The sequence below is a fragment of the Streptosporangium sp. NPDC049248 genome (assembly GCF_040678965.1).
Lineage (GTDB): Bacteria > Actinomycetota > Actinomycetes > Streptosporangiales > Streptosporangiaceae > Streptosporangium > Streptosporangium fukuiense.
Map to the genome: position 1 here is coordinate 420509 of NZ_JBFAQY010000003.1, position 56768 is coordinate 477276.

General features: G+C 69.5%; 50 protein-coding genes, 1 tRNA gene and 1 riboswitch (1 of these 52 cut by a window edge). Of the genes, 20 read left to right on the forward strand and 31 right to left on the reverse strand.

Features of this window, described 5'->3' with window-relative positions; all coding sequences use genetic code 11:
- Positions 1 to 705 precede the first annotated feature (705 nt).
- Together AB0K21_RS08590 and AB0K21_RS08595 are read left to right on the forward strand one after the other, a co-directional pair.
- Positions 706 to 996: a MerR family transcriptional regulator gene (locus AB0K21_RS08590; protein ID WP_343975221.1), complete on the forward strand. Its 291-nt coding sequence runs from the start codon at positions 706 to 708 to the stop codon at positions 994 to 996.
- 160 nt (positions 997 to 1156) lie between these two features.
- The gene (locus AB0K21_RS08595; protein ID WP_364148850.1) at positions 1157 to 2095 is read left to right on the forward strand and encodes a MerR family transcriptional regulator; all 939 of its coding nucleotides are present in this window, start codon (positions 1157 to 1159) and stop codon (positions 2093 to 2095) included.
- A gap of 139 nt (positions 2096 to 2234) precedes the next feature.
- Here the strand turns inward: AB0K21_RS08595 and AB0K21_RS08600 are convergent, their stop codons facing one another.
- On the reverse strand, positions 2235 to 2762 hold the full coding sequence (locus AB0K21_RS08600; RefSeq protein ID WP_343975179.1) for a GNAT family N-acetyltransferase: 528 nt from the start codon (positions 2760 to 2762) through the stop codon (positions 2235 to 2237).
- 312 nt (positions 2763 to 3074) lie between these two features.
- Here AB0K21_RS08600 and AB0K21_RS08605 point away from each other — a divergent pair, with 312 nt between their 5' ends.
- On the forward strand, positions 3075 to 4427 hold the full coding sequence (locus AB0K21_RS08605; protein WP_364148852.1) for a glycosyl hydrolase family 28-related protein: 1353 nt from the start codon (positions 3075 to 3077) through the stop codon (positions 4425 to 4427).
- A gap of 133 nt (positions 4428 to 4560) precedes the next feature.
- On the opposite strand, the gene katG is transcribed toward AB0K21_RS08605, so the two are convergent.
- Both katG and AB0K21_RS08615 read right to left on the reverse strand, forming a co-directional pair.
- Complete coding sequence (katG, locus tag AB0K21_RS08610; protein ID WP_364148854.1) at positions 4561 to 6792, reverse strand: catalase/peroxidase HPI; 2232 nt, start codon at positions 6790 to 6792, stop codon at positions 4561 to 4563.
- Positions 6793 to 6824: 32 nt separating this feature from the next.
- Positions 6825 to 7262, reverse strand: coding sequence for a Fur family transcriptional regulator (locus tag AB0K21_RS08615; protein ID WP_030911883.1), 438 nt, complete (start codon positions 7260 to 7262; stop codon positions 6825 to 6827).
- A 223-nt stretch (positions 7263 to 7485) separates the two neighbouring features.
- Between AB0K21_RS08615 and AB0K21_RS08620 the strand changes: the two genes are divergently transcribed.
- Positions 7486 to 7941 carry an NUDIX domain-containing protein gene (locus AB0K21_RS08620; RefSeq protein WP_343975190.1) on the forward strand — a complete coding sequence of 152 codons (456 nt, stop codon included), beginning with the start codon at positions 7486 to 7488 and terminating at the stop codon, positions 7939 to 7941.
- 88 nt (positions 7942 to 8029) lie between these two features.
- Here AB0K21_RS08620 and AB0K21_RS08625 read toward each other — a convergent pair whose 3' ends face one another.
- Positions 8030 to 8413 (reverse strand): DUF427 domain-containing protein, encoded by a 384-nt coding sequence (locus tag AB0K21_RS08625; RefSeq protein WP_343975193.1) that lies wholly within the window; start codon positions 8411 to 8413, stop codon positions 8030 to 8032.
- 60 nt (positions 8414 to 8473) lie between these two features.
- Positions 8474 to 9910: an ATP-binding protein gene (locus AB0K21_RS08630; protein WP_364148857.1), complete on the reverse strand. Its 1437-nt coding sequence runs from the start codon at positions 9908 to 9910 to the stop codon at positions 8474 to 8476.
- 292 nt (positions 9911 to 10202) lie between these two features.
- On the opposite strand from AB0K21_RS08630, the gene AB0K21_RS08635 reads away from it, so the two are divergent.
- Together AB0K21_RS08635 and AB0K21_RS08640 are read left to right on the forward strand one after the other, a co-directional pair.
- Positions 10203 to 10520: a hypothetical protein gene (locus AB0K21_RS08635; RefSeq protein WP_343975199.1), complete on the forward strand. Its 318-nt coding sequence runs from the start codon at positions 10203 to 10205 to the stop codon at positions 10518 to 10520.
- Positions 10521 to 10750: 230 nt separating this feature from the next.
- On the forward strand, positions 10751 to 13825 hold the full coding sequence (locus AB0K21_RS08640; protein ID WP_364148859.1) for a DUF6493 family protein: 3075 nt from the start codon (positions 10751 to 10753) through the stop codon (positions 13823 to 13825).
- Between the two features lie 23 nt (positions 13826 to 13848).
- Here the strand turns inward: AB0K21_RS08640 and AB0K21_RS08645 are convergent, their stop codons facing one another.
- A complete protein-coding gene (locus tag AB0K21_RS08645; protein WP_364148861.1) occupies positions 13849 to 14793 on the reverse strand; it encodes a sugar kinase in 945 nt (314 codons plus the stop codon).
- A 459-nt stretch (positions 14794 to 15252) separates the two neighbouring features.
- Between AB0K21_RS08645 and AB0K21_RS08650 the strand changes: the two genes are divergently transcribed.
- A complete protein-coding gene (locus tag AB0K21_RS08650) occupies positions 15253 to 15999 on the forward strand; it encodes a DUF4253 domain-containing protein (RefSeq protein ID WP_343969671.1) in 747 nt (248 codons plus the stop codon).
- Between the two features lie 343 nt (positions 16000 to 16342).
- Positions 16343 to 16493, forward strand: a riboswitch (cyclic di-AMP (ydaO/yuaA leader).
- Positions 16494 to 16724: 231 nt separating this feature from the next.
- Complete coding sequence (locus AB0K21_RS08655; protein WP_364148863.1) at positions 16725 to 17693, forward strand: hypothetical protein; 969 nt, start codon at positions 16725 to 16727, stop codon at positions 17691 to 17693.
- Between the two features lie 127 nt (positions 17694 to 17820).
- On the opposite strand, the gene AB0K21_RS08660 is transcribed toward AB0K21_RS08655, so the two are convergent.
- The 6 genes from AB0K21_RS08660 to AB0K21_RS08685 form a co-directional block, all read right to left on the reverse strand.
- On the reverse strand, positions 17821 to 18192 hold the full coding sequence (locus AB0K21_RS08660; RefSeq protein WP_030911906.1) for a hypothetical protein: 372 nt from the start codon (positions 18190 to 18192) through the stop codon (positions 17821 to 17823).
- Positions 18193 to 18204: 12 nt separating this feature from the next.
- Positions 18205 to 18591: a roadblock/LC7 domain-containing protein gene (locus AB0K21_RS08665; protein ID WP_343969680.1), complete on the reverse strand. Its 387-nt coding sequence runs from the start codon at positions 18589 to 18591 to the stop codon at positions 18205 to 18207.
- A 61-nt stretch (positions 18592 to 18652) separates the two neighbouring features.
- Positions 18653 to 19531, reverse strand: coding sequence for a hypothetical protein (locus AB0K21_RS08670; RefSeq protein WP_343969683.1), 879 nt, complete (start codon positions 19529 to 19531; stop codon positions 18653 to 18655).
- Positions 19532 to 19535: 4 nt separating this feature from the next.
- Positions 19536 to 19916 (reverse strand): roadblock/LC7 domain-containing protein, encoded by a 381-nt coding sequence (locus AB0K21_RS08675; RefSeq protein ID WP_343969686.1) that lies wholly within the window; start codon positions 19914 to 19916, stop codon positions 19536 to 19538.
- A 144-nt stretch (positions 19917 to 20060) separates the two neighbouring features.
- Positions 20061 to 21281 (reverse strand): DUF4032 domain-containing protein, encoded by a 1221-nt coding sequence (locus tag AB0K21_RS08680; protein ID WP_343969688.1) that lies wholly within the window; start codon positions 21279 to 21281, stop codon positions 20061 to 20063.
- Between the two features lie 97 nt (positions 21282 to 21378).
- On the reverse strand, positions 21379 to 22026 hold the full coding sequence (locus AB0K21_RS08685) for a class II aldolase/adducin family protein (protein WP_343969691.1): 648 nt from the start codon (positions 22024 to 22026) through the stop codon (positions 21379 to 21381).
- Between the two features lie 331 nt (positions 22027 to 22357).
- Between AB0K21_RS08685 and ngcE the strand changes: the two genes are divergently transcribed.
- From ngcE to AB0K21_RS08715, 6 genes are all read left to right on the forward strand, one after another.
- On the forward strand, positions 22358 to 23812 hold the full coding sequence (gene ngcE / locus AB0K21_RS08690) for an N-acetylglucosamine/diacetylchitobiose ABC transporter substrate-binding protein (protein ID WP_343969694.1): 1455 nt from the start codon (positions 22358 to 22360) through the stop codon (positions 23810 to 23812).
- Between the two features lie 6 nt (positions 23813 to 23818).
- A complete protein-coding gene (locus AB0K21_RS08695) occupies positions 23819 to 24730 on the forward strand; it encodes a sugar ABC transporter permease (RefSeq protein ID WP_343969697.1) in 912 nt (303 codons plus the stop codon).
- Entirely contained in the window at positions 24730 to 25635 is a 906-nt protein-coding gene (locus AB0K21_RS08700; RefSeq protein ID WP_364148867.1) for a carbohydrate ABC transporter permease, read from the forward strand. The genes AB0K21_RS08695 and AB0K21_RS08700 overlap by 1 nt, the downstream gene beginning before the upstream one ends.
- Positions 25636 to 25743: 108 nt before the next feature.
- Positions 25744 to 26346, forward strand: coding sequence for a hypothetical protein (locus AB0K21_RS08705; RefSeq protein ID WP_343969704.1), 603 nt, complete (start codon positions 25744 to 25746; stop codon positions 26344 to 26346).
- Complete coding sequence (locus AB0K21_RS08710; protein ID WP_343969706.1) at positions 26333 to 26623, forward strand: 4a-hydroxytetrahydrobiopterin dehydratase; 291 nt, start codon at positions 26333 to 26335, stop codon at positions 26621 to 26623. The genes AB0K21_RS08705 and AB0K21_RS08710 overlap by 14 nt, the downstream gene beginning before the upstream one ends.
- A gap of 150 nt (positions 26624 to 26773) precedes the next feature.
- A complete protein-coding gene (locus tag AB0K21_RS08715) occupies positions 26774 to 27343 on the forward strand; it encodes a superoxide dismutase family protein (RefSeq protein ID WP_343969709.1) in 570 nt (189 codons plus the stop codon).
- A gap of 55 nt (positions 27344 to 27398) precedes the next feature.
- Here AB0K21_RS08715 and AB0K21_RS08720 read toward each other — a convergent pair whose 3' ends face one another.
- Positions 27399 to 28385 carry a pirin family protein gene (locus AB0K21_RS08720; protein WP_343969712.1) on the reverse strand — a complete coding sequence of 329 codons (987 nt, stop codon included), beginning with the start codon at positions 28383 to 28385 and terminating at the stop codon, positions 27399 to 27401.
- A gap of 96 nt (positions 28386 to 28481) precedes the next feature.
- Positions 28482 to 29330 (reverse strand): fused MFS/spermidine synthase, encoded by an 849-nt coding sequence (locus AB0K21_RS08725; RefSeq protein WP_343969715.1) that lies wholly within the window; start codon positions 29328 to 29330, stop codon positions 28482 to 28484.
- A 157-nt stretch (positions 29331 to 29487) separates the two neighbouring features.
- On the opposite strand from AB0K21_RS08725, the gene AB0K21_RS08730 reads away from it, so the two are divergent.
- From AB0K21_RS08730 to lat, 3 genes are all read left to right on the forward strand, one after another.
- A complete protein-coding gene (locus tag AB0K21_RS08730) occupies positions 29488 to 30156 on the forward strand; it encodes a hemolysin III family protein (protein ID WP_364148870.1) in 669 nt (222 codons plus the stop codon).
- A gap of 10 nt (positions 30157 to 30166) precedes the next feature.
- Positions 30167 to 30547 (forward strand): PPOX class F420-dependent oxidoreductase, encoded by a 381-nt coding sequence (locus AB0K21_RS08735; protein WP_343969719.1) that lies wholly within the window; start codon positions 30167 to 30169, stop codon positions 30545 to 30547.
- Positions 30548 to 30786: 239 nt separating this feature from the next.
- Positions 30787 to 32193 carry an L-lysine 6-transaminase gene (gene lat, locus AB0K21_RS08740; RefSeq protein ID WP_343969723.1) on the forward strand — a complete coding sequence of 469 codons (1407 nt, stop codon included), beginning with the start codon at positions 30787 to 30789 and terminating at the stop codon, positions 32191 to 32193.
- Here lat and AB0K21_RS08745 read toward each other — a convergent pair.
- The 7 genes from AB0K21_RS08745 to AB0K21_RS08775 all read right to left on the reverse strand — a co-directional run bounded on the left by AB0K21_RS08745 (position 32135) and on the right by AB0K21_RS08775 (position 38446).
- Entirely contained in the window at positions 32135 to 32389 is a 255-nt protein-coding gene (locus tag AB0K21_RS08745; RefSeq protein WP_343969726.1) for a LuxR C-terminal-related transcriptional regulator, read from the reverse strand. The genes lat and AB0K21_RS08745 overlap by 59 nt on opposite strands.
- A gap of 153 nt (positions 32390 to 32542) precedes the next feature.
- A tRNA-His gene (locus tag AB0K21_RS08750) sits at positions 32543 to 32618 on the reverse strand.
- A gap of 76 nt (positions 32619 to 32694) precedes the next feature.
- Positions 32695 to 33297: an oligoribonuclease gene (gene orn / locus AB0K21_RS08755; RefSeq protein WP_343969729.1), complete on the reverse strand. Its 603-nt coding sequence runs from the start codon at positions 33295 to 33297 to the stop codon at positions 32695 to 32697.
- 21 nt (positions 33298 to 33318) lie between these two features.
- Positions 33319 to 34419, reverse strand: a complete 1101-nt coding sequence (locus AB0K21_RS08760) for a DUF2510 domain-containing protein (RefSeq protein WP_364148873.1) — start codon at positions 34417 to 34419, stop codon at positions 33319 to 33321.
- 55 nt (positions 34420 to 34474) lie between these two features.
- Positions 34475 to 35893: a hypothetical protein gene (locus AB0K21_RS08765; RefSeq protein ID WP_343969735.1), complete on the reverse strand. Its 1419-nt coding sequence runs from the start codon at positions 35891 to 35893 to the stop codon at positions 34475 to 34477.
- Positions 35894 to 35912: 19 nt separating this feature from the next.
- Positions 35913 to 37598 carry a protein kinase gene (locus tag AB0K21_RS08770; RefSeq protein WP_343969738.1) on the reverse strand — a complete coding sequence of 562 codons (1686 nt, stop codon included), beginning with the start codon at positions 37596 to 37598 and terminating at the stop codon, positions 35913 to 35915.
- 206 nt (positions 37599 to 37804) lie between these two features.
- Entirely contained in the window at positions 37805 to 38446 is a 642-nt protein-coding gene (locus AB0K21_RS08775) for a pyridoxamine 5'-phosphate oxidase family protein (protein WP_343969741.1), read from the reverse strand.
- Between the two features lie 67 nt (positions 38447 to 38513).
- Between AB0K21_RS08775 and AB0K21_RS08780 the strand changes: the two genes are divergently transcribed.
- Complete coding sequence (locus AB0K21_RS08780; protein ID WP_343969744.1) at positions 38514 to 39989, forward strand: PLP-dependent aminotransferase family protein; 1476 nt, start codon at positions 38514 to 38516, stop codon at positions 39987 to 39989.
- Here AB0K21_RS08780 and AB0K21_RS08785 read toward each other — a convergent pair.
- Positions 39943 to 41031 (reverse strand): GNAT family N-acetyltransferase, encoded by a 1089-nt coding sequence (locus AB0K21_RS08785; protein ID WP_343969747.1) that lies wholly within the window; start codon positions 41029 to 41031, stop codon positions 39943 to 39945. The two genes, AB0K21_RS08780 and AB0K21_RS08785, sit on opposite strands and share 47 nt — an antisense overlap.
- A 197-nt stretch (positions 41032 to 41228) precedes the next feature.
- Here AB0K21_RS08785 and AB0K21_RS08790 point away from each other — a divergent pair, with 197 nt between their 5' ends.
- Both AB0K21_RS08790 and AB0K21_RS08795 read left to right on the forward strand, forming a co-directional pair.
- Positions 41229 to 42254, forward strand: coding sequence for a phosphotransferase family protein (locus tag AB0K21_RS08790; protein ID WP_343969750.1), 1026 nt, complete (start codon positions 41229 to 41231; stop codon positions 42252 to 42254).
- A gap of 265 nt (positions 42255 to 42519) precedes the next feature.
- Positions 42520 to 43842, forward strand: coding sequence for a xylan 1,4-beta-xylosidase (locus AB0K21_RS08795; protein ID WP_343969753.1), 1323 nt, complete (start codon positions 42520 to 42522; stop codon positions 43840 to 43842).
- A gap of 18 nt (positions 43843 to 43860) precedes the next feature.
- On the opposite strand, the gene AB0K21_RS08800 is transcribed toward AB0K21_RS08795, so the two are convergent.
- From AB0K21_RS08800 to AB0K21_RS08840, 9 genes are all read right to left on the reverse strand, one after another.
- The gene (locus AB0K21_RS08800) at positions 43861 to 45090 is read right to left on the reverse strand and encodes a DUF418 domain-containing protein (RefSeq protein WP_343969756.1); all 1230 of its coding nucleotides are present in this window, start codon (positions 45088 to 45090) and stop codon (positions 43861 to 43863) included.
- Positions 45091 to 45185: 95 nt separating this feature from the next.
- A complete protein-coding gene (locus tag AB0K21_RS08805; protein ID WP_364148878.1) occupies positions 45186 to 47990 on the reverse strand; it encodes a hypothetical protein in 2805 nt (934 codons plus the stop codon).
- Positions 47991 to 48245: 255 nt separating this feature from the next.
- Positions 48246 to 49049, reverse strand: a complete 804-nt coding sequence (locus tag AB0K21_RS08810) for a polysaccharide deacetylase family protein (RefSeq protein WP_030911982.1) — start codon at positions 49047 to 49049, stop codon at positions 48246 to 48248.
- Positions 49046 to 49987: a glycosyltransferase family 2 protein gene (locus AB0K21_RS08815; protein ID WP_343969765.1), complete on the reverse strand. Its 942-nt coding sequence runs from the start codon at positions 49985 to 49987 to the stop codon at positions 49046 to 49048. Before AB0K21_RS08815 ends, AB0K21_RS08810 begins: the two co-directional genes overlap by 4 nt.
- A 2-nt stretch (positions 49988 to 49989) precedes the next feature.
- The gene (locus tag AB0K21_RS08820) at positions 49990 to 50820 is read right to left on the reverse strand and encodes a glycosyltransferase family 2 protein (RefSeq protein ID WP_343969768.1); all 831 of its coding nucleotides are present in this window, start codon (positions 50818 to 50820) and stop codon (positions 49990 to 49992) included.
- A gap of 153 nt (positions 50821 to 50973) precedes the next feature.
- A complete protein-coding gene (locus AB0K21_RS08825) occupies positions 50974 to 52101 on the reverse strand; it encodes a GNAT family N-acetyltransferase (RefSeq protein ID WP_343969771.1) in 1128 nt (375 codons plus the stop codon).
- Positions 52102 to 52622: 521 nt separating this feature from the next.
- A complete protein-coding gene (locus AB0K21_RS08830) occupies positions 52623 to 54389 on the reverse strand; it encodes a sigma-70 family RNA polymerase sigma factor (RefSeq protein WP_364148881.1) in 1767 nt (588 codons plus the stop codon).
- A gap of 190 nt (positions 54390 to 54579) precedes the next feature.
- On the reverse strand, positions 54580 to 56361 hold the full coding sequence (locus AB0K21_RS08835; protein ID WP_343969777.1) for a substrate-binding and VWA domain-containing protein: 1782 nt from the start codon (positions 56359 to 56361) through the stop codon (positions 54580 to 54582).
- 242 nt (positions 56362 to 56603) lie between these two features.
- Positions 56604 to 56768 carry the 3' end of a hypothetical protein gene (locus AB0K21_RS08840; RefSeq protein ID WP_343969780.1) on the reverse strand. It continues 462 nt past the right edge of the window, so only the last 165 of its 627 coding nucleotides appear in the window; its start codon lies beyond the right edge, outside the window — the gene reads right to left on this strand; it ends in the stop codon at positions 56604 to 56606.

Below are 56768 nucleotides of genomic sequence, written 5' to 3' on the forward strand. Positions count from 1 at the left end.
GCGCTGCCAACGCAGTGAAGAAGCAACAACGTCGGACGTGCCGGGACCAGCGCAGGTGAAGGGTTCCAGCCGTGGACGCGCAGCTGCGGCAAGTGATTGACGGGCAGAAGGTCGGACGTGCCGGGACCGAAGCGGTTGAAGGGTCCTGGCCGTGGACGCGCTGCCAACGCAGTGAAGAAGCAACAACGTCGGACGTGCCGGGACCAGCGCAGGTGAAGGGTTCCAGCCGTGGACGCGCAGCTGCGGCAAGTGATGCATTAGGTCAAGGAAGTAGGAGATAGCGAAAGGAGTGTTGAACGCCATCAGGATCGCCCGTTGCCGGCTGATGTTCCGCCGCACGGGTACCGCAGTCCCACGGATTGGAAGGTGGTCTACGGTCACGCATACGCGATCCCCGCATCCCCGCCCCCATCGGGCGGCCAATGCGGAAGAAACAGGTCGGCCCCAGGGCCGGTAGATGGTGTTGAACCTCGCGGGCCCCGGCGCATCATGGCGCCGGGGCCCCTGTTGGCATTATGGGAAGGCTGTATGGATCGAACACTGATGGCGTCGGCCGTCCGCTCAGAGCCCCGGCTCCGCGACACCGCCGACAAGGCTGAAACGGCCGACAAGGCCGACACCGCGGGAAGGGCCGAGGGGCTCCCCGCCACGCCGAGTGACATCTCCGGTCACCGGTTCGACGACGAGGACTACCCCGCCTACAGCATGGGCCGCGCCGCCGAGATTCTCGGCGTCACCCCGGCGTTCCTGCGTAACCTGGGCACCGCCAGACTGATCGAGCCGCAGCGCTCCGAGGGTGGTCACCGCCGCTACTCGCGCTACCAGCTACGCCTGGCCGCCCGCGCACGAGAACTGGTCGACCAGGGCACCGCCCTGGAGGCCGCCTGCCGCATCATCATCTTGGAAGACCAGCTCGCCGAAGCCCTGCGCATCAACACCGAGCTCCAGCAGGTACGCGACCGACGATCCGACAGCGCGGACCGCCGCTCGGCGTGAGGGCCGGTGACCTCGCCCTTGATCGCCCTCGTCGCCCCGGCGTCGTCACCGCGACAGTTCACGGCTGCCCTGCCTCGCACAGACAGGGCAGCCCTGTCCGTCGGCCGTCGGGAATCGAACGGGTTGCGTCTCCCGTAGGGGGAGGCGCGAGGGTGAGGGCATGAACGGTGACACGCTCTACTCGATCGGTGATCTGGCCCGGCGGACCGGGTTGACGGTCAAGGCCATTCGGTTCTACTCCGACCGTGGGATCGTGCCGCCGACCGACCGCAACCCGGCCGGCCACCGCCTCTACGGCCTCGACGCCGTCGCACGCTTGGATCTCCTGCGGACGCTGCGCGCCCTGGGAGTGGACCTTCCCACGATCCGGAGGGTCGTGAACCGGGAGATCTCGCTTCCCGAGGTCGCCGCGGCGCACGCCGAGGCACTGGCGGCGCAGATCCGAGTGTTACGTCTGCGGCACGCGGTGCTGACGGCGGTGGCCAAGCGCGGGTCCACCCCTGAGGAGATGGATCTCATGCACCAGCTGGCCAGGCTTTCCGAAGACGAACGTCGACGTCTGATCGGCGATTTCCTCGACACCGCCTTCGGCGGCCTGGAGGCCAACGCCGGATTCGCGGGGATCATGCGTTCGATGACCCCCGAGCTGCCCGACGATCCCGAGGCCGAGCAGGTCGAGGCGTGGGTGGAGTTGGCCGAACTGTCCCAGGACCCGGATTTTCGCGCCGGCGTGCGGCGCATGGTCGAGCACCATGTGGCCGAGCGTGCCCAGGGCGACACCGCGGTCCTGCGCCGCGACTCCACCGCGATGGTCCGTGACCAGGTCGGCCCGGCCCTGGCAACCGGCATCGACCCGGTCTCGCCCCAGGCCGATCCGGTCGTCGCGGCGGTCACGGCTCAGTACGCGCAGGTCTTCGGCTGCGTGGACGACGTCGACCTTCGGCGCCGGCTGTTGGCCCGGCTGGAGACCGCGAACGACCCTCGCCGGGAGCTGTACCTTCGGCTGCTCTCAGTGATCAACGGCTGGCCGGCCCCGGAAAGCCTGACGGAAGTACTCGACTGGTTCATCCAGGCCTTGCGCGCCCGGATATCGGGGTAGCGGCCCGACTCGACCAGAACCGGGCACCAGGCGGTCGCCTCTTCGATGATCTTACTTAGGTGAAGTCTGCGTTGATGTCACCGCCTGGGCGTGGAAGATGAGAAGCGGAACGGTGCCTACGAGGTGCCGTACGGACTGGTCACCGGCGAATCCGGTACAGCACGTGCCGGCGTAGCGGCCAGTCGGGCACCTTCGGGTGGTCGAAGTCGGCGGCGGGGTCGCGGGTCATGCCGATCCGGCGCATCACCGCCTGGGAGCGCAGGTTGGTGGTGGTCGTGATGGCGACGACCTCCGGTAGGTCCAGGGTCTTGAAACCGAACTCCAGGCAGGCCAGGGCGGCCTCGGTGGCATAGCCGTGGCCCCACGCCGAGCGGGTCAGCCGCCAGCCGATCTCCATCTCGGTGAACGGCATGCCCTCGTCCGCCGGGTCCAGGCCGGTGAAGCCGATGAACTCACCGGTCGCCAGGACCTCCACCGCCCACCACCCGTGACCCCGCTGTTCGAGTCCGGCCTGGAAGAGCGCGATCGAAGCGGCACTCTGCTCACGTGTCAGCAGGTCCGGGAAGTGCTCCCGGACCTCGGGATCGGCGTTCATCGCCGCCCAGGGGTCCAGGTCGGAGTCCCGCCAGTGGCGGAGCAGGAGGCGATCGGTACGTAGTTCGGACATGCCGCCAGGCTAGGGCGACCAATCTCGGAGAATCGACCGGTTTTCCGGGGGAGTGTCGGCACCTCGATGTCCCGAGCCCCGGGTGCCGGTCGGCCACCACCGGCGACGAGGCGCCTCTCTTCCGCAAGGTCTGCGAATGTGGCGCCTGCTTACAGATATTTGTCGGCTTATATAGCTGATCGTCCTGAATTTGCTAGATATGGCACCTGGAATCGGTTTGCCCGTAAATGCATATTGGGGGTTGCCGATCGAATAGGCGGGGTCTAGCTTTGGTCGCGATCTTGAACCCCTCAGTCAAGGAGCGGTGTCAGCATGTCCGAAAACGAAAGAGACGAGCACGGCGGCAGGTTCAGCCGCCGCGCGCTGGTGGGAGGCCTGGCCGCCACCGGCGTGGGCGCGATGTCGCTGTGGGCCGCCGAACCGGCCGCGGCCAACACCGATCCGTCGGTGTTCATCGTGGACGTCAAGGATCACGGCGCCAAGGGGGACGGCGTCACCGACGACTCGGACGCCATCAAGGCCGCGGTCACCGCAGCGATCGCCGGCCGGACCAATGGCGTGGTGAAGAAGGAGATCTACTTCCCGCCGGGCACGTACAAGGTGACCAAGAAGGACACCCTGATGTGGTCGCCCACCGGCGGAAGAGCCGACCAGATCTTCGGTCTGCGCTTCCGCGGCGCCGGCCCGCGGGTGACCACCATCAACTTCGCCACCGACTTCACCGCCAACAGCGACCCCCGCGAGAACAACCTGATCACGGCCGCCGTCCGGTTGCGGTACGCCTACTTCCAGGACATGGCGTTCCAGTCCACCAACCCCAACAACCGCTTCGCGTACTACTGGTCGGTCGACACCATCGACGACACCTCTCAGTACCCCGAGTACGGCAACGGCCAGAACCAGTACTTCGTCTACCAGAACATCGAATGGAAGGGCGCCTGGGACCGGGTCATCGGCATCGACGGCGACCACGAGGCCAACAACAACAGCGAGCACCACTTCATCCTGTGCTCAACCGACACCGCCTCCGTCTACACCGACGCCTTCCTGCACTGCGGGATCTCCAGCCCGTCCAGCCGCAACCAGCAGAACCAGTTCCTCAACTACTTCATGCTGTCCTGCAACTTCGCGCTCGCAGGGGGTGACTTCTTCCGCTTCGACCGGGGCGGTTCCATCAACGTGATCGGCGGCTCCTGGTCGATGGTCGGCTCCAGCCCCGCCCGGTACTTCTACATGCCGCTCGCCAACGGGGAGATCGGCGCGACCCGGCTGAGCGTCAGCGGGGTGCGCTTCGAGCCCAAGAGTGCCAACCACAAGATCATCGACTGTAACTGGAACAACGGCTCGGTCCTCTTCACCTCCTGCTCCGACCTGGCCGCCCTCCAGTACTCGTCGGCCGCCGGCTTCAACCTGCACCGGTACGCCGCCACCTCCAACCGGCTGCCGATCGCCCGTTACCAGGACTGCACGCTGGCCGGGTACCACCTGGTGGACGCCGCGGGCTCCACCGTGACGAACGGAAAGATGATCTACGAGGGCTGCCGTTTCTACCACACGAACACCGCCGTGGGCACCACCTCCAGCTCGGCCTTCCTGCGCTACGCGAGCGCCCCGGCCCGTTACGCCTTCCGTGACTCCTGGGCCACCGCCGACGTCGCCGGCTGACCCACCCGCATCCCGCCACGTCCCGTCCCGTTCGCGGCGAGCGCCATAGAACGGGGACGTCATCGCTCTTCCGGACCGACGTAGCGGAGGACGTCCAGGTCGGCCCGCGCGGGCCGACCTGGACGTCACATGATCAGACGAGGTCGAACCGGTCCAGGTTCATCACCTTGTCCCACGCCGCGACGAAGTCCTTCACGAACTTCTCCTTCGCGTCATCGCTCGCGTAGACCTCCGCGAGCGCACGCAGCTCGGAGTTCGACCCGAAGACGAGGTCGACGCGGGTGCCGGTCCACTTGACCTCGCCGGTGGCGGTGTCGCGCCCCTCGAAGACGTTCGCGTCCTCGGAGGTCGCCTTCCACGCCGTGCCCATGTCGAGCAGGTTGACGAAGAAGTCGTTGGTCAGCACCCCGGGGGTCGCGGTGAGGACACCGAGCGGCGACCGCTGGTGGTTCGCGTCCAGGGCACGGAGGCCACCGACGAGGACCGTCATCTCGGGGGCGCTCAGGGTCAGCAGGTTCGCCCGGTCGACCAGCAGGAACTCGGCCGGCAGCCGGTTGCCCTTCCCGAGGTAGTTGCGGAACCCGTCAACGGTCGGCTCAAGCGCGGCGAACGACTCCACGTCGGTCTGCTCCTGCGACGCGTCCACCCGGCCCGGCCTGAACGGGACCTCGATGTCGACACCGGCGTCCTTGGCGGCCCGCTCGACGCCCACACCACCGGCGAGCACGATCAGGTCGGCGAGCGAGATCTGCTTGCCACCGGTCTGGGCGGTGTTGAACGCCTCGGCGATCCCCTCCAGGGTGCTCAGCACCGTCGCGAGCCGGTCGGGGTCGTTGACCTCCCAGCCGCTCTGCGGCTCAAGGCGGATACGCGCACCGTTGGCGCCGCCGCGCTTGTCGCCGCCGCGGAAGGTCGAGGCCGACGCCCACGCGGTGGACACGAGATCGGACACCGACAGGCCCGAGGCGAGGATCCGCTCCTTGAGGGAGGCGATGTCCGCGGCGTCGACGAGCTCGTAGGTCACCTCGGGGAGGGGGTCCTGCCACAGCAGCGTCTCGGTCGGGACCTCCGGGCCGAGGTAGCGCACGACCGGGCCCATGTCGCGGTGGGTCAGCTTGAACCACGCGCGGGCGAAGGCGTCCGCGAACTCGTCGGGGTTCTCGTAGAAACGCCGCGAGATCGGGCCGTAGATCGGGTCGAACCGGAGCGCGAGGTCGCTGGTCAGCATGGCCGGCGCGTGACGCTTCGACGGGTCGTGGGCGTCGGGCACCGAGTCCTGACCGGCGCCGTGCTTCGGGCGCCACTGGTGCGCGCCGGCCGGGCTCTTGGTCAGCTCCCAGTCGTAGCCGAACAGGTTCCAGAAGAAGTTGTTGGTCCACTTCGTCGGCGTCGAGGTCCAGGTGACCTCCAGACCGCTGCCGATCGTGTCCGCGCCCTTGCCGGTGCCGTAGGTGCTCTTCCAGCCGAGACCCTGCTGCTCGATGGGGGCGGCCTCGGGGTCGACGCCGACGTGGTCCGCAGGGCCTGCGCCGTGGGTCTTGCCGAAGGTGTGACCGCCCGCGATCAGGGCGACCGTCTCCTCGTCGTTCATCGCCATCCGGCGGAACGTCTCACGGATGTCGCGGGCCGAGGCCAGCGGGTCCGGGTTGCCGTTCGGGCCCTCCGGGTTGACGTAGATCAGGCCCATCTGGACCGCGCCGAGGGGGTTCTCCAGCTCCCGGTCGCCGGTGTAGCGCTGGTCGTCGAGCCAGGTGGACTCGGGACCCCAGTAGACGTCCTCGTCGGACTCCCAGACGTCCGCACGGCCGCCGGCGAAGCCGAAGGTCTTGAAGCCCATCGTCTCCAGGGCGACGTTGCCGGCCAGGATCATGAGGTCGGCCCAGGAGATCTTCTGGCCGTACTTCTTCTTGACCGGCCACAGCAGACGGCGGGCCTTGTCGAGGTTCACGTTGTCCGGCCAGCTGTTGAGCGGCGCGAAGCGCTGCTGGCCGGCCCCGGCGCCGCCGCGGCCGTCGCTGATCCGATAGGTGCCCGCGCTGTGCCACGCCATCCGGATCATGAACGGGCCGTAGTTGCCGTAGTCGGCCGGCCACCAGTCCTGCGAGGTGGTCAGCACCTCCGCGATGTCCTGTTTCACGGCCGCGAGGTCGAGGCTCTCGAACGCCTCGGCGTAGTCGAACTCCTCGCCGAGCGGGTTGGAGACGGCGGGGTTCTTGGCGAGGATCTTCAGGTTGAGCCGCTCCGGCCACCACTGGTGGTTTCCGCCACCCTGGGTCGGGTGCGGGGCGCGCTGGTGCGCGACCGGGCAGCCACCTTCGCCCTCCGTCTTCGCGTCTACGACGATTGCGTCATGGTTCTCAGACATGGAATCCTTCTGAAGTAAGAAGATCACTGTGCTCAGGAACTACGGGCGGTGGAACAGTCGGGGCACAGGCCCCAGTAGATGACCTCGGCCTCGTCGATCGAGAAGCCGTGGTCGTTGGACGCGGTCAGACAGGGAGCCTCCCCGGCCGCGCAGTCGACGTCGGCGACGGCACCGCACGATCGGCACACGACGTGGTGGTGGTTGTCTCCGACGCGTCCCTCGAACAGGGCTGGGCTGTCGCCCGGTTCGATGCGGCGTACGAGTCCCGCCGCGGTGAGCGCGTGCAGGGCTTCGTACACAGCTTGAAGGGAGATGTGGCCCACGCGATCGCGCACCCCGGAGGCGATCGCCTCGACGCCGAGGTGATCACCGTCCCGGACGGTCTCGAGCAGTGCGACGCGGGCGGCCGTCACCCGCAGGCCTGCCCCGCGCAGTTCCTCGGCGGTGTTCGGAGTCCTGGGTGCGGTCATGGCGCCAAACCTACCGTCATAAACACGAACGATACAAGAGAACGAACAATCCAAGTCTAGCGCCGTACGGCCCCGGGGTGATCGCGATCATCTCGCGGCAGGGCCGCGCCGGACGCGGTGCGTCCCGCCGCCGAGAGGCGTCAAAAGCCGAAACCAAGGTGCCCTGCCGCCTTTCCCCGGTAGCGTCCGATCTTCGAACAGGTGCCGAACCGCGGATGGACCCATGGTGAAGAAGCTGATCGTCCGGCTCTGGAGGCTCGTCAACGGCTCGCTCCAGTGGCGCATCCTCTGGCTCCGGCACGCCAAGTTCACGGTCGGTGTGACCGGGGTGGTACGCGACGCGGACGGCAACGTGCTCCTGCTGAAGCACCGCTTCTGGCCGGTCGGCAGGCAGTGGGGGCTGCCGACCGGCTGTGCGAACAGCTCGGAGACCTTCGAGGACACGGTCTGCCGCGAGGTGCGGGAGGAGACCGGGCTGAAGGTCCGCGTCGGAGAGCTCGTCCGGCTGAAGAGCGGCTACAAGCTGCGCCTGGAGGTGGCGTACGAGGCCGAGTTCGTCGGTGGCACGCTCGAGATCGACGACTTCGAGATCCTGGAGGCGAGATGGTTCGCGCCGGACGAGCTGCCGGAGGAGATGCAGGAGTCGCACCGCCTTCTCATCCACCGCGGGCGTCTCTAGCCTCCGTGCCGTGGACGACGCCGACCACGATGGAATCCGGCGGGTCGTGCTCTCGGTCGACTCGCGTCGGGACGGGTGTCCCCGGCTCTCAGGTGGCCGTCTCCTCGGCGATGGAGTCGACCCGGTCGGGATAGAAGGCGACATGGTCCTTGATATCGGCGACGGCCGGGTGCGGCGACTCGTAGAACCAGACCGCGTCCACCGACCGCTTCCCGTCCACCGCGACGGTGTAGTAGCCCGCGTCGCCCTTGTACGGGCAGTAGGTGGCGGTGCCGGTCCGTTCCAGCAGCGAGCGGTCGACGTCGGCGATCGGGATGTACTGAACCGGCGGGTACGACGCCTCTCGCAGCGTCAACGCCCGCCGCGAGTCGGCGACCACCCGGCCGCCCAGCGAGACGACGATCCGGGCCGGGTTCGCCTCGATCGTGATCGGATGATCGGGGCCGGGCTGCAGGACGGGCTTGTCGGTCATGGCGCGAACTCCTTTCTTCCAAAGGTACCTACAGCGATACGGCGCATGCGGGAAACGGGCCTAGCGCTGCCACGCCGCCAGCAGATCTTCCGGTGTCCAGGCCGCGGCCAGCGGAAGTCCCGGTTCGTACCCCGACCTGGACACCGCCACTTTCGGTGTCTCCGTGGTCACCCCGGGAACGGCCGCCGAACCCTGGACCAGCGCGTCGTAGTCGTGGCGGTCGAACGGCCGGGCGTCGAGCCATTTGATCGATCCGACGAAGTGGACCCTGCTCGCGACAGGTTCCCGGTCCGCGCCCACGAGATCGATTTCGGGATTGTTCTGCCGATTCCACCACCCGCCCACGGCCTCGGTGTCCGGCCACGCGTCATCCGGAAGCATTCTGGCCAGGCAGTCACGTACGAGTGGCTCCACCGCGCGACCTCGCCAGGTCGTCCAGGAACGTTCGATCCGTCGCAACGCCAGATCCGGTCGGCCTCTTTCACTGTCGGCAATGGCCCGCTGCAGGAACGCCAGCCAGAACCGGAGATAGTGGTCGGCCACCCGGTACCGCTTGTTCTTGGTGTCGGGCCGGTCGGAGAGCGGGAGGTCGGTCGCCACCACGCGCTTGGCGATCAGGTTCGTGAGGATCGGTGCCAGGGTGCCGGACGGCAACGGTGTCGCTCCTCCCACATTGGCGGCGATCGTGCTGAAGGTGCGTTCTCCGGTTCCGATGGCCTCCAGCACGGTCCGGGCGTAGGTCGCCGACGGGAATTCTCCGAGCAGGGACAACTCGCCGGAGGCGAGAAGAGGTGAAAGCGGGTTGGCAAGGCTGTCGCGCAGGAAGTCGATCCTGGACATGCCGTGCTCCCACGAACGGACCACCTCGGGGAAGCCTCCGGTGACGAGCAGCGCGTCCACGGCGTCGGCGGCGGGCAACCCCGTCATGTCGGCGACGTCCTGAAGAGCAAGAGGCCTCAGCGTCATGTGAGCGGCCCGGCCGAAGAAGGGGCGGCCGTACTCCTGCAGGGATTCCATCACCGACAGGTCGCTTCCGACGAGGATCAACAGGATCGGCCGGGCTGAGAGATACCTGTCCCAGGCCGTCTGCAGGGCACCCTCGAACTCCCCGTCCTGCTCGATCAGCCACGGAACCTCGTCAAGAACCACGATGCACGGGGTCTCATCACCCGCGGCCAGCGCCAGTGACCTGAGGGTGTGGTTCCAGTCCTGCGGTGCGGCGCCCTGGAGGAACTCGGCGCCTGCGAGTCCCGAGCAGGCGACGGTCTCGGCGAAGTCATTACGCTCCGCGACCGGACTGCGGCCTCTCGTCGCCTGGAAGACGACGTACGGCAGGCCGGAACGATCACAGAACTCCTGCACCAGGCGGGACTTGCCCACTCGCCTGCGGCCAGTGATGATCACTGCCCGGCCTCGCGTCCCTCCCCTGCCCTCTGTCGCGAGCCGCAACTGCGCGTCGAGTTGATCGAGGTCGAAGGCCCTGCCGGTAAATTTCATCGATCCAACCTTAGTAATAAACAATCTTACTTAGGCTGAGCCTATATTAATGCCGTCGCCTGGGCACGGAAGACGAGAAGCGGAACGAGAGCCCCAGGTGAGGGCCTGGATCGCCGCGGAGCACGACCCCCCGCGCATCAGCGGCCTGACGGTCGGCTTCGGCCCCGCCGAGCATCCGCCGGGCGCATAGGAGCCGGGCGCATAGGAGCCGGGCGCACAGGAGTCGGGTGCGTGGGAGCCGGGCGCACAGGATCCGACGGCCGGGCAGTCGGGGCGCGTGCGAGGATGTGGCGTGAGTTTTGAACTCGGAGTCTGGCTCGGGGCCGAACCGATCACCGCGCAGGAGGCGCTTCGCAGGTATCTCGTCTGGAGCCGGAGCGACGCCGTGCCCGGTGAGCCGCGCCCGGAGACGGCGGCCTTCTACGAGGAGCTGACCTCGCTCTTCCCGGACCTGACCGCCGAGAACTACGCGGTCTCGCCGTGGTCCGCACCGCTGGTCGTGGGGGAGGAGTTCGTGCTGATGGACGCGGTCTTCCCACGCTCCGGAGAGGTGTGCCGCGTGGTGCTGGAGCTGGCCCGGCGGCATCCTCTGGTGCTGTTCGAACCGTAGGCCCGGCGTGATCGACTTCCGGGAGGCGGGCGACGGGTGACCGGGGTACCCCCTCCGCCCAGGGCGTGTCCGCCTCCGGGGGGAGACGGTGTCCGCCCAGCGGTTGATCTTCTGCTCGCCGGGGCTCCAACGGCCCGTTACTGTCCGGGCCGCTGCCTAGTGTCCCTCATGGCGAAGGCGCCGCACGTTTGCGTCCGGGCGATCCGGACCGGTTCTCGGGAGATGCCGTCATGACCGTGTGGGAAGAAGTCCGCGACCTCATCGGCACCGGTGATGCCTTCAAGGTCGCGGCCAGGGTCGCCGACCTCGACGACGCCGGGCGGAGGGAGGTGGCCCGGGAACTACCGGGTCACATCCAGGAGGCCCGCAGGGAGGTGGAACGGCGGCTGAGTGAGCGCGGGGAGGAGTACGACCGGATCCGCCTGGCCCGGGGGGAGGCGTACAAGCGGTTCGCCCGCGAACGCGGGGTGCCCGAGCATGAGATCCACCGGCGGTGGGCGGAGACCCTCGGCTGGGGCGGCGACATGGAGGGCACCTGGGAGGGGCCCAAGAACAATCGGGAGTACTACAGAGCGTTTCCGCCCCCGTTCGATGGCGATGCCTGGATCGACCCGATGCGGGTCGCGGGGGCGGGCACGCTCCCCGGTGCGGCGGCCGTGGTCGCCTGGCTCAACCGGCGCGACTTCGAACGCCGCCATCGCTCCGCCGACCTCGTCGAGCCGGTGCTCCAGGCGGTCGCCACCCGCCCTGCCGAGTGGCAGGCCGATCTCGCCGTACGGCTCGCGCTCCGGGTGCGTGTCCGGCGCGGAGGCTGGGAGGGCGATCCCCGCGACCGGAACCTGCCGCTCACCCTGGCACTGCTGGGCCGCACCGGCGCCACGCCGCCCGAGCACGACCCGCTCGTGCTCGCCTGGGTCGGCACACCGCCGACCGCGGAGCGGCTGCGCGAGGACCCGCTGCTCGACGTGCTGCTGCCCAGGCTCTTCCAGGCGCAGGGGGTGGGCCGCGCGCTGCGCGAGGAGCGGGCCGACCCGCTCGCGGCCGAGTCGTGGCTGGGCGCGCTGCGCACCCTGGCCGCCGAGGGAAGGGTGAGCCGGGAGGCGTTGCTGAAGGGCTGCGTGGGCCGGTTCCTGCGCGGGGGCGGCGCGACCGACCTGCGGTTCTTCGCCCGCCTGCACGAGCTGCTCGAACCGTCTCCCGCCGAGGTGGCCTCCCGCGCCGGTGACTACCTGCGGCTGCTGCCGACGGCGCCGGGGCCGGTGGCCGAACTGTCGTTCAGGCACCTGCGTCACCTGGACTCCCTCTCCGGGGACAACGCGGCCGGCCTCGACCCCGACGACGTGAGCGAGGCCCTGTCCGGCCTGCTGTTCCGCGCGGAGAGCGGGCTGGTCAAGGCCGGGCTGGCCTGGCTGGACCGGCTCCTCCAGCGGGAGCCGGAACGGGCCGACGAACTGTCGCCGGCTCTGGCGTTGGCGCTCGGCCACGAGGCGCCCGCCGTCCAGGAGCGGGCCGTGCGCCTGCTGGTCGGGCACGCGGCGGCCTTCGGCCCGCTCGGTGCCGAGACCGTACGGGACGCCTCCGGGCAGCTTCCGGCCGGCCTGTCCAACAGGTTGGTCGCGGTCTTCGGCGGAGATCTCCAGGAGGAACCCGAGCCCGAGCCGGAGCCGGAGGAGCCCTTCGTCCCCGCCGAGATCCCCGAACCGCCGCCCGCCACGGTGTTCCCGGTGCCGCGGACGCCCCGGCAGGTGGCCGCCCTGTTCGGGAAGAAGGACTGGGCCGAGGCCGAGGGATTCCTCGGAGGGTTCGTCCGCCTCGCCGCCGGAGATCCCACTGGGCTCCGGGACGCGCTGGCGGCACGTTCCGAGAGGCCGCCGACGCAAGGCGACTGGACGAGTCCCGAGTGCTGGGGCGCCGCGATCGTGGCGGAGTTCGTCGATCCCGGCGCGGAGCTCCCGGAGCCCGGGGCCGGGGCCGGCCTCCCCACCGACCTGCGGCCGGAGTCGCCGTCGGAGTCACTGTCAGAGTCACTGTCGGAGTCACTGTGGGCGAGGCTTCCCGGCCGGGATGAGGTCTGCGCGCCGGAGTGGCTCGTGCTGCGCCGCCACGCGGAGATCCTCGACGCTCTCAAGGAGGGCGTCCTGCCGCCGCTGCTGCTGGCCACGCCCACCCTCTCCACCGGCCACCTCGACCCGGTGGAGCTGGTCGCCAGGATCGAGGAACTGGAGCGGACGGGTGTGGAACCGCTTCCGGCCGATCTGGCGCAGGCGCTGCTCCGGCTGCCCAGGGAGGCCGATCCCGTCGCGGTGACGCGGGCCGCCGCGCTGACCTCGGCGGCCGGGCGCGAGGCCGCCCGCTGGCTGGCGGGGAACGGGTTGCCCGATCCGGTGGTGACCGTCCGCCGGTTCTGCTCTCCCAGTGCGAAGCCGGACTGGGGGCTCGAGGAGGATCCGGCCGGGCACTGGCTCGACGAGCGCGAGCCGCAGGGGGCTCTTGAAGCATGGCAGACCCTGGCGGTGGCCTCCATCACGCCGAGCGACAGCACGGTGACCGGCAGCACGATGACCGACAGCGCGCCGAGTGACATCACCCCGAGCGACCGCGCGGACGAGGAGGCGGGAACGTCGGCCGGTGAGCGGACGGTCCGTGCCGCGGCGTCGCTGATCGCCGGACTCCTGGTCTCGCCGCCCCGGTTCCTGGAGGAGGGACGCGGCCATCACGGCAGGTTGATCGGCTGGTGGCCGGGGGTCATGCCGTCCCACCGCGAGGTGATCGCCGCGCACATGGTCCCGCTCAGGTTCCGCAGCGACTGGACCGGTGGCCTCGTCGACGGGCCGCGGCTCACCGACCTCGCGTGCGCGCGGGGACCGGTCGGGCAGGCGACCGCCCTGCTGCTGGTGGAACGGCTCGCCCTGAGCATGTCGGTGTACCGGCGCCGGGCCGTGCAGTACCTCCTGGCCACCGGTGACCTGCCCGCCACCCGGATGGGCACGGAGTTCGGGGAGCGGATACGCCGGGCCTGGCTCTCGATCTTCAGGTTCCGGACGATCATGGAGGACGCGGTCTGCGTGGGCACCCACCGCGAGGCGTGGGCCATGATCGCCGCCGCCCTGCCCGGTCTGCTGGCCGTCTCGGGCGGGCGGCCCTCCAAGGAACTGGTCGGTTTCCTGGCCTTCGCCCGGCGGGTGGCCCGGCGGGCGAAGGCGACCGGCGAGATCCCCGAGGTCACGGCGGTCGCCGGGCGCAAGGGTTCCACCCAGGTCATCCGCGAGTGCCGCGCCCTGCGCGACCTGCTCTCCGCGCAGTGACAGCCGGACGGCGTCGTTCTCGATCAGCGGCTGACCCCGTCGGACGGGCGGAGCAGGTCGAGGTCGGCACGGCGGGGGAGGCTCTCCCAGTCGCCGTCGGCGGTCACCGCGAAGGCCCCGGCGGCCGAGGCGGTGGCGAGGCGCCGCTCGGAGGTGGCCCCGGCGAGGGTCTCGGCGATCCAGCCGGCGGCGAAGGCGTCCCCGGCGCCCACCGGGTCGAGCTCGGCGACCCGGTGGGGCTCCGCGTGCCGTACGGTGCCGTCGGAGAGCTCGATCGCGCCGAGGGCGCCGCGTTTGATGAGGACGTGGCGCGGGCCGAGGTCCGACAGGGTGCGGGCCAGGGCGAGCGGGTCGTCGCCCTCGACGATCAACCTGGCCTCGGCCTCGGTGGCGAACAGGACGTCCACGGCGGCGACGGTCTCGCGCAGCGCGGCGGACGCCTCGGCGGGTGTCCACAGGGCACGGCGGTAGTTGATGTCCATCGACACGGTCGCGCCCGCGTCGCGGGCCTCGGCGATCGCGGCCCGCACCGCCTCGGCGGCCGACGCCGACAGCGCGAGGGTGATGCCGGTGACGTGCAGCACGCGTGCCGAGCGGATCAGCGAGACGTCCAGGTCGGCGGGGCGGAGCCGGGACCCGGCGCTCGCCGAGCGGTAGTAGCGCACGTCGACCACCTCGGACGTACGCCTGCTCTTGATCATCAGGCCGGTGGGCGCCTCGGGGTCGACCAGCATCCCCCGCACGTCGACGCCCTCGCCGGCCAGCGTCGAGCGGAGCAGTTCCCCGAACTCGTCGGCGCCCACCCTGCCGATCCAGGCCGCGCGCCCGCCGAGGCGGCAGACGCCGATGGCCACGTTGGACTCCGCGCCACCCACGCCGAGCCCGAAGTCGCGGGCGTGCCTGAGCGGGCCGGTGCGCCGCGCGCTGAACAGCGCCATGCTCTCGCCGAGCGTTACCAGGTCGGTCATCGGAAAACGTCTCCTCGGTAGGTCGGTGGGCGGGCCGTGCCCGGCTCGACCGATCAGCGGGTGGAGGCCCGGTCGACCGGCGTGTCCCCATAGTGGTGATCAACGGCAAAATAGGCGAGTACGGTCCCCGATGGCCACTGTGCGGCACGACGTTCGCGGAGCGGAAAAGGAGAGAGACCGGCCGGGTCCGGTTTCCCGGGCCGTCGTGTGGCGCGACGTGCGCGGAGTGAAGAAGGGGTGAGACCCGCCAGGCTCCGTTCTCTCCCGTACCGATAATTTTTGCCTGGACCAGGGCAGAACTGTCCCTCGGGATGGTTGACAGGCCAAAATTGGTCCGTGGTCAGGATCGGATCGGTAGGAATGAGCGATTGCGAGGGTGGGAGGCTTCCGCCAGTTCTGGGCCAGTTGTTCGCTGACGGGGCCGACGGGAGCAGCGGGGGAGAGGGCCGGAGGCTCTCGGTGGACCTGCCACCGGGTGACGTGGTGTGGCCCGACCCCGGTTACGCTCAGCTCTCCTTTCGTCGCCGTCCGGCGTTCTGGCTCAGCGAGGTGGCGGTCTCCGGCGAGTACTGGGCACGGCTGCGGGCGCAGCACGAGCACTCCGGCCTGTGGCCGGTGCTGCTGGAGGACTCGGTGCAGCCCTGGTCGGCCGGTCAGATCGCCCCGGACACCGCCGTCGAGATCGACAACTACCACGCGGCCGCCTTCATGGCCGAGGTCTGGTCCGACTGGATCGCCAAGGCGCACGTCGACCAGCTCGAAATCCTCGACCCCTTCGGAGTCGAATGTCCTGGTCCGGCCCCGGCGGGAAGGCTCGCCGCCGATCCCGGCGTGGTCGCCGACTGGTACGCCGGCCTGGTGGCCGAGCGCCGGACCCCGCTCGGGCTCGTCGCGGTCGAGCGCGGGGCCGACGCCCTCGCCGTGATGGGCTGGCAGGGCGCCCTGAACCACAACGAGTGGATGGTCCCGCTCGCGGCGGTGGTGCGGAGCTGGGAGGACAGGTTCGGGGTGCGGCTGGTCGGGATGGGGTTCAACACCCTCGACCTCAGCGTCGCCGCGCCCCCGACGACCTCGGAGCACGCCCTGCACGTCGCCGCGGAGCACTGGACGTTCTGCCCGGACAGCATCATCCAGGGCGCGGGGACCCTCGTCGACTACGCCGAGCAGATCAAGGGCAGGAACGCCTGGTCGTTCTGGTGGGACTGAGCTCGCCCCCGGAGGCGCGGCTTCCGGCGATGCGCGTCTTTGGCGGTGGTCCACTGTCTCTCCGGGCGTGAAAGGGCTTCGAGTGCGGACGACCCTCGGGCGACCGGGCTCCCCGCGGGGGCGGAAAGGTCTCGGATGCGGGGCTCCGGGGGCGAAACCCGGGATCGGCAAGACGTTCTCGCTGGTAGGGCGGCTGTTGGTGGGACGGGGTCTCCAGTGGGGCTTTCTTGAAGCTTGCAGGTAGATCTTCTGGGGTTTTCATGGCATTTGCTTTGCTTTGTCCGATTTCGGCGGGTAGTGTCCACGGATATCGGTTGGCGACCTGCCCTTCACAAGAGGGAGCGGCCGGCCGACGTCGAATCCCATCGGCCCCCAGGGGCCAGGGAACCGGGGAACCACTTTCCTGGGGTGAATCCGCTGCGAACGTGCGGCGGTAGGGCAACTCCACCGCCCGAACCCGTCAGCTAACCCGGTAGACGAGCTGGAGAGGAGATCCCCCTCATGGATCACCGCGTCACCACGTCGGTGCCCGCCCTGCCCGTGCCGACCACCTGAACCTCGTCCTTTCCTTCGCCGCGCCTGATCGCGGCGTCTGGACCGTGCTCCGCGTGACGACCCGCTGATCTCGCCACGCCACTTTTCCGAAGAGCGCGTCCCCGCCAGTGCACCTCTTGCCGTGTGTCGCAGCTGGTTGTCCCGTTCCCTCGCGAAAGAGCCCATTCTTCATGCGTCTTCCTTTCGGCCTGCCCGAGAACGGCCTGCCCAAGAGCCTCCCGTACAAGAACCGCCTCGCCACCGCCGCCCTCGTCGGTGCCGGCCTGCTCGTCTCCGGCGGCGTCGTCTCCGCGCTGCCCGCCTCCCCCGCGGCCGCCGCCCCCGCCTCCGTCGCCTCCCCCGGAGCGGACACCGAGCCGGTCGCCAACGGGGTCGTGCTCCTCCAGGGCTCGACCAGGGCCTCCTACTTCTGGGACGACTCCTCGGGCAGGGCCGGCGACACCGGTCTGCCGGCCAGTGGCAAGCCGATGCAGAAGGGCATGATCGCCAGCCCGAGCTGGCCCCTGTTCACCGAGGGCTACGTCGTCTACAAGGGCAAGAAGGCCAAGTTCTTCGTCGGTGACCGCGGTCCCGGCGTGCCCTCCAATTCGGGCGTCATGATCGACCTCGACGCCAAGACCTTCGCCGACCTGACCGGCGGCCGGTTCAACCCCGCCACGCTCGGCGTGGACGGCAACGGCGGCATGGGCCACATCGACGTCAAGTACGTGGTCACCAAGTGGGGGGACGGCGTGGGCAAGAAGAACCACCCCGTGGCGTTCTCCACCGGTGCCTGGCGTTACCGGGACGCGAACCCGGCGAAGCCCCCGCAGACGGCCCTGGTCAAGGCCGAGCAGTCCAAGAAGTCCGTGAAGACCCAGCAGGCGATCCAGACGTTCGCCAAGCCCAAGATCATGTCCGAGCCCCTCACCGCGCCCGAGGCGATCATCGCCGCCAAGCCGCTCGCCCTGTCCGGCGCCGCCGGGGCCGCCGAGCAGGAGGTCCGGGACCTGGGCGCCACCGCCCCGGTGGCGGCCGAGACCTCGACCGGTCCCTCCACGGCCGCCTCCCTGGCCCTGGCGGGAGTGCTCGCCGCGGGCGGCGGCACCTACCTGGTCGCCGGCCGTCTCCGCCGCAGGGCGGTCGCTGAGGAGAGTTGAGGTCCGGCGCGATCTCCGGCCCACCCCGCACCGACGCGATCGATGAGCTCACCGTCCCGGTGACGTCCGGGCGGTGAGCTCCTGTCGAGGCCCGTGCCCTTCCGCAAGGGCACGGGCCTCGGCAGGATCAGATCTCGAGTTTCTCCTCGATGCCGCGCAGGATGTGCCGCGCGAGCGCGAGGTTGGCCCGGTTCCGGTCGAGGGCCATGTAGATGAACAGGCCTTTGCCGCTCCGGCCGGAGAGCGGGCGGATCACGTGGTACTGCGTGCCGAGCGTGATGAGGATGTCCTCGATGCCGTCCTTGAGGCCGAGCGACTCCATGGTCCGCATCTTGGCCTTGACGACCTCGGTGTTGCCCGCGGCCGCCACCTGGAGGTCGAGATCCTTGGAGCCGCCGAGCGCGCCCAGCGCCATCCCGCTGTTGTAGTCGACGATGACCGCGCCGATGGCACCGTCGATCGCCATCATCTCCTTGAGAGAGATGTCCATGTTGCCCATTTCTGTCTCCGATCACTGGGTTATCGAGATACGCGAGGTGATGGCGGCCAACCTGGCCGCCGTCTTGCGGCCCTCCAGCCGGAGCAGCCCGAGATTGGTCCCCGGGCGTGCCAGGACTGTGAGGACGATCTTGGGTCCGGCGGCGTAGCAGGCCGTGTAGCCGTTGGTGCCGGAGATCAGCGTCTCCTCGAAGGTGCCCTTGCCGGCCATGTCGGTCATCCGGCGGCTGAGGGCCAGGAGCGCGGAGGAGAGCGCGCCGGTCTGCTCGGCGGCGATGTCACGGCCCAGATCGCTGGCCAGGGTCAGGCCGTCGACGCTGCACACGACGCTCCCGTCCACGTCCGGGATGCGCTCTCGCAGCAGCGCCATCTCCTGGCGTATCTCCTCACGCAGTTCCACCGGCACCCTCCTTCCGATCAGCTTCAGCGTCCGCAGCCTTATCGGCGGCATCGAACCAGGCTCAAGTCAGTGCCTCCAATGCGTTCCTGAGCCGGATGAGCAGGTTGACGTCGGTCGGGTCCCCGGTGGCTCCGGGGAGCGACGCGGGCGTCGCGAGGGAGCCCGTTCCGGCTGCCGGGATCTCCGAGGCCCCCCTCGTCCGTCTCGGCAGCGGGTCCTGCGCGGCGGGTGCGGCGGCCGCGTCGGGTTCCGGGACGCGCAGCAGCCCACGGGAGGCGAGCTGCCGTACGGCGAGCAGCACCGAGTACGCCGGGCGGCCCAGCCTGCGTGCCAGGTCGGCCGGGGTCGCCGTGGAGTCGGCGCCGACCAGTACCTCCCACTGCAGCGAGCTCAACACCACCCGCTGGGCGGCGATGCGCCTTCGCGGGATGACCGGGAGCGTGTCCAGCTCCGCGGACGGCCAGGTCTGTTCCAACTGAGCCTTCCTCCGCTTGCACTCCCGGAGCAGGCCGGCCGCGTCGAAGTACCACTGCGGTCCGAGCCAGTGCCGCTCTCCCCGCCGGAACCTGGGCCGGTGCCCGGTCGACTCCAGCAGGAAGTAGCTGGCGTCGAGCACCGTGCTCAGCACGCAGAATTCCAGCTCGCCCCTGGTGAGCAGCCCCTGGGCGAGGAGCCGGTCGCCTCCGAGGATCTGCGGGGCGGCGACCGGCGGCTCGCCGCCCCGCAGATCCTCGGTCGCGGCCTGCCTGGCCTGTCGTACGGCGTGGGCGGAGATCCCGCGGCAGGCCGCCAGCAGGTCCTCCAGCCGGGGGGCCGCCGCGCTCTCGGCGTAGGTCACGCGGCCGTCGGTGAGATAGATGGCGCCCGCCTTGCCGAGGCGGAGCGAGCCGGTGGCGCGATCACTGGCGAGCCCGCTGAGGATGATCTCGACGCTCGGCACGGCTTCACGTCGATATCAGGCGGCCGGAAAGGGCCTGGAGGCGGTGGCGGGCCAGTGCCAGGTTCGACCGTTCAAGGTCGAGCCTGACATAAATCACCAGGGGGCCGTCGAAAAGCGTTTCCAACGGCCGTAGCAAATGGTGGCCGCCGTCCGTGGTTATGATCATGTCGTCGATCCGGACCGCGCCGCCCGGTGCGGTGACGGCGAGTCCGTCCAGCGTCGCGCGCAGGGTCTCGCTCAGTCCCGCGGCCGATCGCTCCACGTCACCGTGGCGGCTCGCGCCACCGGTCGCCACGACCGTCCCGCTGGTCTGATCGATGAGGATCGCGTCCAGGGCGCCGGGGATGGCCATTACCTCAGTGAGGCAGTCTTCGATTCCGAGCACGTGCTCTCCCTTGCCGGCGACTTCAGGCGTCGCCCGGTCAGCGTAGGGAAAGCTCTCGGGATTCGTCCTTTCCAGCCAGGTTCTTGATAGGAAAAAGCGTAGGATTCACCAACCGAGTAGGAAGATATACACCCCGGGTGGAAATCAACCCGTTGGCTGGTCGGTGATAATCGCCTTTTCGTCCGGCTTGAAAACAAGAATGTTCTTCACATAGGAATTCACCGCGCTGGGCAGGCCGACGTCGTTCCCGGCCTCCTCCGACATGAACCAGCGGTGGTCGAGCACCTCGTGGAAGAACTGGGCGGGCTCCAGCTTGCCGCGCAGGTTCTGCGGGACGGCCTCCACCGTGGGCTGGAAGACCTCGGCCAGCCAGCGGTGGGCCACGATCGCCTCGTCCTCGTGGCGCAGGCCGTACGACACGCGGAAGCAGTCGAGGTCGTTGAGGAGCCGCCTGGCCTGGTTCTCCTCCACGTCCAGGCCGGTGAGCCGCAGCAGCCTGCGCTGGTGGTGCCCGGCGTCCACCACCTTGGGGCGGACGATCAGCCGCCCGGTGCCGGCCTTGCGGCGGACCATCATCTCGGCGACGTCGAAGCCCAGCGAGTTCAGCCGGCGGATTCGCTGGTCGACCATGTGCCAGTCGACCTCGTCGATGATGTCGTCGGAGGTGAGCTCGCCCCAGAGGCGGTGGTAGCGCTCGCAGATGGAGTCGGCGACCTGCTCGGGGTCGATGGAGGAGTGCAGCAACCCGCCCGCCTCCAGGTCGAGCATCTCGCCGAAGATGTTGGTGTGCGCCACCTCGATGTCGTACAGTCGCTGGCCCTCGCTGATCATGGGATGCAGCTCACCGGTCTCGGCGTCGACGAGGTAGGCGGCGAAGGAGCCCGCGTCCCGGCGGAACAGGACGTTCGACAGCGAGCAGTCGCCCCAGTAGAAGCCGCTGAGGTGCAGCCGTACCAGCAGCACGGCCAGGGCGTCGAGCAGCCGGTTGAGCGTCTCGGGGCGGACCGTTCCGGACATGACCGCCCGATAGGGCAGGGAGAACTGCAGGTGCTGGGTGATGAGCGCCGAGTCGAGCGGCTCACCGGCGGCGTCGGTCCGTCCGGTGACCACGGCCACCGGCTCGACCGACGGGGTGTCCATCCGGCTCAGGTCCCACAGCAGGCGGTACTCGCGCTTGGCGTAGTACTCGCTGATCTCCTTGATCGCATAGACCCTGCCCGCCAGGCGGGTGAAGCGCACCACGTGCCGGGAGATGCCGCGGGGCAGGGAGACCAGGCGATGCTCGGGCCAGTCCTCCAGCGGGACGTCCCAGGGCAGGCGGATGAGGTCCGGATCGCTCGGGGCGCCGGTGAGCTGGAGAGGCATCGGGTCAGTCCTCGCGAAGGGGGCGTACGGGGCGGGGGTCGCGTCGCGCTGGGTCCTCGCGACGAGGGCGTACCGGCAAAGGGCGGTCGTGTCGCGATCAGTGCTCGCGGCGGGGGAACGTGGGCGGCTCGAAGGCGCGCCGGACCACCGCGGCGAGCTGTTCCTCGGTGAGCACGCGTGGCTCACCGACTGCCTTGGCCCGCACGTAGACCTCACAGAGCCACTCCAGCAGCCTGGTCGCCTCGAAGGCGGAGTCCAGGTCGTCGCCGATCGTGACCCCGCCGTGGTTGGCCAGCAGCGCCGCGCGCCGGTCCGTCAGCGCGGCCCGGACGGAGGCGGCGAGCTCGGGCGTGCCGTAGGTGGCGTACTCGGCGACGCGGACGGTCCCGCCGAGCAGCAGGGTGTTGTAGTGGATGGGCGGCAGCTCGCTCATGGTCGTGGCGACCACGGTGCCGAAGACGGAGTGGGTGTGCACGATCGCGCCCGCATCGGTGGTCGTATAGACCGCCAGGTGCATGGGGGTCTCCGAGGACGGCCGCAGGTCGCCCTCGACGAGACGGCCCTCGACGTCGACGATCGGGCAGGACTCGGGTTCCAGCCGGTCGAGGGAGACGCCGCTGGGCGTCACGGCGACGAGTTCGCCCGCGCGCACGCTGAGATTTCCCGCGGTTCCGACGACCAGTCCGGTCGTGGCGGCCCGGCGGCCGTACTCACACAGCAGGCGGCGCTGCTCGGCCAGCAACATGCCGTCAAAAGTAGGGGCTTGCGGTACCGGGCGGCAAACCCCCATTATCTGGTCTAGACCGGTTTTCGTCCCTCGGCTGCCGGTGAGCACGGTTCCTTTATCTCCCTGGTGATGTCCGCGTCAATGGTTCCAGGGAAATATCGGGCACTGTGTGCCGTTCTGTCATTCAATTGCACCTCCTTGGCGTTTGGTAGCTAGCGGATAGGTCGCGAGGACATCACGGCTCGGTCTAGACCGGCCGGGAAGTCTTGACGCTGGACTCCGCGGATACGTACCTTCGGGCAAACGTTTAGGAAACTTTCCTAATTGATCCCCCGTTCAGGAGGGTTGCATGTCAAACTCGGCCGGTACGCCCGGAGACATCACCCGGCGGCAGCTGCTCCGCCGGATCGGCATGAGCGCTCTGATCGTCGGCCCGGGCGCCGGGCTGCTCAGCGCCTGCGCCACCGGTGGCGCGGCTCCGGCGGCCAGCACCTCCGCGGCCCCCTCCGCGGGTGGCGCGATCTCCGCGGCGAATCCGTTCGGCGTCGCCGCCGACGCGCCGCTTGAGGTCGTCATCTTCAAGGGCGGTCTCGGTGACAGTTACGCCACCGAGGTGCACGAGCCGCTGTACAAGAAGGCGTTCGCCCAGGCGCAGGTCAAGCACGTCGCCACCCAGCAGATCGCACAGACCCTGCAGCCGCGGTTCGCCGGCGGCGACGTTCCCGACGTGATCGCCAACTCCGGCACCGACCTGATGGACAACGGCGCCCTGCAGCAGGAGGGCCAGCTCCTCGAACTCACCGAGCTGTGGGACGCCCCCTCGATCGACGACCCGAGCAAGAAGGTCCGTGACCTGGTCGCGCCGGGCACCGTGGAGTCGGGCCTCATCAACGGCAAGCCGTACCTGATGAACTACGTCTTCTCCGCGTACGGCCTCTGGTACGACTCCGCGCTGTTCGAGAAGAACGGCTGGACCCCGCCGAAGACCTTCGAGGAGTTCAAGGCCTTCGCCGAGAAGGCCAAGGCCGCCGGGATCACCCCGTTCGCGTACGCGGGCAAGAACGCCGCCTACTACGCGTACTGGATGATCCTCATCTCCGCCGCGAAGATCGAGGGCAACCAGATCCTGCTCGACGTCGACAACCTCGTCGACGGGGTGTGGCAGCGCGACGCCATGAAGCAGTCCGCCGCCGCCTGGGCCGAGATCGCCAAGTACATGGACAAGTCCTTCGAGGGCCTGATCCACACCGAGGTGCAGCTCCGCCAGAACCAGGGCAAGGTCGCCCTCTACCCCTCCGGTTCCTGGCTGGAGAACGAGCAGAAGGAGCAGACCCCCGAAGGCTTCAAGTACGCGCTGTCGCCCACCCCCAGCGTCACCGCGGCCGACAAGATGCCGTTCGAGGCCATCCGCGCCGCCGCCGGCGAGGCGTACATCGTCCCGGCCAAGGCCAAGAACCCCAAGGGCGGCCTGGAGTACCTGCGCATCATGCTCTCCAAGGAGGGCGCGAGGGGCTTCACCGAGAAGTCGGGCAACATCACCGTGGTGACCGGCGCCGCCGACGGCCTGGAGCTGTCGCCGGGCAACGCCAGCCTCAGCGCCGCGCAGACCGCCGCAGGCCAGAACATCGTCACCTTCAGCAGCTTCGAGAACTGGTACAAGGAGTTCGAGACCGAGCTGCGCAAGCAGACCAACGCGCTGATGTTCGGCCGCATCTCCGCCGACGAGTTCTGCGAGAAGATGCAGAAGGCAGCCGACAAGACCAAGGCCGACTCGTCCATCACCAAGCAGAACCGGACGGTGTAGCCCCCGATGCGGCACGGCAGGTATCCGTTCATCGTCGGCTTTCTCGCCGCGCCGGTGCTCCTCTACGTGGTCTTCGTGGTCAGCCCGTACATCCAGGCTTTCTACATCGCGGTGACCAACTGGAAGGGCATCTCGGCGAACCCTCAGTTCATCGGCCTGGAGAACTTCAGCAGGCTCCTCGACGACGAGGTCTTCTGGGCTGCGGTGCGTCACCACGGTGTTCTGCTGCTTGTCATGCCGCTGGTCACCATCGCGATCGCGCTGTTCTTCTCCTTCCTGCTCAACCTGAGCGGGGGGCAGCGGGGCGGTCGGATGACCGGGATCTGGGGCTCGAAGGTCTACCGGGTGATCTTCTTCATGCCCCAGGTCCTGGCGGTCGCCATCGTCGGCGTGCTCTTCCAGGCGATCTATCGCCCGGACGGGACCGGCGTGATCAACAGCCTGCTCGGCAAGGTCGGCATCGAGCCGGTCGGCTGGCTCATCGATCCCGACATCGCCCTGCTGGCCATCATCGGCGTGATGGTCTGGCAGGCCGTCGGCTTCTACGTGGTGCTGTTCTCGGCGGGCATGTCCTCCATCCCCAAGGACGTGTTCGAGGCCGCCGCCCTCGACGGCGCGGGCAGGTTCACCCTGTTCTTCAGGATCACGATCCCGCTGCTCTGGGACACCATGCAGGTCGCCTGGGTCTATCTCGGCATCGCCGCCTTCGACGCCTTCGCCCTGGTGCAGGTCCTCTCGGTCGACCGTGGCGGGCCCGACAACGCCACGACGGTGCTCCCGATGGAGATCTGGCGCACGGCGTTCAACTTCTCCAAGTTCGGCTACGCGTCGGCGATGGGCGTGGCGCTGTTCTTCATGACCATCACGTTCGCCGCCCTCACCCTGCGCGTGACCCGGCGCGAGAGGATCGAGTTCTGATGGCCACGGACACGGCTCGCAAGCCCGCCGCCTCCCGCCCCGCAGCCCCCGCGCGTGCCAGGCGAACCAGGAACTCGCTGGGCCCCTTCGGGGTGCTCTCCCACCTCGCGCTGCTGGTCTGGGCGATCCTGATCGTCGGCCCGATCCTCTGGACCTTCCTGGCCTCCTTCAAGACCAACGCCGAGATCTTCGGGGACGCCATCACGCTGCCCTCCTCCTTCGGCTGGGAGGCCTGGGGCCGGGCATGGGCGAAGGCGCACATCGGGCAGTACATGCTGAACACCGTCTTCGTGGTGGCGTGCAGCACGGCCGGCACCATGCTGCTCGGCTCGATGGCCGCGTACGTGCTGGCGCGCTACAGCTTCCCCGGCAACCGGGCGATCTACTTCCTGTTCGTGTCGGGGATGACGTTCCCGGTCTTCCTCGCGCTGGTCCCGCTCTTCTTCGTGGTGAAGAACCTGGGCCTGATCGACACCCATCTCGGCGTGATCCTGGTCTACATCGCCTACTCGCTGCCGTTCACCGTCTTCTTCCTGTCGGCGTTCTTCAAGACACTGCCGACCTCGGTGGCCGAGGCGGCGATGATGGACGGCTGCTCGCACACCCGGACGTTCTTCCAGATCATGGTGCCGATGGCCAGGCCGGGGCTGATCAGCATCACAATCTTCAACATCCTGGGCCAGTGGAACCAGTACCTCCTGCCGATCGTGCTGCTGTCGGGCAACGTCGAGAACAAGTGGCTGATCACCCAGGGCGTCGCCAACATCTCCACCAGTGCCGGTTACGAGGCCGACTGGCCCGGCCTGTTCGCCGCGCTGAGCATGGCCATCATCCCGGTCATGATCGTCTACATCATCTTCCAGCGCCAGATCCAGTCGGGTCTCACCTCTGGCGCGGTCAAATGACCGGATCCGGTCAAACTACCGGCTCCGGCGAGTAATCCCGAGGCAGGTGTCAGGAGTCGTTCATATTCGGAACGACTCCTGTCCCCTCTCCACGGAGAAACCCGACCCATGGCCCACCCCGACCAGGACTTCCCCTTCCCCTTCTTCGGAGCGGGGGAGGCGAGTTATTACATGTGGGCCGAGGTGCACGTTCGCTTCGCCCGGCAGCCCACGGCCTCCCAGCGCGCGGTCATCGTCGACACCGTCCCGGCACCCCTGCGCGGGGCGCTCGACTGGTGCGAGGGGCGCCAGCTCATGGTGGCCAGCGGCCTCTTCCTGCACGGCACGGTGGCCCGCTCCTACCCCGCCCTCGGCGGCGAGTCCGACCGGATCGGCGAGGACGGCTGGCTGTACGCCGCGCCTTCCCGGATAGCCGCGCTCAACGCCGACATCGAGAGATGGCTGCTCCGCATTCACCGGGAGTGCCCGATCCTGGCCGCCTACCGCGCCGAGGATCCCGACAGCGGTGGCACCCGGCTGTCCGGCTGGCACGACTGGAGCCTGTCCCGGCTTCCCGATCTGCTGTCCGAGCTGGAGCCCCTCCTGGAAGGGGCCAGCCACGCCACCGCCATGGCCCAGGGCATCATGGCCATGGCCCGGCGCGCCGGAAGCCTGCCCAGGCTTGGTGTCCTCGCCGGGGACGTGATCTCCTGGGAGGATGAACCTGCTTGACGACTCCGCGGTGGACGACCGGCTCACCGGCCTGCCCGAATGGCGGCGCGAGGGAGACGAGATCCGCCGGAAGATCATCGCTGCCGACTTCCCGACCGCGATCCGCATCGTGGACGAGATCGCGGTCGAGGCCGAGAAGCTCAACCATCACCCCGACATCGACATCCGCTGGCGCACCCTCCATCTCGCGCTCAGCACGCACGACGCCGGCGGGCTGACCGAGATGGACTTCACCCTGGCCGCCCGCATCGACGAGATAGCCGCCGCCAACGCCTGAACACCCCCGCGAGGGCCGGATTCCGGTCGCCGCCTTCGTTCCCGGCCGGGAGCGAAGGCGGCGACCGGAAGTGGTCAATACCCAGTGTGATCACACGATTACTCGTTATGGTGGGCGCTGCACTGTTCCGGCCCGCCAAGGAGATCATGGATGCGCATCCTGGGAGTTCTCGCCGTCGCCCTGCTCTGCGCCGGCTGTGGTGAGCGGGCCGCCGACACCCATCCCGCGGGGCATGGCCCGGCCGTCGCCTCAAGCGCCGCGGGGATCCGCCTTACCGGAGGCGGGGTGTTCTCCGCTCCCGAAGCTCGTGCCTCCGTCATCGCCTACGACACCACGCTGGTGCCGCCGGGAGCCACGGCCCGGGTCACCGCGGAGTCGGGGGCGGTGCTCGCCACCTCCACGATCACCGTCACCGGCATGCTGCCGGGACGCACCTACGGGGCGCACCTGCACGTCAACCCGTGTGGTTTCAAGCCCGAGGACGCCGGGCCGCACTACCGGCACGCCCACGCCCACGCCAGTGCCCAGAACGAGGTCTGGCTCGACTTCACCACCGATGCCCGGGGGGAGGCCACCGCCACCACCACCCGGGACTGGGCGTTCGTCGCGGGCCGGTTGCCCAGATCGTTGGTGATCCACGCCGAGCCGACCCGCACCGCCGGCGCCGAGGCCGGCAACGCCGGCCCCCGCGTCGCCTGCATCACCCTCATCCCGTCCTAGGGTGCGTTCCGTGGAACCTCGCTACGGCGAAGATCCACGGAACACACCCCGGGCGTCAGGCGTGGCCCGCGGGGATGGTGCCGAGGCGGCCCGCCTGGTAGTCCTCGAACGCCTTGGCGAGCTCCGCCTGGGTGTTCATCACGAACGGCCCGTAGTGCGCGACCGGCTCGCCGATCGGGCGCCCGCCGAGCACGATGACCTCCATGTTGGGACTCCGGCTCTCCTGGTTGCCGGCCGCCGACAGCGTGATGGTCTCGCCGTCGGTGCCCAGCCCCGGAAGGCCGCCGAAGCCGTCGAAGACGGCCAGCTGGCCCGACTCGATCGGCTGCCGGTCGCCGCCCGCGGTGCCGTGACCCGACAGGACGTACGCGAGCGCGTTGAAATCCTTGCGCCAGGGGAGCGTCAGCCGGGAGCCGGGGCTCAGCGAGGCGTGCAGCAGGGTGATCGGCGTCCTGGTGGAGCCGGGGCCGGTGAACTCGCCGACCTCGCCCGCGATCAGGCGGACCAGTGCCCCGCCGTCGTGGCTGCTGAGCAGGACGACGTTGGTCCTGCCGATGTCCTGGTACTTCGGCGCGACCATCTTCTCCCTGCCGGGGAGGTTGACCCAGAGCTGGATTCCGTGGAACAGGCCGCCCTTGGCGACCAGCCACTCCGGGGGAGCCTCCTTGTGCAGGATTCCGCCGCCGGCCGTCATCCACTGGGTGTCGCCGTCGGAGATCGTGCCGCCGCCGCCATGCGAGTCGGCGTGTTCCATCACGCCGTCGATCATGTAGGTGACGGTCTCGAAGCCCCGGTGCGGGTGCCAGGGGGTGCCCTTGGGCTCGCCCGGCGCGTAGTCGACCTCGCCCATCTGGTCCATCATGATGAACGGGTCGAGATACTGGGGCTTGATCGTCGCGAGTGCCTTGCGGACCGGGAAGCCCTCTCCCTCGAATCCGCTCGGGGCTGTGGTGATCGCCAGCACCTGGCGCTCGCGGACCGCGTTCAGCGGCTGCGGCAGGCGGGGCAGGGTCAACGGGTTCTCTACGGTCACGGCCGGCATTGTGGATTCCTTCCTGCGATGTTCGCAGGCGATAACTCAGTTGATGTTTCAACTATTCCATGGCGGACGAGATCGGGGCGACGAGCCGGTCGCAGGTCAGCCGAAGACCGCGGGCGGGGGCACCGGGGTGACCACGGCGTCGCCGTCGTGCAGCGGTCGGGCTCCGGCGATGAACCTCACGATGTCCTCGCCGTACACGCAGCGGGCCTGGGTGAGGCCGCCCGCGGCCTTGCGGGTCAGCTCGGAGACGGGGAGCGGCAGCCGGGAGGCGGCGACGATGAGGTTGCCGAAGCGGCGGCCCCGCAGGATGCCCGGCTCGGCGAGCAGTGCCACCTGGGGGAAGGTTTCGCGGACGGTGGCGAGAACCCGGCGGGTGAAGGCCAGCCCCTTGCCGTCGGCGACGTTGATCAGCACGGTGCCGGTGGCGCGCAGGACGCGGGCGACATCCCCCATGTACTCGGAGGTGGCCAGCTCGATCGGCATCGTGGCGCCGCTGAAGGCGTCCAGCACGAGCAGGTCGGCCGAGTCGTCCCCGAGCCCGGCGGTGGCGGTGCGGCCGTCGAGGACCCTGACCTTGAGCCGGGGCACCGACTTCAGCCGGAGCTGGTCCCTGACGAGCTGGACGAGCCCCTCGTCGGGCTCGGCGACGATCTGCCGGGACCCGGGACGGGTCGCCGCGACGTAGCGGGGCAGGGTGCAGGCGCAACCGCCCACGTGCACCGCGTCCAGCGGACCCTCGGCGAGCAGGTCGACGACGTCGGCCATCAGCTGGACGTACTCGAAGTCGAGGTAGGTGGCGTCGTCGAGGTCGACGTACGACTGCGGCACGCCGTCCTTGGAGACCACCCAGCCGGAGGGCCGGTCGAGGTCCTGCAGGAGGTCCACCTCGCCGAAGGTCACCGGATACCGTCCCGGCATCGGCTCCCGTGCTTCCCGCCTGCCCATCAGTTGGATCCTCTTTTCCGCGACGTGAACCCGGAGAGAAACCATATGCCCCGTTTCCGCTGCGGCGGGTCCCGGCCGGAGGAGACGCCGGTCTCCGATCGCGGTGTGTAGGGAGGATCACAACCTACGATGACGTAAGTTACGATACCGTAGGTTTATGGCCACGACCGTCGCAGAAACGCTCGCCGAGTCCGTCAAGCCCCGCCTCCGCGGCTGGTTGCACGCCGGGGCGCTCCCCGTGGCGCTCGTCGCGGGATTCGTCCTGGTGGCGCTGGGGCCCACTCCGCAGGCGAGGATCGCCGCCGCGGTCTACGCGATCACCTCCGGCCTGCTCTTCGGAATCTCGGCCACCTACCACCGGGGGGTGCTCTCCCCGCGCACGGAGAAGGTGCTCCACCGGCTCGACCACGCCAACATCTATCTGATCATCGCGGGCACCTACACCCCGTTCGCGCTGCTCGCCCTGGACGCTCCGGCCGACGCGGTGGTGCTCGGCGTGATCTGGACGGGCGCGGTCGCCGGGGTGCTCTTCCGGGTGCTGTGGGTCAACGCCCCCCGCTGGCTCTCGACCGCCCTCTACATCGGCCTCGGCTGGACCGCCGTCTTCGTGCTGCCGCAGCTCGTGCGGGGCGCGGGCGTGGTCGCGGTGGCCCTGATCTTCCTCGGCGGGGTGCTCTACACGGCGGGCGGCGTCGTCTATGCCATGAAGCGGCCGGACCCCTCCCCCCGGTGGTTCGGCTTCCACGAGGTCTTCCACGCCTTCACCGTCGCCGCCTACCTGGTGCAGTACGTGGCGGTCTCCCTGGTGGTCTACGCGGCGGCGTAACCTGCCGTGCATGACGCGAATCCAGGATCTGGGCACCGAGAAGTACGTGTCCGTGACCACCTTCAAGAAGAGCGGTGCCGCGGTGCCGACACCGGTGTGGGTCGCCCCCGACGGCGACTCACTGCTGGTCTGGACCGCCGGCTCCTCCGGCAAGGCCAAGAGGATCCGTAACAATCCGGAGGTCGTCGTGGCGGCGTGCGACGCGCGGGGCAACACGCGGGGGGAGGGGGTCAGGGGCGTCGCGCGGGAGTTGCCGGCCGAGGAGAGCGAGCGGGTCCGGGGACTGATCGTCGCGAAGTACGGGCTCCTCGCCCGGCTGCTCATGATCGGTAGCAGGTTCCGCCGGGGCGCCGCCGGCACCGTTGGGATCCGCATCTCTCCGCCGAACTGACCCGGCCCGACCCGCGGCAGGTTGATTTGACCGATCTGTGGTCTCGGAAGGAGCGGTCCCCGGGAAGGGAGACGGTCATCGAGAAGGGCTCGGGCCGCACGGTCCCCGGCTCCGGACGTTCATGCCCAGGAGGCCGGTAAACCGAAAAATCTTCACAAGAACCATCTTCGACGCGTAATCTCTCCGTGTAGATGTGTAAATGACGGGGGATCATCTCTTCGGATCACCGTGGAGGGGACATGGACGTGCACGCCCGTCTCGCTCGTCATCTGCTCGTCGACGGCTACCGGCTGGTGCTGGACCTCGAACGGAGCCGAGGTTCCCGGCTCGTCGACGCCCGCACCGGCCGAAGCTACCTGGACTTCTACAGCTTCTTCGCCTCGGCCCCACTCGGGGTGAACCCGTTCGACGACGACCCCGAGTTCCTGGCGCTACTGGGCCGCGTCGCCGCGAACAAGCCCGCCAACCCCGACCTCTACACCTCTCACCTCGCCGACTTCGCCGACACGTTCGCCAGGGTGCTCGGTGATCCCGAGCTGCCGCACCTGTTCTTCGTGGAGGGCGGAGCCCTCGCCGTGGAGAACGCGCTGAAGTGCGCCTTCGACTGGAAGAGCCGTCTCAACACCTCGCGGGGGCACTCGCCCGAGCTGGGCGGCAAGGTGCTCCACCTCACCCGCGCCTTCCACGGGCGCAGCGGCTACACGCTCTCGCTGACCAACACCGACCCGATCAAGACCGACCGGTTCCCGAAGTTCGACTGGCCCAGGATCGAGGTGCCCGCGATCCACCTCGGCGACGTCGAGGCGGCCGAGGAGAGATCCCTGGCCGCGGCGCGGGCCGCCTTCGAACGCCATCCCCACGACATCGCCTGCTTCATCGCCGAGCCCATCCAGGGGGAGGGCGGCGACAACCACATGCGGGCGGAGTTCCTGCTCGCGATGGAACGGCTCTGCCACGAGCATGACGCCCTCCTCGTCATGGACGAGGTGCAGACCGGTGCCGGGACCACGGGCACCCCCTGGGCCTACCAGCAGCTCGGCCTGAGTCCCGATGTGGTGGCCTTCGCCAAGAAGGTCCAGGTGGGCGGGATCATGGCGGGCCGCAGGGTCGACGAGGTGCCGGACAACGTGTTCCAGATCAGCGGCAGGATCAACTCGACCTGGGGCGGAGGGCTGGTCGACATGGTCCGCTCCCGCCGGATACTGGAGATCGTGGAGCGCGACGGCCTGATCCCGCGCGCGGGCAGGCTCGGCGCCGAGCTGCTCAAGGCGCTGCTGGAGATCCAGGCCGGCTTCCCCGGCCTGGTGGAGAACGCCAGGGGACGCGGTCTGATGTGCGCGTTCGACCTGCCGGACGCCGCGCGGCGCGACCTGCTGGTGGCCAGGCTCAGGGAGGACGAGGGCGTGCTGGTCCTGCCCTGCGGCGAGCGCTCGGTACGGTTGCGCCCGGCGCTCTCGATCGCCTCCGAGGAGCTGGAGGAGGGCACGTCCGCCATCGCCCGCGCCCTGGAGGTCTCCCGCCGCCCGAGCCGCCCCGCCCGGTCAGGCCCGGCGGCTCCGAAGCGGTCCGGAGACGTCGTGTCGCCGTTCAGCGGTGCCGAGGGTCCTCGCGCGCGGCCCGTTCCAGCCACAGATCGATCGCGGTGACCCGCGAGTCGACCCCCAGCTTGGCGTATATCCGGTTCACATGGTTCTTCACGGTCTTCTCGCTCAGAAACAGGTGCTGGGCGATCTGCCCGTTGGAGCGGCCCGTCGCGATCAGTTCCATGACCTCGGTCTCGCGCCTGCTCAAGCCCGTCACGGCTGTGGGTTCCGCGTCGAACGTGGCATCGTCGACTCTCATCCGGCCTCCGTGGTTGCAACACGGTCAGGTCGCCGAAACCCCCCGATCCTACGGCGTAGCGATAGCTGCGAGCATAACCCGCAATATCCACTTTTGGTGGGTGAAGGGAGTGGAAATGCAGAACGACCGGTCCCGAGGGACCGGCCGTTCTCATGGGGTGAGCGAGGGGACTTGAACCCCCGGCATCTAGGACCACAACCTAGCGCTCTGCCAACTGAGCTACGCCCACCATCGCCGCCGTGGCAGCACATGAAAAGTGTAGCGGTCTTTGGGAGTCGTTTCGTACCGGGTTTCCCGCGAGCCGGTCAGGGTTTTCGCGCGGACACGGTCTCGGCCAGTTCCCTGGCGGTGGCGGAGTCGGGTCCAGGCTGGGGCACGAAGACCGCCGCGCGGTAGTAACGCAGCTCCCGGATGCTCTCGACGATGTCGGCCAGCGCGCGGTGGCCGCCCTGCTTCTCGGGCGAGGCGAAGTAGACCCGCGGGTACCAGCGCCGGGCCAGCTCCTTCACCGAGGAGACATCGATCATCCGATAGTGCAGGAAGGCGTCCACGGCGGTCATGTCCCGGGAGAGGAACGACCGGTCGGTGGAGATGGAGTTGCCGCACAGCGGAGCCTTCTTCGGCTCCTTGATGTGCCCCTTGATGTATTCGAGCACCATGGACTCGGCCTCGGCCAGCGTGACGCCCCCGCTCAGCGCGTCCAGCAGGCCGGAGGCGGTGTGCATCTCGCGCACCACCTCCGACATCTGCTCGATGGACTCGGGCGGGGGTTTGATGACCACGTCCACACCTTCGTCAAGCTGGTTCAGCTCGCCGTCGGTGACCACGCAGGCCACCTCGACGAGCGCGTCACGGCCAAGGTCGAGCCCGGTCATCTCACAGTCGATCCAGACCAGCAGGTCACTCATAGCCTTCAGGGTAGTACTCCGTTACGAGAGCTTGAATGACTTGATCACCTTGTCCACCGTCGAGGTGCCGAGATTGTCGGGCACGCTGATGTAGGCCAGCGCCGCTCGGCTGCCCTCACCCCGGTCGACGATCAGGAACGCGGCCCGCTCCCGCTTCCACTTCCAGCCGTTGGCCTCGGACTGCTCGGAGAAGTCCAGGTCGAAGACGAACAGCCAGGCGTCCTTGCCGCTCACCTTGACCGCCTTGTCCTCGACGATCTTCCGGCGGTGCGGGGGGCTGTAGAAGTTGGGCTCGACGACCTGCAGCAACGTCGCGGCGATCGAGCGCATGCTCTCGACACCCTGGTAGCCGTACTGGTCGGGAAGCTCGCCGGTCAGCACGTTGCCGACCCAGTTGCCGCCCTTGCCGTCGAAGTTCTCGTGGGCGGTGGCGACGGCCGCGCTGGTCCAGCTGAACCCGAGCCCGCTGCCGGGGCTGGGAGGCACCTGCCACGGCCCTTCGGGGATCTGGTAGGACAGGCCGGTCACGGGGTCGGTGATGCGCCCGTCCACCGGCTGGGGCGGCGGGCTCTGCGAGGGCGTCGGCTCGGGGGTCGGCTCCAGGCTGGGTTCCCGGCTCGCCGAGGGAGGCGGCGTACGGGGCGTGACGGGCTCGCCGGCCTCGTTCCTGCTGTCGGGGTTGATCAGATACATCGTGGCGACCACGATCACGACGATCAGGACCAGCACGCCGCCGCCGCCGAGGATCCACGGGAGCGGGCCGCTCTTGCGCGGTGGCGGCCCGGACGGGTGGACGCCGTACGGCGGGAGGGGCATCTGCGCCGTGTTGCCGTTCGGCTGCCCGGTGCCCGCCGGTCCCTGCTGTACGGTCTGCTGGTTCCACTGGCCGGTCGGGCCCGTCGCCGCGGGCTCTCCCTGCGAGGCGGGCGGCGCCTGCCAGGCGCCCTGCTCCGCGGCGGGAGGCTGGGAGGAGAAGGGGCCGGTCTGCGATCCCTGAGGCGTGCCCTGTCCTGGGACATCCGCCTGATGGGTGGCATCGGTCCACTGGTGGCCGTCCCACCACCGCAACAGCGGTGAGCCGTAGGGATCGGGGTACCAGCCGGAGGGGGTCTGCGTGGTCATGGCCGTCAGAGTAGTAAGAACGGCTTTGTACCGCATTGTGGACCTTGTGGATCACTCATGAACATTTGTAGGTGAAGGTGGCCCTGTCCTGGATCTTCTTGCCCTCGGGGGCCGGCGAGAGCAGCGACAGGACGACGGTTCCCTTGAAACTTCCCTCGCCCTTGACCGTCCAGTCCAGGCTCACCTCGTGCGAGGCCGCTCCAGACGAGATCTGGTCGGTCTGCACGATCGGCTCCTTGCGGTCGCTCCGCTTCCACTGGTAGCTGACCTCCCCGCCCGCGCCGTTGGTGTACAGGACGCCGGTGATCCTCACCGTCGTGTCGCAGCCCTGGGTCTTTTTGGGGGCGCTGACGTCCACCTTCGTCACCTCGAGCGGCGCCGACGAGCCGCGGAACAGCCAGAGCGCCAGCGCGCCCACCACCATCAACGCGAGGATCGCCGAGGAGAGGATCGTACGACCGCGACGCCGCCGGGCATGGGGGGCCGCGGCGGTCCTGAGCCGGTCGGAGGGCGGCTCGGTCTGCTGCTGGTCCCGGCCGGCCCGCCAGATCTGGGCGGCCGTGGTCTCGGCGGGCACCCCGGGGCCGAACCGCAGGACCACGTCCTCGGGCCGGTGCCCGTCGGCCTCCCGGGTTCGCTGCTCGCCGGTTCTCGGAACGTGGAGCAGTGTGACGATCTCCCCCTCGTCGGGGGCGGCCGGCACGGGCGGCGGGGGTCCTCCCCGGCCGGGCGCCTCATGTGCCGGCCAGCGGTGCAGGGTCTCCGCGAGTCTGGCACGGGTGGTGAACCCGGAGGGCAGCAGGTCACGCCCGGCGAGCAGGGCGTCGCGCGCGGCGGCGAGCCCCCGGATGGAGGCCGTCGCCGCCACCTGTTCCAGCAGCCCCGCGGCTTCCCGGTCGGCAGAGGCCCAGGTGGCGGCCAGCCCCCGGGCGAGTGACGCCCAGGCGGCCACGTCCCGCTCCGGCGCGGGCGGGCGGCCGAGCAGCGCGTCGAGCAGCCCCCGCTCGGCGAGCAGCGCCGACCCGTCCGGGGCGATCACCACGGTGCCCGGGTGGAGCTCACCGTGGACGAGCCCGGAGGAGTGGAGGGCCAGCAGCGTCCACGCCGTCTCCATCAGGACCGTGGCCGCGCTGCCCGCGTCGGGCCCGGGTGATCCGGGGGCGCCGGACAGCAGGTCGCGCACCGTCGGTGCGGCCGGTTCCGAGGTGATCAGCCAGACCTCGTCCTGGGCCGTGATGAGATCGGCGATCGGGACCAGCCCGGTCAGGCCGCTCTGCGTGAGCCTGCGGTCGGCGACCACGGCCGCGATCAGCCTCTCGCGGGCCGAGGAATCGGCGACCAGTCGCGGGTCGAACCTGAGTGTGCTTCCCCGCCGCCCGTCGGCCGCGACGGCCGACGACCAGATTCCCAGATCGCCGGCCCAGGTGCGGCCGGTCAACCGGAATCCGGCGACGCCGCCCCGATCAGTGTCCATGATTCGGCTCGTTCCCTGGTCAGCGGCGTTTTCTGTGCCGTCCCGCGATGCCGCGCTTGACGGCCAGTGTGAACGGCACGGCACCGCTTGTCACCAGGCCCAGCGCGAGGAGCGCCGAGGGGGCCGTCTCGGCGGGAGGCAGGGGCGAGGTGGTGAGCTGAGGGGGGTTCTCGGAGGTCGGGGTCCCCGCGGGAGTCGTCTCGGGGGGCGAGGACGTGGTCGGCTGTGTCGTCGGCCGCGTCCGGGTGGGGGAGGCCGACGGCTGGGTCGGGACCGCGGTCGGTGCCGTCGTCGGGGACGGCGGCCTGGTCGTGGGGGTGTTCGGTTTGCCGGGATCGCTGAGCGTGGAGTTCTCATCGGGGGCAGGAGGCTCCGACGCCTCCCCGGTCGGTTTCCTGGTCGGCCGCGCGGTCGGTCTCCTGGTGGGCGTCGCCGACGCCTTGGGGGTCGTGGAGGGCGTCGTGGCGGTCGGCGCGGGCGGGAGGCCCGAGGTGGTGCCGCTCGGCGTGGGGGTCGCCGAGGGCGCGCCCGTGGTCGGCGACGCCTCCGCGGGCTCGTCGGGTTCGTCGAGATCGTCGTCGTCCCCGGGGATCACCGTCTCCAGCGGGTCCGAGGGGGTCGGGTCCTTCGTGACGGTGGAACTCTGCGGCTGGATCGTCGTGGTGCCGCCCGATCCGACCAGCACCGCGGTCAGCCCGCCGATCACCCCGATGCAGCCGACGCCAATGAGGATCTTGACGCTCAGCTTGCTGAGCGAGGAGGTCCCTCCCCCCTTGCCGCCGAGGTCGGTGGTGGCCAGCGAGGTGTCGGCCGCCGGGGCGGGCGCGTCCAGCGGGAACATCCCGGCCAGCAGCCCGACGATCCCCGCCAGGCGGCGGCGGCCGCGCTCCTGCCAGTCGGGGCCATAGGCGTCGGCGGCCACGGCCTCCAACTCGGTGAGGAACGCGGAGGCGGTCGGCGGCCGGTCGGCGGCGTGCTTGGCCAGGCCGCGCTCCACCAGCCCCTGCAGGGCCGGGGGCACCTCCTCGACCGGCGGCGGCATGACCTGGTGCTGGCGGGCCAGCGCGGCGATGTTCGTGGCCCGGAAGGGTCGGGTGCCGGTCAGGCACTCGAAGAACACGACGGTGGCGGCGTAGACGTCCGTGGAGGGCCCGGCCGGTCCGCCCACCCACTGCTCGGGTGCCATGTAGGGGGGAGTGCCCGCGGGGGCGTCGCCGTCGCCGGAGCGGAGCGCGATGCCGAAGTCGACGAGTTTGCTCTTCCCGTCCGCCTCCACCATCACGTTCTCGGGCTTGAAGTCGCGGTGCACCACGCCCGCCGAGTGCGCGGCGGCCAGTCCCATGAGCGAGCCCTTGAGCACGAGCAGCGCCGCCTCCGGGCCGGTCGGACCCTCCGAGCGCAGCAGCGCGCGCAGGGCGACGCCGTTGATCAGCTCCATCACGATGGCCGCGCCGTCACCGGTCTCGACGTAGTCGTAGAGCCGGACGGAGTGCGGGCTGTTCAGGGTGTTGAGCACCCTTGCCTCGTGCCGGAAGCGCGCCACGAAGCCGACGTCGCCCCTGAGCTCGTCGGACAGGTACTTGATCGCTACCAGGACGCCGTCGGCATCATGCCGCGCCATCACCACGCGTCCCGCCGCGCCGGCGCCCAGCTCGCGGATCTCGGTGTATCCGGGGACTCGCCAGGCCGATGGCGTGCCGTACATAACGGTCTCCTCAGTTGTCTGGGCCCCCACCCATAACAGACGGACCGTAGCCTAGCCATACGGAAACGCATTTCGCGCATTAATCGCGAATCAGTCTCACTCCGCGAACAGCGCAGCGAGCAGCCGCTCCCTTCCGGGAGCGGCGGAGTCACGGATTGATCGGTGCGAACGGTAGGGTCTCGCGCGGACAGGCCCGCCGCGGAGGCCTAGCGAACGGGCGTGGCCCGCGACGCGATGTGCGCGGGAACGGGCAGGTCCCCGGTCATCGCGGGATCGGGCTCGGGGGCTCCCCAGACCTGGTGGAGCGGCAGGACCCCCGCCCAGATCGGCAGCTCGTAGTCCTCCTCGTCGTCGATCGGCGGGCCCTGGCGGACCTTCACCGACGCCTCGGCGAGGGAGAGGGCGAGCACCGTGGTCGCGGCGAGTTCCTTTCCGGTGGGCGCGCGGCTGGCGTCCCACTGGCCGGGGGCCAGCTGCTCGGTGATCGCCCGCAGCCCGGCCAGGTGCTCCTCGCCCGACACCCGGCGGACGCGGCCGTAGACCATGGCGCAGCGGTAGTTGAGCGAGTGGTTGAAGGCCGAGCGGGCCAGCACGACGCCGTCCAGGTGGGTCACCGTGACGCAGACCTCGTCCGCGTTCCGCAGGGAGGTGGCGCCGGTGGAGCCGTGCACGTAGAGGGTGTCACCGATCCGGCCGTAACCGGTGGGGACGACCATGGGGAAACCGTCGACCACGACGCCCAGGTGACAGACCAGACCGGCGTCCAGCACCGCGTACAGATCCTCGCGAGAGGTCAGGCCCCTGTTCTTCGAGCGGCCGAGGGTGGTGCGGGGAGTCGTAGAGAGCATGGCACTAGCCTAGAGAGAAGTGGATACCGAGAACACATCCACTTCAATGCGCTTACAGGAGACCACTTTGCCGCGCCTCGCCGTCGACCTGCCCGTTTCGGTGGACCGCGAATCCGGTACGGCACTCGCCGTCCAGCTCGGCGACCGGCTCAGGGCCGCCATGCGCGACGGCACCCTCGCCTCCGGCGAGCGGCTGCCCTCCACCCGAGCCCTCGCCGGCCAGCTGGCGGTCAGCCGTACCGTCGTCACCGAGGCCTACCAGCAGCTGTACGCGGAAGGCTGGCTCGAAGGACGCCACGGCTCCGGCACCTACGTGGCCGACATGGTGGTCCCGCCCGTGAACGAGCGTGCTCCCGGCCCCCTCACCCCACCGTCCGCCGCCCTTCCAGGCTGGGACGCCCGGTCAGGGGACGGAGGGCAGGTGATCGACCTGCGTCCCGGGCGGCCGTGGGTCCACGACTATGACAGGGCGGCCTGGCGTAGGGCCTGGCGCGGAGCGGCCGACCTGCCGCCGGCGAGCGACCCCGACCCCCGCGGCCTGCCCAGGCTCCGCACGGCCCTGGCCGAGCACCTGCGCAGGACCAGGGCGATCCCCGTCGGACCGGAGAACATCATGGTCACCCGGGGCACCGGCAACGGGCTCGACCTGGTCGCCGCCACTCTCCTGCGGCCCGGTGATCGGGCCGGCGTCGAGGAGCCCGGCTACCGCGTCGCCAGGAACGTCTTCGCCGGGAGGGGAGCGGAGATCGTGCCCTGCCCGGTCGACGAGGACGGGGTCGTCGTCGACCGCCTCCCGGACGACCTGCGTGTCCTCTACACCACTCCGGCCCACCAGTACCCCCTCGGCGGCCGCCTGCCCATCCCGCGCAGGGAGCGCCTTCTCGCCTGGGCCCGCCGCACCGGTGCGATCCTCGTGGAGGACGACTACGACGCCGAGTTCCGCTACGACGTGGCGCCGCTGCCCGCCCTGCACGGCCTCGATCCCGAGCGGGTGGTGCTGCTGGGCAGCCTGAGCAAGGCCCTGACGCCGGACATCGGCGTCGGCTGGCTGGTCGCCCGGCCGAGCCTCATCGAAGCCATCGCCCTGACCAGGGACGGCCTGGCCGACCGTACCGGCGGCCCGGCCCAGCAGGCGGTGGCGGTGCTCTGCGAGCGGGGGGACCTGGACCGGCACCTGCGCCGGATGCGGCTGGAGTACGCGCGCCGCCGGGCCGTGGTCGTCGACATCCTCGGCTCCAGGGTCACCGGCGACACCGCGGGCCTGCACGTCATGGTGGAGCTCACGGAGCACGCGGTCACGCCGCTGGTCGAGGCCGCTCGCGTCCGTGGCGTGCTGCTCGACTCGATGACCCGCCACTACCACGGGCCGCAGCTGCGGCACGGCCTGGTGATCGGCTACGGCTCCGTGTCGCAGGCGGACCTCAGGCGGGGCGTCTCGGTGGTCGCCGAGTTGATCGGGCCAGAAAGGACCGTTCCCACCCCGCCGCGAACCCTCCTCAGGAGGAGGACTGCAGGGACGTCCGCAGGCGGCCGTACGTTTTGAGCGCGCGGTCGGCGGTGGTGCGCAGGAGCGGGTTGGCCAGGACCGTGCCACGCGCCTTGCGCACCGGCACCCGCAGCATCCAGTGGACCCCGGCTCCGGGGCTCAGCCGGGCGACCCGGCCCTCCGAGACCTCGTACTCGCCGTTCTTCAGCTTCTCCTTGTACTCCTTCTCCCCGCGGCCCATGTCGATGACCTGGATCCCGGCCTCGGCGGCCTTCTCGGCCATGGCCAGGTGGTGGATCAGACCGGGGGAGTACTTCGCGAAGGCGGTGTCGTAGGCGGGGAACCAGCCCGCGAGCGTGGTCCCGGTGCGCAGGCCGAAGTGCCCGGCGATCGGCCGGTCGTCCAGGTAGACCATGTCGAGGACCCCGCCGAAGTGCTCGGTGTCGGTGGCGAGGAACCGTTCGACCAGCTCCACGATCCACGGCCGGGCGAACCTGTCGTTGCGGCCGGTGCGCCGGTACTGCTCGGTCTTCCAGCCGAGCAGTGTGCGCAGCGGCGCCAGGTCGGTGGTGGCGTAGTCGTGCCGGAGCGGCCCGGCGTCGCGCTGGAGCTTGCGGCTCTTGTACGCCGTCGAGCGGTAGGTCTTGCCGGAGGTCACCTTGATCGTCTCGATGTACGACTCGAAGCCGTCACGGAGATCGATGATCGGTGAAGGGTGCCTGCTGTGCCCCGGCTGGAGCAGCGGCTGCCCGGCGATCAGGTGGTCGAACTCGTAGACGGCCAGGCCGCAGGCCCTGATCAGGCTCTGCGCGTCGATCTCCACATCCTTGGCGTGGACCAGCCCCTGCGCGTCGGTCAGGCCCGCGGCCACGGGCATGCCGATACCCATCGGATGGCGTTCGAAGGGGAAGAACCCCACCACGTCCTGTCCTTCGTGCAGCACCGCGACCCGGACGCGTTCCTGCAGGGCACCTACGGTGATTGTGAACTCCGGCGACAGGAACGGGCTGTCGAAAGCGGCGTCGGCACCCTGGAGGGTTCTCCAGCGGTCGATGTCGACCGGTCCGAGATCACGGGGTTGAACGACTGAGACGCGCATGAGCTCCTACTGGGATGTGCGGGGTCCCCTTACGTCATCCTGTGCAGGATGCCGCAAAGCCCAAGCATGCTGGTAGGGACGTAATGTAACGATAAAGTACGGAAGGGATCTCCTCGTAGCGGGGAGGCAACGTTTCGGGATCTCATTGTGGGACTCCGGCTGGCGCCACCCACCCGAGTGGCGTTCTAATAAGGGCCATGAGCACCCCTGGCATCGACTGGCCCCGCCTCGTCGAATGGATCGCGGCCAACGTCCCCGGCGCCGGCGAGCCCACCGGGGTCTCCCTGATCGCCGGTGGCAGGTCCAACCTGACGTACATCGTCGAGACCTCCGAGCGCCGCCTGGTGCTGCGTCGGCCGCCGCTGGGCCACGTGCTGCCGACCGCCCACGACATGAGGCGCGAGTGGCGGGTGATCTCGGCGCTCGCGCCGACCTCGGTCCCGGTGCCGGAGCCGGTCGCCTTCTGCGCCGACCAGGACGTGATCGGGGCGCCGTTCTACCTCATGGCGCATGTGGACGGCGCGGCGGTGCGGAGCCAGGAGGACACCCGGGATCTCACCCCCGAGCAGACCCGGAGGCTGTCGGAGCGGCTGGCCGAGGTGCTCGCCGAGATCCACGCGATCGACTACGAGAAGGCGGGCCTGGGGGACTTCGGGCGCCCCGAAGGATACATGGCCCGCCAGCTGGAGCGCTGGGGACAGCAGTGGGAGCGGTCGAAGACCGGCGAGTTGCCCGCCTACGACCGCCTGGTGGCCCTGCTGCGTGAGCGGCTGCCCGCCCGCTCGGCCTCGACGTTGGTCCACGGTGACTACCGGCTCGACAACACGCTCGTGCGCGTCTCCCCGGACCCCGACATCCTCGCCGTCGTCGACTGGGAGATGTCCACGCTCGGCGATCCCCTGGCGGACCTCGGCCTCACCCTCACCTACTGGCAGGACCCCGGCGACACCGAGCGCGCCTCGATCCCGGTCGCGGCGGGCGTCACCGTGGCCCCCGGCTTCCTCACCGCCCGCGAGTTCGCCGCGCACTACGCCAAGGCCTCCGGCGCCGACCTGTCCGACCTGGACTTCTACCTGGCCTTCGGCAACTACAAGCTCGCCGTCATCGTGGAGGGCATCCACGCCAGGTTCAAGCAGGGCAAGACCGTCGGTGAGGGCTTCGAGCACATCGGCGCCGCCGTCCCCACCCTCGTCGACCGGGCGCTGCGGGTCCTGGAGGGCTGAACCCGCGGTGCGGGTGTCGCACGGCCAGGTGAACCATGGGCGTGACGGGAACTACTTCTGGGTTTCAACCGTCATGCAAGTCGCCATGGATACGCTGGCGACGCGACCGGTAACGCTTGTCTGTGAACCAGCTCGGCTCACCGTCACGTCCGTTGTCGCTGTGGAACGCTACATTCGTTGACCTGCGAGGATCGAGGAATCGGTGATACCGACTAACGGACGGCACCAGCGACGGCGCCCGGCCTGGCCGGTCGCACTGGGAGCGATGGCGGTAACGGTGGTGCTGGTGGTCGGCATCATCGCCTTCGCTGTCAAACCGGATATTCCCCGCGGACAGCGCATGACAATTCCTCCCACCCAGGCGGCACCGACGTTGGAGGAACCACCCGCGGTCCAGAGCTGGCCACGCTGGGGCATCACCCACACCGAGTTCAGCGCCGACAACGAGAGCGGCGCGGTCACCGAGTCCGCCTCCCACATGCTCAGCCGGGTCCCGATGCTGCAGAACCAGCACATCATGGGCTGGGGCGCGGGCAACCCCGAGCCCGCACCCGGCAAGAACGACTTCCGCGACCTCGACCGTCGGGTCAGGTTCATGTCCAGATCCCAGGCCATCCCGATCATCACGCTCTGCTGCGCGCCCGACTGGATGAAGGGCGGCACCTCCGGCCGGACCGACTGGACGCAGCTGGAGACGGCGCCCCGGCGCGAGCACTTCGACGACTACGCCAAGCTCGCCGCGACGGTCGCCAGGCGCTACCCCACGGTCAAGCACTACATGGTCTGGAACGAGTTGAAGGGTTTCTGGAACAACGCCCAGAACCGCTGGGACATCGAGGGCTACACCGAGCTCTACAACAAGGTCTACGACGCGCTGAAGGCCGTGGACAAGGACATCAAGGTCGGCGGGCCGTACGTGTCGGTCGGCAGCACCACCACTCCCGAGCAGGGGGCGGAGATCCAGGGACCGTGGGGCAGCGTCGTCCAGCGTGACCTGGAGGCGGTCGAGTACTGGATCGAGAAGAAGAAGGGCGCCGACTTCATCGTCGTCGACGGGGCCTCGGTCACCAGGGAGGCCGGTGCCTACCCCGACGAGTTCACCGCCCTGGGCAAGTTCGGAGCCCTCACCACCTGGCTGCGGCAGAAGAGCGGCAACCTGCCGGTCTGGTGGGCCGAGTGGTACGTCGAGCCGGACAGCAGGGAGTGGAGCGAGGAGCGTCGCATCGCGGTGCAGACCGCCGCGATGATGGAGTTCGCCACCAGCGGCGTCACCACCTCGCTCTACTGGAGCCCCCAGCGCAAGTCCACCGGCGACGACCAGATCTGCCTGGGCTGCCTGTGGCACCCGAGCACCGGTGCGGAGATGCCGATGGCGGGCATCCTGAGCGGCTTCACCAAGTGGTTCCCCCTCGGGACCGAACTGGAGACGGTCACCTCCTCCAACGAGAAGGTGCGGGTCCTCGCCCAGGAGCGGCAGCTCGTGATGGTCAACACCACCGACGCGGCCGCGAACACCACCGTGGACGGCAAGCAGTTCGAGTTGAAGCCGTACGAGGTCAAGTGGAGCGAGCGCACCGGCGAGGGGTGAGCGCGGCAGGGCGGACGGCTAGGCGCGCTCGGGGCGGGCCGGGGAGCGGGAGGGCCTGCGCCAGTTGGTGAACCAGCGCAGCAGCCACTCCACCGGCCCGTACCGGTGGCGGCTCAGCCACCATCGGCTCCACACGGCCTGGACCGTGAAGATGGCGATGCCGATCGACACCACGGAGAACGGGCTGAGCTGGTCGACCAGGCTCATCCCGTAGCCGGTGAAGATCAGTGAGCTGATCAGAGATTGCCCCAGGTAGTTCGTCAGCGCCACCCTGCCGGGAGGCACGAGCGCCCCGGCCAGGCGAGGTGCCGCGGGGAGCAGGCGCAGCAGGGTGGCGGCGTAGGCCGCGGCCAGCAACGGCGCGGTGACCAGGTTCACCGACTGGCCGACCATGTGGTACGCGTGCCCGCCGCCCGACCAGGTCGCGTGCGTGTAGACCACGGCCCCGGCGAGGCCGACGGTGAACCCCGCCCACTGCAACCGCCGCAGCGTCGCCGTGTGCCCGGACAGATCTCCCAGCAGGCGCATCTTGCCCAGTGCCAGCCCGACCAGGCAGGCGGCGAGCACCGTGGGCCCCTGGAAGAAGACCCGCAGCACGAAGATCCTGGCCAGTTTGTGCAGGTGCTCATTGATGATCATGGATGCGGAGCCGTGCAGGGCGCGGTCGGACATGGCGGCCTGGGCGGCGTTCTCGGAGACGGCCCTTGAGGCATCGGTGCCCAGCGTCGCCAGTAAGGCCAGCAGCAGCATCCCCACCGCCAGCGCCACGGTCAGCGCGACCGCGGAGACCATCGCGGTGCGCGGGGTGATCCGCCGCACCGCCAGCAGGACCAGCCCCACCACCGCGTAGGTGGCCAGGATGTCACCGGGGAACAGCAGGATGCCGTGGGCGAGGCCGAGCAGGAACAGCCCTCCCAGGCGGCGCAGGAACCTGGGGACGAACGCCGTCGCCGAGGCGTGGGCCGAGTCGAGCTGGAGGGTGAAGCTGTAGCCGAACAGAAAGGCGAACAGCAGATAGAACTTGTTCTCGAAGAACAGCGAGACGACCCAGCGCACCTCCCAGTCGAGCGGCGCGGAGAACGACGGCGTCGCCAGCCCCGCCATCCGGTATCCGGAGGCGAGGTAGGTGATGTTGACCACCACGATGCCCAGCAGCGCGAAACCGCGCAACGCGTCGACCGCTGCGATCCGCCGTCCCGAGGTCTGGGTGGAGCTCCCCGCCCGGCCACGGGGTTCCCCTGTGAACATCCAACCGTCCTTCGACCAGGCTCTGAGACAGGTGTCTCCTGGCAAACGGTGCTCAGTATGGCGCGAGGAGGCCGTCGGCCAGGAGACTTTGTCCTTTATTGAAGTTGGTAACCGATGACGACGAAGCGCTCCGCGATCACCGCGAGGGCCAGCACGAAGGCGGGCACCGCGATGAACAGGATGCGCCTCCTCGCCTTGCTCCTCCGCTCACCGCCACGCAGCAGGAACACCTGGTAGGTGAAGAGCGCGATCCACGTGACACCCAGTGCCACCAGGCCGACGGGTGTCCACGGCGAGGTCGGGTCGCTGCCACCGATCGGCACCCCGCGCTCGGGGATCTCGGTGCCCTCGGGGAAGGACTTCAGCGTGTAGACGGCCGCGTCCTCGCCGTTGAACACCCGCTTGAGATCCTTGTGAGCGTCCAGCGCGGCACGGAACCGGGGGGCCCAGTCAGCGGGGTAGCCGTGGTTGAGCTGCAGGTACCCGGCCTGCGCGCGGGTCGCCACCAGGTAGGTGTTGGGGGGCGACGCGCGAAGCTTGGTGAGCGTGCCGGAGAGGTCGGCCGGATCCTCCGAGACCTCTACCTGCTCGTAGGAGATCTTGTCGAAGTCCCGTTCGCCCCACGGGATGATGGGGGTGACCTCGGGGCCGAGTGTCGGGCTCAGATAGAGGACGCGGGCACTGGGCTCGTCGTGGTCGTAGATGTAGTGCATCGCCGCGACCTCGCTCGCCGAGACCCGCTCGAACTGCTCGTTGCCGTACCGGGCGACCAGGAAGACCATCGCCAGCGCCATGGCGCACCCGGCGGCCAGCAGCAGCGAGATCCGGCGGGTCAGCTCGGGGTTGAACCGGATGTTGCGTCTGCGGATCGGCACCGTCTCCTCCGGCGCGTCCTCCGTGCCGGCGGGCAGGTTCGGGAAGAAGGCGTAGGCGGCCAGGATGCAGGCGCCGGGCAGGGCGAACAGGTAGATCCGCAGGCCGATCTCGCCGCCGTAGTTCTGCAGCCCGAGCGCCAGCACCGGGATGCAGAGCAGGAGCAGGGCCGCGCGGTCGCCGACGCCGCGCCGCACACGGCGCAGCAGGCCGATGGCGGCCAGTGCCAGGATGACGCCGCAGATGCCGAGGCGGGCCATCAGGACGAGCGCGTGTCTGGGGTCGCTGCCGTCGATCCGGTCGCCGGTGTTGCTCTGCAGGTTCTGCAGGATCCGGCCCAGACCGCCGAAGAGCTGGTCGATGTGCCCGCTCCAGAAGGTGACGGTCTGGTAGCTGATCCACGACAGCACGATCAGGCCCAGGAAGAACGGCAGCGCCCAGCTGAGCGAGGTGCGCCGGAGCAGGATCAGGCCGCTCAGCGCGCCGAGCATCATGAACGGGGTGATCTGGTGCGAGGCGGTCGCGGTGCCGAACAGGCCGATCAGCACGATCAGCATGATCACCCGGTCGTAGACGCCGGTCGAGTGGGGAAGTTCGCCGGGGGTCAGCCCGTCCAGCCGGGCCAGCAGCCGCCGGACGCGTCCCTTGGCCGGCATCGGCTTGTCGCGGGGCTCGACCTTGCCGAACCAGCGCAGCACGATCGCCACGAAGGCCAGGTAGATCGCGTACGTGAAGCCCTGGGAGGAGAAGTAGTCCTGGCCGATCCACTGGACGATGACGAACAGCAGCGCGGCGAACCAGCGGGCCCGGGTGGTGGCGACCACCTGGCGCAGGATCAGCACGAACGGCAGCAGGTACAGCAGGTTCGACAGCAGCGGCGTCCACCGCATGATCGTCGACAGGTCAGTGACGCCGGCGGCCTTGGTGACGAACGCCACCAGCGCGAAGAACCCCGGCCAGGCGAGACGGGCGTCGAGGATCGCGGACGACTCGCCGGTGCGGTTGATGTACTCCACGAAGCCGGCGTGCACGTAGGCGGTGGGGAACCTGGCCTCGTCCGAGATCAGGGCCGACGCCCCGTGCAGGGCGAAGGTGATCGCCGCGATCTGGAAGAGCAGCAGGAACTTGCGGTCGGTGTTCTGCGCGATCGTGACGAAGAACGCGACGAGCATCAGCAGGATCGCGGCGAACGCGGTCACGGGCATGGCCGAGATCAGGCCCAGGGCGTCGATCTTGGTCACGTCGACGCCCCGCAGTGGGCCCGGCGCCACGCGCAGGGCCAGCACGTACATGATCAGGCCCTCGATCGTGAGCAACGGTGGCAGCCACATCGCGGCCGACCGCATCATCGTCGTCGTCCGCGACGGCCTGGCAGCGGCCGGAGTCGCCTTCTCCGGGCTCAGCGGCGCGCTCTGCGGCTCCCGATCGGCTGGAGCTAGCATGGCCTCCGAGGCGGTCTCAGAGGTCCCCGGAGGCGGGCTGGACGTCGCGACGGCCCTTTCCCGCGGTCTCCGCTCCGCTGTTCCGTCTTCCGCGGCCACCGCGCCCGTGCGTTCCGGCTCCGTGGGCTTCGGCGTCGCGGATTCCGGCGCAGGGGATTCCTGCGTCGGGCGGAGCGGTGCCGAGGGCAGACGCATCTCCGTCGTGGTGTCGATCTCGCCCTCGGAGGCGTCCCCGGCCTCGGGAGCGTCCGCCGTGGGCGGTGAGATCGGGCGCGCGGGGAGCCGCATGACGGCGGTGACCTCCGAGTCGTCGCCGTCGGAGATCACCTCCGGTGGCGCACCCGGAGTGTCCGGCGCGTCGTCGGCCTCGTCCGATGCCCCGTCGCCGCCGTCACGGCCGTCGACCGGTGCGTCGGGATCGGGAACCCCACCGTCGGGCGCCTCGTCCGGAACCTCGGCAGCCTCGGAGGGCGCCGTGCCGGTGGGCCCGCTGTCGGACCCGGCCCGCGTTCCGTCCGAAGGCGCGGGGTGGGTGGGATCGGTCCCCTCGACCTCGGCGGTCTCCGCCGCCGGCGTCGTCGTCACGTCATTACCTGCCCGTTGCCTCACGTCTAACATCATGGCGGCTACGCGGACCGGGGTGCGACGAGCGAACGGGAAGATACGTCATGTTCGGCTGTTTTGCGTAGACCGTTGAAGAGCAATATCGCGACCGAACCCCCGTCCGGCGGCACCTGTCCGGCCGCCCTGCCCCCCGCGCGGGGGGGCACCGGAGCGGACCGGGTATCCCGGGAGGGCGCCGGCCCGCGGACCGCTGCCCTCCCGGAGCGGACCGGCCGCTCACACCTGGCCGCGCACCCGCCGCAGGCCGTATCTCGTGCGCCTGACGACGGCGTAGCCCTTCGTCAGCATCCGTTCTCTCATGTAGATCAGCGGGACCTGGTTTCCCTCGACGGCCCGGCTGAACATTCTCATCGACGTGCCCTCGGCGACGGTCAGGCGCGGTAGCGCGAGCACGTCGTGCCGGTCGGCGGCGATGGCGTTGTTCACCGCGCAGGCGGCCCAGTAGCCGGCCCGCCTGACCTCGCGCCGCACCCGCACGCTGGAGTAGCCGTACGGGTAGGCCATCGTCGAGACCAGGGAGCCGATCTTGTCTTCGAGCAGGGCCTTGTTGCGCCGCAGCTCCTGGCGGAGCTCGTCGTCCGGAAGCTGGTCGAGCTGGGGATGGCTGTGGCTGTGCCCGCCGATCTCGATGCCGCACGAGGCGGCCTCGCGCGCCTGGCTCCACGACAGCATCGTGTCCAGCGGCCTGCCCGCCGCGTCCTTGCCCGCGTCGCTGACCCACCCGCTGGTCAGGAAGACGGTCGCGGGGAAGTCGTAGCGCTCGAGCAGGGGCAGCGCCTCGCTGTGGAAGTCGGCGTACCCGTCGTCGAAGGTCACCACCACCGGCCGCTCCGGGATGGAGCGGCCGTTGTTCTTGTGCAGCGAGGCGACCAGGTCGGCCACCGTCAGCGGCGTGAACCGGTTCTCCTTCAGGTAGGCCAGTTGCTCGGCGAAGGCAGAGGGTCGTACCGCCAGCGGCTTCGTCTCGGCGTTGGGCCGGTCGGAGACCGAGTGGTACATCAGGATCGGTACGCGGATCATGAACGCACCCGCTTCAGTCGAAGGGAACCGATGACGTAACCCCAGGTGGTCCAGGCGAGGCCGACGACGATCGCGCCGGCCCTGCCGAGACCGGACGGATCACCCCGCAACGCCTCGCCGATCCCGCGCAACGCGCCCAGCGGCAGCGCCTTCATCGCGTGCGCCCGCTCGCTCGACAGCCCGTCGCCCGCTCCCACGCTCTGGGTGACCAGCGCCTTGGACAGGCCCTCCGCGTAACACCGCGAGCGGAAGTAGGCGAAGGTGGCGCGCACGGCCGGCACCTTGTGGCCGATCACCGCGGCGGGTTCGAACAGCATCCCCGAGCCGGGTTTCCGTTGCGAGAGCCGGATGCAGAACTCGGTCTCCTCGCAGCCCAGCGGGCGTGGCTTGCGCCCCTGCACGCTGCGGCCGATGCCGGTGTGGAACCCGCCGACCTCCTGTACGGCCTCCCTGCGGAAGGCCGCGTTGCCGCCCATGACGTTGCGGATCCGCGCCCGCTGCGTGGGCATGCCGCGATAGCTGCAGCCCACGGTCCAGTCGAACTCGTAGGGATACCATCCGGGCCGGTGCCCGGTGCCCCACAGCGGCCTGGTCAGCCCGCCCACCCCCACGATGGTCGGGTCCTGGAAGCCCTCCTCCAGTGCTTCCAGCCAGCCAGGTTCCGCGACGGCGTCGTCGTCCAGGTATGCCACGATGTCGCCGGAGGCGGTCGCCGCGCCGGTGTTCTTGCCACCGGACAGCCCTTTCTCCTGAGCGTTCTCCACCACGATCGCGCCGGGGTACTCCTTCTTCAGCTTCAGATGGAGGTCCGGGTTGTAGTCGACGACCAGGATGATCTCGTGCGGCCGGCGGCTCTGGTTCTCGACCGACTCGACGGCCGCTCGGATGTCCTCCCAGCGTTCCTCGGTGTAGACGCAGATGACGACACTGCTTCTCATGGCTACGCGGCGCCCTGGTCCGCCGCGCGGGTGGAGGTGGCCGGCTCGTGCACCACGGGAGCCGGGTTGCTCCGCCACTCGCGGATGATGGTCTTCAGCACCCGGATGCCGTCGCGGACGGCGTGCAGGTTGCTCTCACCGTGAATGCGGCAGCGCTCGTGGCTGGGCACCTCGTGAACCTTGAGCCCGGCCTTGGCGGCGCGGACGTTCATCAGGGTCTCGATCTCGAAGCCGTCGCAGTCGAGGTTGAGCACGTCCAGGTGGCGGGCCCAGAAGGCGTTGTAGCCGTAGCACAGGTCGCTGTAGCTGGTGCCGTACATCCTGTTGACCAGTGCGGTCAGCGACTTGTTGCCGAACTTGCGGATGAACGTCAGGTCGTCGCTGCCGCCGCCGGACGCGTAGCGCGACCCCTTGACGAAGTCGGCCCCGGTGACCAGCGCGCCCACGAACTGGATGATCTCGCGGCCGTCCGTGGACCCGTCGGCGTCGATCATCACGATGATGTCGCCGGTGCAGGCGGCGAATCCGGCCGAGAGGGCGTTGCCCTTGCCCTTGCCGGTCTGGTGGACCACGCGGACGTTGGGGCGCAGCTTCCTGGCCACGGCGACGGTGTCGTCCACCGAGTTGCCGTCCACCAGGACGATCTCGTCGATCCACTGCGGCAGCGTCGCGAAGACGTGCGGAAGGTTCTCCGCCTCGTTCATGGCCGGTACGACGACGCTGACGGTCGGGGAGATCGCCACATTGGGGGTGATGGGGGTGAACCGCTCGATGGGCGGCACCGCCCTCAGGGGGGGCTTGTTGTTGTAGTGCTTGGCGACTTCGGGACTCATGATGACGGATGTCCTTCCGGGCGGTCTGTCGTCAGGGGCGACTGGCGGACGGACCCGAGGCCATAGGCGATCGGAGGGATCGGGGGAAATGGCAAATGCGATGAGGGTTGCATGCGAGGGTCCTGGCGAATGGGGTGCGATGACGGGAGCGGTCTAACCCACTCCCCATGGTTCCTTGACGACCGGGGTGCTGGATTGGTTCTGCGCGGGGGAGCGCATACGGCCGAACCCCTTCAGCACCCGGTCGGCAAGTCTGTACAAATGCGGGCGATCCGTAACGATCGTTCGTGCTTTGTTGACCGGAGTACGGCCAATCCAGTGGACGGCGGCCGCGGGAGAGGGACGCGAGACGCGGCCTTCCGCGACGAAGAGGTCACCGCTCTTCAGCCAGCTCTTGTACTCGCGCCCACCCTTGCCCATGTCGACCTGCCGCAGTCCCGAGCCGGCGGCGTGCTCGGCCATGTGCAGGTGGTGCATGATGCCGGGGGAGTAGCGTGCGAACTCGGTGTCGTAGGCGGGGAACCAGCCCACCAGGGTCGTCGCGGTACGGAGACCGAAGTGCCCGGCGACGGGCCTGTCTCCGGCGTAGACCATGGTCAGGACACCCGCGAAACTCTCGGACTTCTCGGCGTGCATCTCGTCGAGCAACTGGACGATCCACGGCTGGGCGAAGCGGTCGACGCGGCCCGTCCTGCGGTACTGGTCGGACTTCCAGTTGGTGAGCGTGCGGAGCGTGCCGAGGTCGGACGAGTCCCACTCGAAGCGGATCTCGCCCTGCTCGCGGCCGAGCTTGCGCTCCTTGTAGCGGACGGTCTTGAGGTTCTTCGGCGAGTTCGCCTTCACCTGCTCTATGTAGGTCTCGAAGCCCACGCTGAGGTCCATCACCGGCGCCGGCCGCACGTCGGTCTCGTACGCCGCGAACGTCGGCTGGCCGGGGACCAGGTGGTCGAAGTCGAAGACCGAGAGCCTGCAGGCGCGCAGCAGGGTACGGACGTCCAGGTCGAGCCCGGGGACCGAGATCAGTCCGTGGCAGGTGGTCAGGAAGCCGCCGAGCGGCTTGCCGATCCCGAAGCTGTGCCGTTCGTAGGGGAAGAATCCCACGATCTTGCCGTCGTCCTGGATGACCGCGACGCGGACGTAGTCGCGCAGGCGCCCCATGGCGAGCGCGAACTCCACGGAGAGGAAGGGGTTGTCCAGCGACGGGTCGGCTACCTGTAACTCCCGCCATCGCGAGATCTCGGACTCCCCGAGGTCTCCCGGGCGAACGATGACGATGTTCACCTTGACCTGACCCCCTGTTCGGTCTGCAAGCTCCCGCTCCCCCGATACAACACGCGTAGTACGTATATGAAACCGCCGAGCACCGCGATCGTCGCGACTCCGGCACGAGGCGACCATGCGTCAAAAGTGAGCATGGCAGCGGCCAAGAGGACGTTCACAACCAGGCTTGCCGCTGCCCCCACTGATAGTGCCGCAAGAGGGTCACGATCACGCAACAGTCCTACCACTGCGACGCCTGGTACCGCCAACAGGAACAGGGGGGTGAGAACCAGGCGTAACGGGGTGTCGATGTCCACCAAGGCGATCACGGCCCCCGCGACACATGCGAAGGTGAGCGCCCATTTGAGCACTCTGCGGTTGATCGACATCTCCGAAACTCCCGGTTGGTAATGACGTGACTGATCGCGCCTTCATGTGATCAATCACTCAGCATGGACGTCAATGCCGACGCTCGGCACCAGTCCATGGTTTACCGGATTCCTGAGAGAAGTCTCGGTGTTAGGTAAAACGAGATGCGGGGATCAGCCTGCCTCCCCCTCGGAACTCGCTCCGGCGGAGGGGGCCGGGGTCGGGTCGGGGGCCGGATCCGGGGGAGGCGCGGTGGCGTCCGCCTCCGGGTTCTCCCAGGAGATCGCGCATCCGGTGTTGCCCCCGGCGGACCTGAACGCGACCCGTCCCGCGCCGCTCTCCGAGGGGTCCTTGGCCGTGACCCAGATCATGGCCCTCGCACCCGCCTTCAGCCGTCCCCGGGCGGGATGCACGTCGAGCCCGCCGGAGGTGGTCGCCGACCAGGAGAGCGCGGCGTTGCGGGCCGCGAGCTGAATCTGCCCGGCGCCCTCTCCGATGTCCGACGGGCACGAGACGGTCAGCCGCCCGGCCGCGGGAGGCGGGGTGGTGGCGCGGGCCGGTCCCGCCGAGGACCTGCGGGTCGGCGCCGGCCGCGTCGCGGTGGGGGCGGGGGCGGGGGCGGGGGCGGATGTCCCGGTCGTTCGGGTCCTTCGCGGAGTGGGGGTCGGCGCGCTCTCCGGGTCCGCCGTCTCCGGGGCAGCCGTCTCCGGGTCCTCCAGGGGCAGGTCGGGTGTCGGCTCCGGGCCGGGCTCCAGCGTGATCAGCGCGTGTTCCGTACCCGGTGCGGCCTGGGCGTTTCCCGACGCCCCGCCGGCCAGGTCCTGCCCGCCCACCGCGACCACCGCCCCGGTGGCCGCCAGCGCGCACGCCGCCGCCAGCAGTAGCACGGGCCCCCTGCGCCTCCGCTGCCTCCGCCGCTGCGCCGGCAGCACCTCCGTGCGCCGCCCCTCGCCATCCGGCGGCGTCGCCGCGCGCCGGGACCGGGTGCCCGCGGCGTTTCCCGTGGGGGAGGCCGCCTGTCCGGTTCCACGGCTCCCCTTGCCGCGCGTCCGTCCGCCGGCCGACTCCTTCCTCCCTGACCGCCGGCGGCCGGGTGACCGTTGCCCCTCCGCGGGGAAACCGGTCCTGTCGAAGTGGTCGCCCCGGGCGACGACGGAGGCGCGCTCCTCGCTCAGGTCCGGGTTCAGGCAGGTCTCGATCACCCGGCGGCGCAACGAGAGCGGCGGGTAGGCCGGTGGCACCAGGTCCAGCAGCCGCCCGGCCGAGACATGCCGGTCCCTGCGTTCCACGCATACCTCGCAGCGGCCGATGTGGGCCGACAGCCGCCTGCGCAGGATCGTGGTGAGGGGGCCCTCCCACGAGTCGACCATCGCCGACAGGTCGGGGCAGTGCGCCCGGCCGACCTTGGCGAGCACCACGGCGGCCGCCGCGTTCTCCAGGTGGTCGCGGGCCCGGCAGAGCCTCGCCGCCACCTGCCTGGAGGTCAGTCCGAGCACCGCGCCGACCTCGCCGCCACCGAGATCGTGACGGAGTGAGAGCTCCAGCACCTCGCGTTCCTGCCCGCCCAGCTCCGCCATCGCCTCGTGGACCAGGGCGGCCAACTCCCGCTCGCCCGGGTCGTCATGGATGTCGGGAGGCGCTGCCGTCCCCCGTGGGCCGCCGCGCTCCGCGCCCGCGCACCGGACCCGTACGAGGGCGTACAGCCACGCGCGCAGACGGCCGGGGTCGCGCAGGCGGTCCACGTGGCCCTGGGCCGTGACCAGGGCGTCGTGTACGGCGCCCGCGGCGTTCTCGCGGTCGCCCAGCAGCGAGTGGGCATAGTCGTGGAGACGCTCGGCATAGGAGTCGTAGAGGTTCGCGGGCGCCGTCGCGTCGGCGCGCCGCAGCGTCTCAACGAGTTGTTGGTCGTCGGTTCGGCCGACGGTCGGCCATCCGGGCACGGACATTCCTCCCCGCGGGACGGGCTCGTTCACGGGCTTCGTCGCTCGCCCGTTCCAGGCCCCACACGCGTAGGACGTCACCTCCCCGCAACCGGTTGACCAGATGGGTCAATATCATGCCGACCTGGTATGACCTGGGGAAATTGGTGCGGCTGGTGCCAATGTGACACCAGCCGTACGCGATGCCGGATCAGCAGTTGGGAGCGCAGAGCCGGCGCTTCATGCCCTCCAGGAAGAACTTCCTGACCTCCAGGACGTCCTTGGCGATGTACGCGTCCCCGCCGGTCGCCTTGGCCAGGGCGTCCATCTGCCGCTTGCCCTTGGGGGCGTCGGGGCCGAACGCGATGATCAGAACGCTGACCGGCTTCTCCGGGTCGAACTGCTCCTTCAGCCGCTTCAGGATCTGCTGGTTGCTGATCCCCCCGTCCGGGTCGTCGTTGCCCGCCCCGTCGGTGAGGATCAGCACCGTGTTGATCTTGTCGCTCTGGTATTCGTCGGTCATCTGCTGGTAGGCGGCGGCCAGGGTGTCGTTGAGCCCGGTGTCGCCGGTCGCCTTGGCCTGGGCCCCGATCAGTTTCTGGTTGATCACGTCCCTGCGCAGCACGCCGTTCATGTCCTCGGTGAGCGGGCCGACCGGGACCGTCTCACGGTAGTCGACCCCCTGGCCGTCGAGGTGCGTGGAGAACTCCCACAGCCCCATCTCGCTCTTGGCCGGGAAGAGCTTCATGCCCTCGACGGCGATCCTGCTGATCGCCTGCATCCGGGTCAGGCCGGTGCCCGGCACCGGCAGGGCCATGGTCCCCGAGACGTCCAGCAGGGTGACGAGCCTGGTGCCGAGCTTGATCCGGGACCAGGTCTGCGACATTCTCGCGACGGTCTTGCCGTCGGGCGTCTCGATCGCCTGCGGCGCCTTGGCCTGGAAGCCCGCGGAGCCGGAGATCGCCTTTCCGCCCTTGCCGTCCGGGGTGCGGAAGCCCTGATCCTGCAGGGTCTTCCTGGAGGACTCGCTGTCGAGCTCCTTCTGGAACGCCTCGGCGGCCTTGCGCACGGCGGCGTCCTTCGCGGTGATCACCACCGGGTAGTCGAGGTTGATGGTCCCCTCGGCCGGATAGAGCGGCACGGCGGGAACCTCGGGCTTCTTGACCTTGTTGAACGCCCAGACACCCTGCTCCGAGGCGATGCCCAGCGGAGCCTTGCTGCCCTTGACACCGAGGCTGGACAGCAGCGCGTCCTGGTCGCGGACCGTGGAGGTCGATCCCGACAGGTTCTTGAGCGCGCCGACCAGCTGCTCCTCGCCCGCGCCCGAGGCGGTGGCCACCCCGGCGGCGGCCAGCAGCGCGCCGAGCCCGGCGGCGTTGAGCGAGGGATCCAGCACCAGCACGCGCACCTTGCGGCCGGGACCGTCGACATTGGCCACGTTGGCGGCGTTGATCATGCCGCCCCAGCTGGCCTCGCCGAAGCTCTTCTTCAGGTTCGGCACCACCGAGCCGGAGGCCACCATGACGATGGGGGAGTGCGCGACGGACGCGCCCGCCTCCGGCACATCCTGGTTCCTCGCCCGCAGGTTCGCCACCCACAGTCCCGAGTCCGGGATCCACAGGTCCATCGCGGCGGCCTTGCCGCCGACCCCGCCCAGGGAGGAGGCCACGGTCGCCGAGGCGCCCTTGGTCACCGCGACGGTGGTGCACCTGCCCTCGACCTCGTGGGCCGCCTTGTTGAAGCGCTCGGCGATCTGGGACAGGGCGGGCTGGATGTCCGGCGAGGCGGTGATCCGCAGCGGCAGCGCGTCACCCGCGCACCCACGGTCACGGTTGATGACCACGAACGCGGCCACCCCGAGCAGCACCGCGAGGGCGACGGAACCGGCCAGCGGGACCAGCACCTTGCCGCGTCCGCCACGCCTCCGCCTGGGCTTCGCCTCCTTGTAGGAGGGGTAGCCGTCCTCGAGTTCATCCGTACGGTGACGTCCCACGGTTCCCTCTTCGATGTCGATGTCAGGAAGCTAGCGGGTCACCCTATCGGGCGGTTGTCCGCAACATTCACGGAACTGTACTTGGAACGGTTACTGTGGCAAAACACTTCTTTTGGTGCTGTTATCACCATATGTGTTTGCGGTGACACCCTGCGTCCTGGTGGATCGATCGGTGATCGCCGGTGCCGGGAGTGCCCGTCCGCCGGAGGCGCGCGGTCGGTGCGCATGGTCGACGCGCGCGGTCAGTGCCGGCAGGAGTGCCCGTGCCACGCCCTGAACCCCTCCCGCACCGCCACCGCCGCCAGCAGCACCGCCATGGCGGGATCCACCCACCACCACCCGGCGGTGTTCAGTGCCAGTCCGGCCAGCACCCCGGTGGCGAGCAGCGCGCACATCAGGTTCTGTGT

Coding starts and splice junctions, on each gene's coding strand:
- AB0K21_RS08590 (WP_343975221.1), top strand. CDS start 706: ATGGGCCGCGCCGCCGAGATTCTCGGCGTCACCCCGGCGTTCCTGCGT.
- AB0K21_RS08595 (WP_364148850.1), top strand. CDS start 1,157: ATGAACGGTGACACGCTCTACTCGATCGGTGATCTGGCCCGGCGGACC.
- AB0K21_RS08600 (WP_343975179.1), bottom strand. CDS start 2,762: ATGTCCGAACTACGTACCGATCGCCTCCTGCTCCGCCACTGGCGGGAC.
- AB0K21_RS08605 (WP_364148852.1), top strand. CDS start 3,075: ATGTCCGAAAACGAAAGAGACGAGCACGGCGGCAGGTTCAGCCGCCGC.
- katG (WP_364148854.1), bottom strand. CDS start 6,792: ATGTCTGAGAACCATGACGCAATCGTCGTAGACGCGAAGACGGAGGGC.
- AB0K21_RS08615 (WP_030911883.1), bottom strand. CDS start 7,262: ATGACCGCACCCAGGACTCCGAACACCGCCGAGGAACTGCGCGGGGCA.
- AB0K21_RS08620 (WP_343975190.1), top strand. CDS start 7,486: ATGGTGAAGAAGCTGATCGTCCGGCTCTGGAGGCTCGTCAACGGCTCG.
- AB0K21_RS08625 (WP_343975193.1), bottom strand. CDS start 8,413: ATGACCGACAAGCCCGTCCTGCAGCCCGGCCCCGATCATCCGATCACG.
- AB0K21_RS08630 (WP_364148857.1), bottom strand. CDS start 9,910: ATGAAATTTACCGGCAGGGCCTTCGACCTCGATCAACTCGACGCGCAG.
- AB0K21_RS08640 (WP_364148859.1), top strand. CDS start 10,751: ATGACCGTGTGGGAAGAAGTCCGCGACCTCATCGGCACCGGTGATGCC.
- AB0K21_RS08645 (WP_364148861.1), bottom strand. CDS start 14,793: ATGACCGACCTGGTAACGCTCGGCGAGAGCATGGCGCTGTTCAGCGCG.
- AB0K21_RS08655 (WP_364148863.1), top strand. CDS start 16,725: ATGCGTCTTCCTTTCGGCCTGCCCGAGAACGGCCTGCCCAAGAGCCTC.
- AB0K21_RS08660 (WP_030911906.1), bottom strand. CDS start 18,192: ATGGGCAACATGGACATCTCTCTCAAGGAGATGATGGCGATCGACGGT.
- AB0K21_RS08680 (WP_343969688.1), bottom strand. CDS start 21,281: ATGCCTCTCCAGCTCACCGGCGCCCCGAGCGATCCGGACCTCATCCGC.
- AB0K21_RS08685 (WP_343969691.1), bottom strand. CDS start 22,026: ATGTTGCTGGCCGAGCAGCGCCGCCTGCTGTGTGAGTACGGCCGCCGG.
- ngcE (WP_343969694.1), top strand. CDS start 22,358: ATGTCAAACTCGGCCGGTACGCCCGGAGACATCACCCGGCGGCAGCTG.
- AB0K21_RS08695 (WP_343969697.1), top strand. CDS start 23,819: ATGCGGCACGGCAGGTATCCGTTCATCGTCGGCTTTCTCGCCGCGCCG.
- AB0K21_RS08700 (WP_364148867.1), top strand. CDS start 24,730: ATGGCCACGGACACGGCTCGCAAGCCCGCCGCCTCCCGCCCCGCAGCC.
- AB0K21_RS08705 (WP_343969704.1), top strand. CDS start 25,744: ATGGCCCACCCCGACCAGGACTTCCCCTTCCCCTTCTTCGGAGCGGGG.
- AB0K21_RS08710 (WP_343969706.1), top strand. CDS start 26,333: ATGAACCTGCTTGACGACTCCGCGGTGGACGACCGGCTCACCGGCCTG.
- AB0K21_RS08715 (WP_343969709.1), top strand. CDS start 26,774: ATGCGCATCCTGGGAGTTCTCGCCGTCGCCCTGCTCTGCGCCGGCTGT.
- AB0K21_RS08720 (WP_343969712.1), bottom strand. CDS start 28,385: ATGCCGGCCGTGACCGTAGAGAACCCGTTGACCCTGCCCCGCCTGCCG.
- AB0K21_RS08725 (WP_343969715.1), bottom strand. CDS start 29,330: ATGGGCAGGCGGGAAGCACGGGAGCCGATGCCGGGACGGTATCCGGTG.
- AB0K21_RS08730 (WP_364148870.1), top strand. CDS start 29,488: ATGGCCACGACCGTCGCAGAAACGCTCGCCGAGTCCGTCAAGCCCCGC.
- AB0K21_RS08735 (WP_343969719.1), top strand. CDS start 30,167: ATGACGCGAATCCAGGATCTGGGCACCGAGAAGTACGTGTCCGTGACC.
- lat (WP_343969723.1), top strand. CDS start 30,787: ATGGACGTGCACGCCCGTCTCGCTCGTCATCTGCTCGTCGACGGCTAC.
- AB0K21_RS08745 (WP_343969726.1), bottom strand. CDS start 32,389: ATGAGAGTCGACGATGCCACGTTCGACGCGGAACCCACAGCCGTGACG.
- orn (WP_343969729.1), bottom strand. CDS start 33,297: ATGAGTGACCTGCTGGTCTGGATCGACTGTGAGATGACCGGGCTCGAC.
- AB0K21_RS08760 (WP_364148873.1), bottom strand. CDS start 34,419: ATGACCACGCAGACCCCCTCCGGCTGGTACCCCGATCCCTACGGCTCA.
- AB0K21_RS08765 (WP_343969735.1), bottom strand. CDS start 35,893: ATGGACACTGATCGGGGCGGCGTCGCCGGATTCCGGTTGACCGGCCGC.
- AB0K21_RS08770 (WP_343969738.1), bottom strand. CDS start 37,598: ATGTACGGCACGCCATCGGCCTGGCGAGTCCCCGGATACACCGAGATC.
- AB0K21_RS08775 (WP_343969741.1), bottom strand. CDS start 38,446: ATGCTCTCTACGACTCCCCGCACCACCCTCGGCCGCTCGAAGAACAGG.
- AB0K21_RS08785 (WP_343969747.1), bottom strand. CDS start 41,031: ATGCGCGTCTCAGTCGTTCAACCCCGTGATCTCGGACCGGTCGACATC.
- AB0K21_RS08790 (WP_343969750.1), top strand. CDS start 41,229: ATGAGCACCCCTGGCATCGACTGGCCCCGCCTCGTCGAATGGATCGCG.
- AB0K21_RS08795 (WP_343969753.1), top strand. CDS start 42,520: ATGGCGGTAACGGTGGTGCTGGTGGTCGGCATCATCGCCTTCGCTGTC.
- AB0K21_RS08800 (WP_343969756.1), bottom strand. CDS start 45,090: ATGTTCACAGGGGAACCCCGTGGCCGGGCGGGGAGCTCCACCCAGACC.
- AB0K21_RS08810 (WP_030911982.1), bottom strand. CDS start 49,049: ATGATCCGCGTACCGATCCTGATGTACCACTCGGTCTCCGACCGGCCC.
- AB0K21_RS08815 (WP_343969765.1), bottom strand. CDS start 49,987: ATGAGAAGCAGTGTCGTCATCTGCGTCTACACCGAGGAACGCTGGGAG.
- AB0K21_RS08820 (WP_343969768.1), bottom strand. CDS start 50,820: ATGAGTCCCGAAGTCGCCAAGCACTACAACAACAAGCCCCCCCTGAGG.